This is a genomic window from Cellulomonas sp. NPDC057328, from assembly GCF_042667215.1.
Classification (GTDB): Bacteria; Actinomycetota; Actinomycetes; order Actinomycetales; family Cellulomonadaceae; genus Cellulomonas.
The window spans coordinates 1-56,616 of the sequence record NZ_JBHUZW010000005.1 but is presented as its reverse complement, the minus strand read 5'-3'; the positions used below and the strand labels follow the sequence as shown (position 1 = coordinate 56,616).

Below are 56,616 nucleotides of genomic sequence, written 5' to 3'. Positions count from 1 at the left end.
CACGAACGGCTTGCCCGCGTGCTCGGCGTAGTGCTCGGCGAGCAGCGCCTCGTCGGCCTGGCGGAGCTCGACGGCGACGAGCGTGTAGCCCTTCGCCTCGATGCGGCGCAGGACCTCGCCGACGTGCCCGCGCCGGACGCCGTCCGGCTTGACGAGGACGAGCGTGCGCTGCGGGAGGGGTGCGTCAGACATGGCCGTAACCCTAGCGGGGGACGGCGCGTCGGCTCAGCACTGGTACTGCCCCCAGTTCGTCCGCTGCTCGTCCAGCTGCGCCGTGCCGAGGCCGGACTGCGCGGTGCCGTGGTAGTTGCGCGGCGTGACCGCCTCGACCGTGTAGGGCATGTCGCACCCGATGACCGACTCCGCGTTGAGCGGGTAGTGGCCCGTGAAGCCGGTCGTCGACCACCTCCAGCCGTCCAGCGGCGCCGCGAGCTGGGCGTCCGGCGCCACGGTGGCGAGCGCGCGCTGCAGGTCGAACGTCAGGTGCGCGTACGTTTCGTCCGACGAGATGAGCTCGTGCTCGACGCCGAATCCCAGCCGGACGGCGCGCGGCGAGTTGCCGCTCTCGCCGGTCCACCAGCTCTGGATGACCGAGCCGGTGGCCTCGCACGGGCCCAGCGACGTGTTGAGGTCGACCCGGTACGGCGCGGCCTCGTCGTACTGGAACATCTCGCACGCGACCACGGGGGGCGGGACGGGCGTCGGCCACGTGCCCGCGGCCGACGCCGTCCCCGCGAACGCGGCAGAGTCGTGCCACGCCGCGGTCGTGGCCGCGACCCCCACGGGGAGCAGCAGGGCCAGGCCGAGCAGTGCGGCGAGGACGCGCGCACCGCGACGACGGGCACGTGCGCGGTCGGTGTGCTGCGGGGTGATCACGGTGCTCTCCTCGGGTCGCGGTGGGTCGTCGGGGTGGGTCGGACGGGCGGGGCGGCGCCGACGGGCACGGGCTCCTCGTCGTCGCGGCCGCGGCGCGCAGCGAGCAGCGCGACGAGCCCGACGACGCCGCTCGCCACGGCGACGAGCAGGAGGGGCAGCGCGGAGGCGCCCGTCAGCGCCAACGGGCCCGACGCGGCGGAGCGCCCCGTCGCCCCGGTCCCGCCGCCCGGCCACACGGCCGCCGCGTCGCCGTCCGCGCCACCGGCGTCGCTGAGCACGACGTGGCCGTCGAGCGTCCGGGTCTCGCCGGGCTCGAGGGCGTCGGTGGCCTGCACGCGCACCGTGAGGCGGTACGACCCGGCCGGCAGGCGGACGCCCACGGCGTCGCGGGTCACCGGCAGGCACGCGTCGCCGGCCGGTGCGCACAGCGCCACGTCCCAGCGCACCCCACCGGTGGCGAGCTCGGTCGTCTCGACCTCGGTGACCACCGCGTCCCGTGCCACGTCCAGCACCCACGAGGTGGAGCGGGCGGCACCCGGCACGAGGCCCGTGAACGTCGCCGTGAGCGGCTCGGTGCGCGACGAGGCCGTCGCGCTCCCCGCGGCGACGAGGACCGACGCGAGGGCCAGCAGGACGGCGAGCACGAGGCTCGCCGCGGCGCCGCGCCGACGACGCCGGCTCACGGGGTCACCCCCGCGGGGGTGGACGGGGCCGGAACGCCGGTCTCGTCCGCGGCACGCCGGCGCTCAGGCCGCGCCGGCAGCAGGCTGAGCCCGAGGAGCGCGGCGAACGCCACGCCGACCGGGACGGCGACCTGCGGACGGGTCAGGGCGGTCAGGACGTACCCGCCGCCGCCGATCCGGGCGGCGGGCTGCCACACCGTGTCGCCGACGACGTACGCACCGCCGTCCGCCGACACGTTGGCGTCGCCCTTCATCCGGACCTCCCACCGGCCGCCGCCGACGTGCTCGACCGATACGACACGGTGCGTGACCAGCCGGTCCGCGCGCTCGTCCGGGAGGGTGGCCACGTCGCCGACCTGCAGCTCGGCGGTCGGGTGCGGCACCGCGACGAGGAGGTCGCCCGTCATGATCGCGGGCTCCATCGAGCCCGAGACGACCACGAGCGGCTTCATCCAGCCCAGCGCGGAGGCGCCCCAGGCGAGGACCGACACGACACCGAGAGCGGCGACGAGCCAGACGACCGCGTCGCCCACGGTCTTGAGAGTGCGCATGTGCTCTGCTCCCCCCGAGCGGTGGGAGCCGGCGCCGCCGGCTCCCACCGTCGATGCCTCAGTTGGCCGCCGCGGTGGTGGTCGCGCCGGTGAAGGTCACGGTCAGGGCGCCGGTCGCGCCCTTGTACGCGACGTCCTCGTCGTCCCACGCGGGCGCGGCGAGCGTGAGGTCGACCGTGGTGACCTCGGCGGGGTCGAGCACACCCACGACACCGTCGGCCGCCAGCGACACGTCGACGGGCTCGGCGCCCTCGAAGAGCGCGCCCTCCAGGACCGGCGCACCGGTCACGTCGAGCGGGACGACCCCGTCGTTCTTGAGGTACAGCGTCACGACGCGCGTCTCGCCCGGCACGAAGTTCGCGAGCTGGTTCGGGTCGACCGAGATGTCGACCGCGTTCGACAGGTCGTCCGCGTCGACGAGCGCGGCCTCGCTGAGCCCGCCCTGCAGCTCGATGTCGTCCTGCGCCACGGCGCTCGCCTCGCCCTGGAACCAGGCGTCGTCGGTCCAGGCGGCGGAGGTCAGGGCCGCACCGACGCCCAGCAGGGCGACGCCGGCCAGGGAGTAGCGGACGACGGCCGCCTTCTTGCGCGAGCGCTCGTCGCGGTCCGCGGTGATGTCGGGGGTCGGGTGGGTGGTCATGGTTCAACTCCTCGCGGGATCACTTTTCCGGGGCCTTGTGCCGTCCGTTCGAGATGTGCTGTGCGATTGCTGAACCAGCATGCGACGCGCGCAACGGTCCGGGAGAGGACTTTGGACCTGCGTCCAGGACACCCGTCCAGATGACCTGCGCGAACGGCGGCGGGCCGGGCCGCGCACCCGCCGCGTTTTCACCCGAGGTGCGTGTGCACGGGGCTGCGCGGAGCGGTCACGGTGCGGCTGCGTGCGGGCACGGACGGACGGCGCGGAGCTCCACTGGAACGGACGAGGCCGCCGACATCGCTGTCGGCGGCCTCGGGTCGGGCGTGGGGACGGGCGGGTCAGCCCTCCGGGTGGGCGGCGTCGTACTCCGCGCGCTCGCGGTCGATGCGTCCGCCCAGCCGCAGGGAGACGACCCACAGGACGACGAACAGGCCGCCCACCACGAACATCATGGGGACCAGCACGCCGAACGCGAGCACGGCGACCTGGGCGGCCGACCCGGCGACGTAGCCGCCGGGCCGGCCGACGTAGCCGGCGACGACCAGCAGCACGAGGGCGGTCACGCCGCCGAGCGTCCACACGGTGGCGGGCGGGGCGGCGCGCAGCCCGTAGGCGACCAGGGTCGCGAAGAACACCAGCAGCGCCTCGAGGATCAGCGTCATCTGGGTGAACTGCGGCTTGGCGGGCCGCTTGCGACCGCCCCGGCCGCCACCGTGCATGCTCATCGCACCAGGCTAGCCGCGCGGCGCGGACGTCCCGGCGGACGCACGCTCCCCCGCGCCCGCGGCGTCGTCGTCCGCCGGGACGGAACCGCCCTCGACCTGCGCCGAGCCGGGCACGGCCACGTCGGGCTCGGCGGCGCGCGCCGCGCGGCCCGGGTCGGCGACGGCCTCGCCGCGCGCGACCATCCCCGCGACGTCGGAGAGCTTCACCTCGCGCAGGAACAGCGCCAGCACCAGGCCCACGACGACCAGCGGCACGAGGTACCAGAACGCGGGCGCCAGCGCGCCGGCGAAGGCGTCGACGACACCCGTGCGCACGGGCTCGGGCAGCGCGTCGACCGCGGCGGGCGTCAGGCCCGACGCCTCGGTGCCGCCGGCACCGGCCGGCACGTCGCCGAACGCCTCGGCGAGCCGGTCGCTGAGGCGCGACGTGAAGATCGTCGAGAACAGCGCCGTGCCGACGGCCGCACCGATCTCGCGGAAGAAGTTGTTCGCGCTCGTGGCCGTGCCGATCTCCGACGGGTCGACGGAGTTCTGCACCGCGAGCACGACGGTCTGCATGACCAGGCCCATGCCGGCGCCGAGGACGAAGATCATCGCGCCGAACAGCCACATCGACATGTCACCGGTGAGGCGGGTCAGCCACATGAGGCCGAGCGTCGTGATCGCGAGCCCGGCGACCGGGAACGCCTTGTAGCGGCCGGTCCGCGTGATCGCGATGCCGGAGCCGATGGCCGTGATCATGACGCCCGCCATCATCGGCAGCATGAGGAAGCCGGACTGGGTCACGCCCGCGCCGGTCGCCATCTGCAAGAACGTCGGCAGGAACGCCAGCGCGGAGAACATGCCCATGCCGAGCACGAGGCCGATGGCCGTCGCGATGGTGAAGGTCGGGTTGCGGAACAGGCGCAGCGGCAGGATCGGCTCGACGGCGCGCAGCTCGACCGCGACGAACGCGGCGATCGCGACGAGCGTGCCGACGACCAGGCCGAGCAGCCGCAGGTCCGTCCAGTCGTAGCCGGTGCCGCCGCTGAAGGACTCCCAGCTCGTGGCGAGCACGAGGCCCGAGGTCGCGACGACGAGGAAGAAGATGCCCGCGACGTCGACGGGGCGCTCCGAGCGGCGCGACGGCAGCTTGAGCGTCATCCACGCGACGACGAACGCGGCGACGCCGATCGGGATGTTGATCCAGAAGGCCCAGCGCCAGTCGGCGTGGTCGGTGAAGAGGCCGCCGAGCAGCGGGCCGATGACGGCCGCGATGCCGAACAGCGCGCCCATCGGGCCGAGGTACTTGCCGCGCTCCTTGGCGGGCACGACGTCGGCGATGATCGCCTGCGACAGGATCATGAGGCCGCCGCCGCCGAGGCCCTGCACGAAGCGCCAGGCGACGAGGGCCTCGAAGGAGCCGGCGAACCCGGCCCCGGCGGACGCCACGGTGAACAGGCCGATGGCGAAGAGGAACGGCCAGCGCCGGCCCCACAGGTCGCCGAACTTGCCGTACAGCGGCATGACGATCGCGATGGCCAGGATGTAGGCCGTCACGACCCAGCCCTGGTGCTCGACGCCGTCGAGCTCGCCGACGATCGTCGGCATCGCGGTGCCGACGATGGACTGGTCGAGCGACGACAGGAACATCGACGCCATGAGCGCGCCGAAGATGAGCCACACGGTGCGTGGCGTGAGCACGACGAGCGGCGCGTCGTCCGCGCGGCTCGGTGCGGTGGCGGTGCCGGCCATGGGGTGCCTCGTCCTTCTGGTGGTGGGGTGGTCGGTGGCGGCGACGCTGCCGTGGTCGGGTGGTGCGGACGCGCCCGTCCGGGCCGCGGGTGCGGGGCGGCCGGGCGGGGGGTGATCGGTCGGTGCGGGCGAGGTCAGGCGGTGACGACCGCCCGGATGTCGGCGACGACCGCACGGGCGTGCGCCTCGGCGTCGCCCGTGCCGCCCTCGGCCTCCCACCGCACGAACGTGCTGTGCACGAGGACGAGGACCAGACCCGTCACCGTGTCCGCGAGGTGCGGCGAGCCGTCGCCGAGCCGCGAGCGGACGACCTCGAGCAGCCGGTCCTTCTGCTGGTCCATCCACGCCACGTGGTGCGCCATGAGGCGCGGGTGCACGGACGCGAGCTCGATGGCCCGGTGCATCCGCTCGCGCCCGAGCGGCGGGTCGCCGAGGACGGGTGCGAGCAGGCTCACGAGGTCGTCGAGCAGGTGCCCGGACGGGCCGCCGGCGGCGAACACGGCGGCAGCACCCGCGTCGAGCGTCCACGGCGAGTGGCCGAGCACCGCGTCGTCCTTGGTCGCGAAGTAGTTGAAGAACGTGCGCGGCGCGACGCCGGCCTCGGCGCAGACCATCTCGACGGTCACCGCGTCGAGGCCGTGCTCCGCCACGAGGCGGTGCGTGGCGTCGACGAGCGCGGCACGGCGGGCGGCCTTCTTGCGCTCGCGCAGGCCCGGCGCCGGGGTGCCGGGCGCAGGCGCACCGGGGCCGTGCGCGTCGGACGCGGGGGTGCCGACGGTCGGCGGCGCGGGAGTCATGACCTCATCTTGCACCGACTGCAACTTTGCAGTCAATGCACTTTCGTAGGCGACATGGCCGGGGACGCGCTACTCCTCGCCGAACCCCTCCTCGACGGCGGTGACCAGCCGGTGCACCGCGTCCGCCGCCTGCGGCCCCTCGGCCACCACGTCGAGGCGGTCGCCCTGCTGCGCGCCGAGCTTCATGAGCTCCAGGACGCTGGCCCCGTTCGCGCCGTTCACGCGGACGCGCGCGTCGTACGCCGCGAGCGCGCGCGCCAGCACCGCGGCCGGGCGCGCGTGCAGCCCGAGGCGGTTGCGCAGCACGGCGGACCCCCGGACGACGCCGTCGGCGTCCGCCTGCGCGGACCCGCCGTCGACGACCGCGGGACCGTCGCCGGACGCCGGTTCGCCCTGCCCGGGCGCCCAGCCGGCGAACGTCCCGCCCGCGTCGTGCGCCGACGCGAGCACCGCCGCGAGGTCGCCGCCGCCGTGCGCGGTGACGCCCGCGGCCACGGCACCCTCGACGAACGGCGCGTCCGCGAGCCGGACCCGGTCGGCCAGCCCGGCGTCCGCCATGTCGAGCACCGACTCGGTCGTCATGACGGCCGAGCCCAGGTCGGTGAGCACCACGACCGCGCGCCCGTCCGCCGACGCCTGCGCCACCGCCTGCTCGACGCGGGCGTAGCTGGTCCCGATGCCGCCGTCGTCGAGGCCGCCCGCCGGCACGATCAGCACGCCCGGCGCCATCTGCCCCGCGACCTCCGCGGCGCCCTCCGCGAGCGCACGCGAGTGCGACACCAGCACGAGCGCCACCTGCGCCCATCGTCGAGCCATCGACGGCTCCCCTCCTTCTCGCCCGTCGCGCGACGTCGTCGTCGCGCGTGTCCACCGGTCCGCGTCAGTCCGCCGCCGCCGCCGCCTCGGCGGCCGCCACCAGGAGCAGCTCGCTCGAGCGCGCACCGGGGTCGAGATGACCCGCCGACCGCTCCCCCAGGTAGCTCGCGCGGCCCTTCGTCGCGACGAGCGGCACGGTGGCCTCGGCGCCGTCGTGGGCGGCGCGCGCGGCCGACGCCAGCACCTCGGACGGCGGCGCGCCCTGGTCCGCGGCCTCGACTGCGGCCGCGACCGCCGGCGTCCACGCGTCGACCATCGTCTTCTCCCCCGGCCCGGCCCGGCCCCGCGTGACGACGCCGTCGAGCGCGGCCTCGAGCATCGCCACGACCCCGTCGCTGTCCAGCACCCCGGTCGCCGTGGCCTTCGACGCCCGCAGGTACGCGGTGCCGTACAGCGGCCCGGCCGCGCCGCCCACGGTCGACATGAGGGTCGTCGCCACGAGCCGCAGGACGTCGCCGACCTGGGCCGGCGGCTCCGGCAGCGCCTCGAGCCGGCCGACGACGGCCGCGAAGCCGCGCGCGAGGTTCTCGCCGTGGTCGCCGTCGCCGATGAGGCGGTCGAGCTCGACGAGCTCGTCGCGGTGCTCCGTCACGGTCGCCGCCGACCGGCGCACCCAGTCCAGCGCCCACGCCACGTCCAGGGTCATCGGCCCTCCTCCTCACGTCGGGCGCCCACGGCGACGACCGCCGTCACCAGCGCAGCGCGGCGGTGTGCACGGGGGCGTCCCAGAGCGCGGTCAGCTCGTCGTCCAGACGCAGGACGGTGACCGACGCACCCTGCATCTCCAGCGAAGTCACGTAGTTGCCGACGAGCGAGCGGGTCACCTCGACCCCGCGCTCCGCGAGCAACGCGCGTGCCCGACGATAGACGACGTACAGCTCGGAGGCGGGCGTCCCGCCCATGCCGTTGACGAGCAGCAGCACCTGCTCGCCGCCCGCCAGGCCCAGGTCCTCGACCACGGGGGTCAGCAGCATCTCCGTGACCTCGTCGGCCGGGGCCATGGGCACGCGGCGCCGCCCGGGCTCGCCGTGGATGCCGATGCCGACCTCGATCTCGTCCTCGGGCAGGTCGAAGCTCGGGCGCCCCGCGTGCGGGACGGTGCACGCGGTGAGCGCGACGCCCATCGACCGCACGTTCGCGACGACGCGCTCCGCCACGGCCGCGACCGCGTCGAGGTCGTCACCGCGCTCGGCGGCCGCGCCCGCGATCTTCTCGACGGCGACGGTGCCCGCGACCCCGCGCCGGCCCGCCGTGTAGAGGGAGTCCTCGACGGCGACGTCGTCGTTCACCAGGACGGTGCGCACGGTGACGCCGTCGGCCTCCGCGAGCTCGGCGGCGGTCTCGAAGTTGAGGACGTCGCCCGTGTAGTTCTTGACGATCGCCAGGACACCCGCGCCGCCGTCGGCGGCGGCGAACGCCGGGGCGACCTGGTCGGGCGTCGGCGACGTGAACATCGCGCCCGGCACGGCGGCGTCGAGCATGCCGACGCCCACGAAGCCCGCGTGCAGGGGCTCGTGCCCGCTGCCGCCGCCGCTGACGAGCCCGACCTTGCCGGGCACCGTGCCGGCGGCGCGCGCCACGAACAGCGGGTCGCGGTGCACCTGCACGAGGTCGGCGTGGGCGAGGCCGAAGCCCTCGACCGACTCGACGACGACGTCCTGCGGGTCGTTGATGAGCTTCTTCACTCGCGTCCTCCTCCACGTGGCCCCCAGCGGGGCGGGTCGGCGCACGACGTGCGGGCGGGGCGCCGGCGTCCCGCACGGCCCACCTAACGACGCCCCTGGACGCCGGTCAAGGCGGACGGCCGGGCGGCACCCGTGCGTGGGCCGCCCGGCCGTCGGGTCAGTCGCGCCCGAGCAGCACGCGCGCCTCGGCGACGAGCAGGATCGAGCCGGTGACCAGCACGCCGGCACCGCGCTCGACCTCCCCCTCGGCGCGCTGCACGGCGACGTCGATCGCGTCGGGCAGGCGGGGCGCGACGTGCACGCGGTCCTCGCCGAAGACCTCGACCGCGATCTCCGCGAGGTCGTCGACGTCGAGCGCGCGCTCGGACGACGCCTGCGTGACCACCACCTCGTCGAGCACCGGCTCGAGCACCGACAGCATGCCCTCGGGGTCCTTGTCGGCCATGACGCCGACCACGCCGACGAGGCGCTGGAACGCGAAGGCCTCCTCGACGCCCGCGACGAGCGCCTCGGTGCCGGCGGGGTTGTGCGCGCCGTCCACGATGACCGTGGGGCTCGAGCGCACGACCTCGAGCCGGCCGGGCGACGTGGCGTCCGCGAACGCGGCGCCGACCACGTCGCCGTCGAGCGCGGCGCCACCGGTCAGCAGCGCCTCGGTCGCGACGAGCGCCAGGAGCGCGTTGTGCGCCTGGTGGGCCCCGTGCAGTGGCAGGTAGACGTCGGTGTAGACGCCGCCCATGCCGCGCAGCGCGACCAGCTGGCCGCCGACGGCGACCTGCCGCTCGACCACGGAGACGTCGACGCCCTCGCGCACGACGCGTGCGCCGCGCTCCGCCGCCGCCGTCAGCACGACGCCGTCCACGTCCTCGGTCTGCTGCGCGAGCACGAGCGTGGCGCCGTCCTTGACGATGCCGACCTTCTCGGACGCGATCTCGACCAGGCTGTGCCCGAGGTAGCGCTCGTGGTCCATCGCGACGGGCGTGATGACCGCGACCTCGGCGTCGAGCACGTTCGTGGCGTCCCAGCGCCCGCCCATGCCCACCTCGACCACGGCGACGTCGACCGGTGCGTCCGCGAACGCGGCGTACGCCATGACGACGAACACCTCGAAGAACGACAGCCGCGGCTCGCCGCGCTCGGCCGACCGTGCGTCGACCATGTGCACGTAGGGCGCGACGTCCTGCCACACCTCGACGAACCGCTCGTCGCTGATCGGCTCGCCGTCGATCGCGATCCGCTCGTTGACGCGGGTGAGGTGCGGGCTGGTGAACCGGCCCGTGCGCAGGCCGTGCTCGCGCAGCAGCCGCTCGACCATGCGGGCGGTCGACGTCTTGCCGTTCGTGCCCGTCAGGTGGACCGAGCGGAACGCCCGCTGCGGGTCGCCCAGCAGCTCGAGCACCGCCCGCACGCGGGACAGCTCGGGGTCGATGTCGTGCTCGGGCGCCCGCGCGAGGATGCCGCGGTACACCTCGTCGGCCGCCTCCCGGGCGGCGCGCGCCGCCGCGTCCCGCAGGTGGTCCGCGCCGCCGGGCCGTGCCGGGCTCACGCCTGGACCCCCGCCCGCGCGACGTGCACCTGGAGCGCGCCGTCCCCCGGCACCACCGACAGCCCCGTCGCGAGCGTCTCCGCCGCGACGAACTCCCGGTGCGCCTCGACCGCGGCGACCTGGTCGGCCGGCACGGTGAGCGTGAGGTCGATGCGGTCGGCGACGTGCAGCCCGGCGGCCTTGCGCGCGTCCTGGACGGCCCGCACGACGTCGCGCGCGTACCCCTCGGCGCGCAGCGCGTCGTCGAGCGCGAGGTCGAGCACGACGAACGACCCGCCCGGCAGCACGGTCGCCGCCACGGTCGCGTCGCCGCCCTCGCCGCCGGCGACCACGGTCGTCAGCTCGTACTCGGCCGCCTCGAGCGCGACGTCGCCGTCGTCGGTCGTCACCACGACCGCGTCCCCGTCCTGGCGCCACGCGCCCGCGCGGGCGGCCTTGATGACCGCCTGCACGCCGCGGCCCAGGCGCGGGCCGGCCGCGCGGGCGTTGACCGCGAGGCGCTGCGTGATGCCGAAGCCCTGCGCCGTGGCCAGGTCGGCCGTGACCGTGTCGACGTGCTTGACGTTGAGCTCCGCGGCGAGCAGGTCCGTGTACGGCGCGAGCGCCGCCGGGTCCGCCACCGCGACGGTGAGCCGGCGCAGCGGCTGGCGCACGCGCACCTGGTGCGCCTTGCGCAGCCCGAGCGCGGCGGACACGACGGCACGCACCTCGTCCATCGCGGCGACGAGCGCGTCGTCGCGGACGAGCGCCTCCCCGGCCGTCGGCCAGTCCGTGAGGTGCACGCTGCGCGCGCCCGTCAGGCCGCGCCACACCTCCTCGGTGACCAGCGGCGCAAGCGGCGCCATGACGCGCGTGAGCCGCTCGAGCGCGGTCCACAGCGTGTCGAACGCGTCGGCGTCCTCCGACCAGAACCGGTCCCGCTGCGTGCGCACGTACCAGTTCGTCAGCACGTCGAGGTGCTCGCGCACCGACTCGCACGCCGCCGGGATGTCGTAGGCCTCGAGCTGCTCGGTGAGGCGGGCGACGAGCCGGTCCGTGCGGGCCAGCAGGTACCGGTCCATCGGGGGCAGCCCGGCAGCACGTGCGGCGTCGACCGGGCGCGCGACGTACCCCCGCCCGTCGTCCGCCGCACCGGCGTAGAGCGTGAAGAAGTAGTACGTGCTCCACAGCGGCAGCAGCACCTGGCGCACGCCGTCGCGGATCCCCTCCTCCGACACGACGAGGTTCCCGCCGCGCAGGATCGAGGACGACATGAGGTTCCAGCGCACGGCGTCCGACCCGTACCGGTCCCACATCTCGGCCGGGTCGGGGAAGTTGCGCAGCGACTTGCTGGCCTTGCGGCCGTCGTCGCCGAGGACGATGCCGTGGCACATGACGTTGCGGAACGCGGCGCGGTCGAAGATCGCCGTCGCCAGCACGTGCAGCGTGTAGAACCAGCCGCGCGTCTGGCCGATGTACTCGACGATGAAGTCGCCCGGGTAGTGGTGCTCGAACCACTCGCGGTTCTCGAACGGGTAGTGCACCTGCGCGAACGGCATCGACCCCGAGTCGAACCACACGTCGAGCACGTCCGGGATGCGGCGCATCGTCGAGCGGCCCGTCGGGTCGTCCGGGTTGGGACGCGTCAGGTCGTCGACGTACGGGCGGTGCAGGTCGGGCTCGCCGGCGTCGTTCGTGGGCACGCGGCCGAAGTCCGCCTCGATCTCCGCGAAGGAGCCGTAGACGTCGACGCGCGGGTACGCCGGGTCGTCCGAGACCCACACCGGGATGGGCGTGCCCCAGTACCGGTTGCGGCTGATCGACCAGTCCCGGGCGTTCTCGAGCCACTTGCCGAACTGGCCCTCCTGGATGTGCCCGGGGATCCAGGTGATCTCCTTGTTCAGCTCGACCATGCGGTCCTTGAACGCGGACACGCGGACGAACCACGACGACACGGCCTTGTAGATGAGCGGGTTCCGGCAGCGCCAGCAGTGCGGGTAGGAGTGCTCGTAGGTCTCGTGCCGCACGAGCGCGGGACGCACGCCGGCGGCCGCGCGCTCGAGCGGGCCGGACGCCGCCTTGAGGTCGGCGATGATCTGCTTGTTCGCCTCGAACACCTGCACGCCGGCGTAGTCCGGCACGAGCGCGGTGAAGCGGCCCTTGGAGTCGACCGGGACGACCGGCGGGATGCCCGCGGCGTCGCACGCGGCCATGTCGTCCTCGCCGAACGCCGGCGCCAGGTGCACGACGCCCGTGCCGTCCTCGGTGGTGACGAAGTCGCCGGAGAGCACCTGGTGGGCGTTCTCGTGGCCGAGGAAGAAGTCGAACGGCGGCGTGTACCGGCGCCCCACGAGGTCGGCTCCCGTCAGGCGTGCCACCACCGTCGGCTCGTCGCCGAGCTCGCGGGCGTACGCGGCCAGGCGTGAGGCGGCCAGCACCACGCGCTCGCCCGGGTGCGTCCCGGCGAACGGCGAGCCCTGCTGCGGCTCGACGACGACGTACTCGATCTCCGGCCCCACCGCGACGGCGAGGTTGGACGGCAGCGTCCACGGGGTCGTGGTCCAGATGAGCAGCAGCTCGCCCGACTCGAGGCGGAACCCGACCGTGAGCGCGGGGTCCTGGCGCGACGCGTACACGTCGTCGTCCATGCGCAGCTCGTGGTTGCTCAGCGGGGTCTCGTCGCGCCAGCAGTACGGCAGCACGCGGTAGCCCTCGTACGCGAGGCCCTTGTCGTAGAGCTGCTTGAACGCCCAGATCACCGACTCCATGAACGTCGGGTCGAGGGTCTTGTAGTCGTGCTCGAAGTCGACCCAGCGCGCCTGGCGCGTGACGTACTCCTGCCACTCCTTCGTGTAGGTCAGCACCGACGTGCGGCACGCCTCGTTGAACGCGGCGATGCCCATCTCGTCGATCTGCGCCTTGTCGGTGATGCCGAGGACGCGCTCCGCCTCGAGCTCGGCGGGCAGGCCGTGCGTGTCCCAGCCGAACCGGCGCTCGACGCGCTTGCCGCGCATCGTCCAGAAGCGCGGGACGACGTCCTTGGCGTACCCGGTGAGCAGGTGGCCGTAGTGCGGCAGGCCGTTGGCGAACGGCGGGCCGTCGTAGAAGACGTACTCGTTGGCGCCGCCCTCGCCCGCGGGGCGCTGGTCGACCGACGCCGGGAACGTGCCGTCGGCCTCCCAGTGCGCGAGGACGTCGCGCTCGAGCGCGGGCAGGTCCGGCGACGCCGGGACGGGGGTCTCGGGGCGGTGCAGCGGGTACGCCACGGGCGGTGCTCCTGGTCTCGCGCACACGGTGCGCACGTGTCGGACCACGAGGACGACGACGCCCGGACGACCCGGCCGGCACCGCGGTACCACCTCGCTTGCCCGCGCACCGGGGCGCACGGACCACTCTCGCTGCGGCTGTGACGGGCCTGCCCCGTCCGGTTCTACTGAGGACCCGCACCACGAGGGTGCGTGTCCCGTTCTTCCGGAGGCTCACCGGTGATGGCCGGGTCGACGCCTGTGCGTCCCATGGTAGCCGCGAGGCGGTCACGCGCGTCGAGGACAATGGCGGTGATGACCACGCCGCCCCCCGCCCCCGCCCGCCCGCTCGTCCTGCTCGACCTCGACGGCACCCTCATGAACTCCGCGCCCGGCGTCCTGTCGTCGGTCCGCGCCGCCTACGCCCACCTGGGCGTGCCCGCGCCGACCGAGGCCGCGATGCGCACGTTCATCGGCCCGCCCATCGGCCGCTCGTTCCCCGCGCACGGCGTCGCCGCCGAGAACCTCGAGGACGCGATCGCCGTCTACAACGAGCACTTCGGCCGTGTCGGCGTGTGGGACACGACGGTCTTCGACGGCATCCCGGAGGCGCTGCGCACGCTGCGGGAGGCCGGCGCGCTGCTCGTCGTCGCCACGGCCAAGCCGGCCACGTGGGCGCTGCCCATCTGCGCGGAGGTCGGCCTGACCCCGCTGCTCGACGCGGTCGTCGGCGCCCCCGACGACGAGTCGGAGTCCAAGGGGCAGATCATGGGCCGCGCGCTGGCGTGGGTGCGCGAGCACACCGGCGTCGCGCACGACCCCGCACGCACCGTGATGGTCGGCGACCGCGAGCACGACGTCGAGGGTGCGCACGAGCACGGCATCGCGTGCGTCGGCGTGGGCTGGGGCTACGGCGGCGAGGACGAGCTGCGGCGGGCCGGGGCGGCGGAGGTCGTGCACGACGTCGCGGACCTCGCGCCGCGGCTGCTCGACCGGCTCGGGCTCACGGACGCCGGCCGGCGCACCGCGTGACCCCTTCCGAGGCACGGCCCGTCGTCCTGCTCGACCTCGACGGGACGCTCACCGACTCCTACCCCGGCATCGCGGCGTCGGTGCGCGCCGCGTACGGGGCGCTCGGACTGCCGACGCCCGACGAGCCCACGCTGCGCCGGTTCGTCGGCCCGCCCCTCGGCGACTCGTTCGCGGCGCACGGCGTGCCGGCGGACCGCGTGCCGGACGCCGTCGCGGCCTACCGCACCGCGTACCGCGGCGGCCTGATGTGGGAGAACCACGTGTACGACGGGGTGCCGGCCCAGCTCGCCGCGCTCACCGCCGCCGGCGTCCGCCTCGCCGTGGCGACCAGCAAGCCGGAGGTGTTCGCCGTCCCGATCTGCGCGCACCTCGCCCTCGACACGCACCTCGAGCTCGTGGCCGGCGCACCGCTGGACGTCCCGTCCACCAAGGCCGACGTCGTGGCGCACGCGCTCGCCGCGCTGGCCGCGACCGCACCGGTCGACCCCGCACGTACCCTCATGGTCGGCGACCGCGAGCACGACGTCGCCGGTGCCGCCGCCCACGGTGTCGCCTGCGTCGGCGTCGCCTGGGGCTACGGCGGCGAGGACGAGCTGCGGCGGGCCGGGGCCGCGGAGGTGCTGCACGACGTCGCCGACCTCGCGCCGCGGCTGCTCGACCGGCTCGGGCTCACCGCACGCGTCTCCGGCTGAGGGCCGGCGCAACGGCGGGAGGTCCGCTGCGGGCCCACACCGGCTGTGGAAGCCTGACCTGCGTGAACGCCCCCGCGCTCGACCCGCTCGCCGGGCTCTTCCCCGGCCGGCACTTCATCAGCACCGTCCTCGACGCGCTCGAGACGAAGACGACCATGTCCGGTCGCCTCGCGCGCCGGTACCTGCAGCGGGCGGCGATGGCGGGCGTCATCATCGGGCTGCTGTACGCCACGTACTACGCGGTGGTCGCCGCGTTCGCGTCGGTCGAGGCGGCCGGGACGTCGCTGCAGCCGCTCGGCCGGATCGTCGGGGCCGTGGCGTTCGGGTGGGCGCTGGTCTTCATCTACTACTCGCGGTCCGAGCTGCTGACCTCCAACATGATGATCGTCTCGATCGGCGCCTACCACCGGCGCACGACCTGGCGCCGCGCGCTGCGGCTGCTCGGTCTGTGCTACCTGGGCAACCTCGTCGGCGGGCTGTTCGTGGCCCTCCTGGTGCGGTTCTCCACGCTCGTCGACGGCGCCGCGCTCGACCAGATGCTCGCCTCCGTCGACCACAAGCTCGCGTACGTGTCCGCCGGCCCGGTCGGCTGGGTCGACCTGCTCGTGCGCGCGGTGCTGTGCAACTTCTGCATCAACCTGGCGATGCTGCTCGTCTACAACGGGCTCATCAAGGACGACCTGACGAAGTCGCTGGTCATGATCGTGTCCGTCTTCATCTTCGCGTTCCTCGGCCTCGAGCACTCGGTCGCCAACACCGTGCTGTTCTCGATCGTCGGGCTGCGCGAGGGCCTCGACCTCGGGCTCGCCGCCGGCAACGTCGCGCTGGCGCTCGTCGGCAACTTCGTCGGCGGCGGCCTGCTCATCGGCCTGTACTACGCGTGGGTCAACGACGACTCCCGCTGGCGTCCGACGACGCCGGCGTGACCGGCGGCAGCGCCGACCACGGGAACGTGATCCACCGGTCGGTGCGACGCCACACGTAGTCCGGGTCGATCACCGAGCGCGGCTTGGCGTACAGGACCGCGGAGCGCGCCTCCGCGCAGTGCTGCGCGACCAGGCGCTGCACGAGCGCGAGCGTCTCGCCGGTGTCCGCGACGTCGTCGACGACCAGCGCACGCATGCCGTGCAGCGCGTCGACGTCGAGCAGCGGCGGCAGCACCTGCGGCTCCGGCAGGCGCGAGTCGACGCCCGTGTAGAACTCGACGTTGAGCGTCCCGACGCCCTTGGTCCCCAGCGCGTACGCGAGCGACCCGCCCGGCAGCAGCCCGCCCCGCGCGACCGCGACGACGACGTCCGGCACGAAGCCGGAGTCCACGACGGCCTGCGCGAGCTCCCGAGACGCCTCGCCGAACAGCGCCCAGTCCAGCACCTCGCGGTCCGGCGGGAGGTCCTGCCCGTCGGCCTGCTCCCCCGTCGCCGGCGTCGCCGCCGCGCCCGCCCCACCCGTCGTCGTCATGCCCCGAGTCTCCCCCGGACGCGGTGCCGGCGCCGTCGCCGGCGCGGGGCCGTCGCGGTCACCGGCGCGGTCACCGGCGCCGTCAGGGTGCGCGGGTGGCGGCGTCGAGGTCGGTCGTGAAGCGGTGCGGCTTGCCCTCCGCGCGCTCCGGCCGGTCCCGCACGTCGAGCTCCACGGGGCGGCCGAGCCAGTCGCGCACCGCGCGCGCCGCCGCGTCCGCCGCACCCGCGTGCCCGGGCACGGCCACGAGCCGGACGGCGCCGTCCGCGGCCTGGTGCAGGTGCCACGCGAGCAGGCCCGCCGCCTGCAGCACCTGCGTCGCGTCCACCGACGGCCGCCACCGCCCCGACGCGTCGGCGAACCGCACGGGTGCGCGTCCCTCGAGGCCGACCAGCACCGTGCCGCGTGCGTCCCGGCGCAGGACGGCGTGGTCACCGGTCCGGTAGCGCAGCAGCGGCAGGTACGGGTTCTCGTCGACCGTGACCACGACCTCGCCGCGCACGCCCTCGGGCACCGGCACCCCGTCGGCGTCGAGCACCTCGACGTGCACGCGCCGGTCGACGAGCACGTGGTCGCCGTCGTCGAGCGCCGCGGCCACGGGACCCGTCTCTCGCAGGCCGTACAGGTCCACGAGGGGCACGTCCCACGTGGCGCGCACCGCCGCACGCACCGCCGGCGTGACGTGCGTGGCGCCGTTGACGACCGCGACGGGATGCAGGTCGAGACCCTCCGCCGCGAGCTCCAGCAGGTGCAGCAGCGGCAGCGCGCTCGTGCTCACCACCTGCGGGTCGACCGCGGCGAGCCACCGCTCGCGGTCGCCCGGCGCCCGCCACGCCGACGGGTCCAGGTTCGCCCGGGCCATCAGCGGCACCGGGATGCCGGCAGGCCGCGGGAACGCCGACATCGCGGAGACGTACGTGAAGGCCGTCCGCTGGTCGACGAGGTTGAGCAGGGCGAGCCGGTCCGCGTCCGCCTCCCAGCGGGCGCCCGCCGCGGTGACGAGCCCGTGCAGCAGGAGCAGGTCCGAGGCGACCGCGCGCGGGTGCAGCGGCACGCGCAGCGCCGCGCCCGTGCTGCCCGAGCTCGTGCCCTCCAGGACCCGGTCGAGCGGCACGTCGACGGGCACGTGCGCGGCGAGGTCCGCGACGAGGTCGGCGCGCGTCACCCGGGGCAGGTCGGCCAGCGGTGTCGTGGGTCCGCTCGTGCCCGCGCGCGCCGCCCGGCGGTACCGCGGCACGACGGCGTGGGCGCGTGCGACGAGGTCGGCGACCCAGGTGGGCGGGTCGTCCGGCGCCGCGGTGCGTCCGCCCCCGGCGTCGGTCGGCGCTGCGTGGCGGCCGCCGAGGGCGCGCAGGTCCGCCTCGTCCAGGCGGTCGCCGGTCTCGTGCACCCACACCGGGGCAGCCGGGTGCGCCCGGGCCCGCGCGACACGCGCCAGGTCGGACGCGGGCAGGCTCGGCCACCGCTCGGCGTCGGCGAGCGTCGCCGCCCCCATCGGTGCGTACTCCGCCAGCAGGCCGTCCGGTGCGGTCAGGTCGGGCGCCGGGTCGGCGCTCCCGGCGCCGGCGGCGTCCCGCGCGTCGCCGTCAGTAGTTCGCATACTGCGCCGCCGCCTCCTTCGCCCGCTGCTCCGCCAGCCGCGCGGCGAGCTCGCGGGCACGCTCCTGCTCCTGCGCCATCTGCGCCGTCAGGACGCGCTGGTGTGCCGTGCTGACCGCGGCCCAGGCGTCCGCCGCGAGGTCGTCGTCCTCACCCGCCGGCCGCAGCCCCGCGACGGCGAGGAACGCGCGGGCGAGCTCCTCGCGCGGGCCGTCCTGCGCGAGCCAGGCCGGGCCCGCGCGCAGCCCGGCGAGCACGCGCGGCAGGGCGTCGACGACGCGCAGCAGCCAGCCGCCCGTGCCGCCCGCCCGGGCCGCTGCGTCCCGTGCTCCGGGCGTGCCGCGCAGGGCGGGGTCCGCGACCAGCCACGACGCGAGCAGCGCGAGGGCGGCCGCGTCGCGGCCCACGGGCGTGCCGGGCGCGAGCCGCTCGTCCAGGTGGCGCAGCCAGGCGGGGTCGAGCACCGTGCCGTCCAGCGCGACCGCGAGGTCGGCGACCGCCGCGGTCGCGTGCACCTGCGGGTCCAGGAGGTCGGCCGGGCACGAGGTCAGCCGGTGCAGCAGCACCGCGAGCGGCGGGCCGTCCCTCCGCTCGCCGGGGACGACGCTCGACGGGAGGCGCCCCGTGGCCTCGTCCGGGGTGACGTCGCTCATCGTGACCCTCCCGTCGCGCCGGCCGACCGCGGTCCGGGCGTCCTCGCGTACGTGCGCCGCGCGAAGTCGCGCGCGAAGTCCACCAGGTCCGTGTCCGCCCCGACCCAGTGGACGTCGTAGCCGGCGGGCAGCCCCGCCTCCGTCCGCGAGCGCCACCCCTCCGGCACGTCGAGCAGCAGCGAGCCGCCCCCGCCGGCGCGCTCGAGCGCCTGCACCGCCAGCGGGGTCGGACCGTCGCCGTCTGGGGACGCGTCGGCGAGCATCGTGCGCGCCCCGTCGTCCGACACCACCGCGATGTGCGTGGGCCGCGTCGCGGCCGGCGGACGGCCGTCGTCGCCCAGGTAGGTGCGCCGCAGGACGCCCAGCGGGAACGCGGTGGCGCCGCCGAAGTGCGCCACGACCGCCCGCAGCACCGCCTCGGGGTCCCGCGTGAACCCGTCCGTCCCCGCCACCTGGTGCGGGCCGCTCCACGTCGTCGCCTGGACGCGCGCGCCGACGCGCAGCGCGGACAGGGCGAGCACCGCGCCCGCGAGCGCGATGGCGGAGAACCGCTTCGGGTCCGGCATCGAGCCGGACGAGTCGAGGTAGAGGTCGAGGTCGACGGGTGTCTCCCTCGCGAGCGCGGGCGCGTCGTCGAGCACCTCGCGGCGGACGGTCGTCACGCCCGGCAGGACCACCGGCGACGCCGTGACCGTGCCGGTCCAGTCCACGTCGGCCAGGTCGTCGCCGACCTCCCAGGTGTCGTAGCCGCCGACCAGGTGCTCCGGCACGCCGGGCGTCCGCTCGACCGGGAACGGCACGAGGTACGCGGCCGCGCGGTCGCGGTACCAGGCGATCGCGACGTCCTCGAGCGAGGTGGTGTCGCCGAGGGCCAGGAGCACCGCGTGCAGGTCGCCGGGCAGGAGCGTGCTGCCGAGGGTGCCGTGCGCGGAGCCGGGCGCGGACGCGTCGGCCACGGGGGGCTGCACGTCCTCGTCGGCGGTGCCGGTGGCACCGCCGGTCACGTCGCCCACCACGGCCGGGTCGAGCGACGGGTGCAGCACGGGCGCCGCGAGGGACGGGTCGCCGGCCAGCCCGGCGGGCAGGCCGGTGCCCTCGTCCGCGTCCCCGCACACGACGAGGCGCAGGCGGCGCACGTCGAGGTCGCGCAGCGCGTCCTCCGGCAGCGCCGTGCGCACGAGGCTGGCGAACCCCGCCGCACCGCCGACGGGGTCGCGCGCGTAGGCGCGCACGAGGCGCGCGCACAGCCACGCCGCGCCCTCGTCGACGTCGACGCCGGGGCCGGTGAGCGAGCCGCGCGGCTGGTGCCAGAGCATCTCGTCCGCCCGCAGGACGAGCGCCATCAGCGGGTCCGACGCCGGTGCGAGCGCCCGCCAGGTGGCCGCCCAGTCCGCCCCGCCCGTCCGCTGCAGCCGGTCGTTGACGAGCAGGTCGCACCACAGGTTCGCGACGACGCCGACCAGGTGGTCCTGGTCCACGAGGCCGGCGCGCACGCGCGCGGCGATGCGCAGGCCGGTGCGTCGGTCGACGGGGGCGAGCAGGTGGTGGCCCACCTCGTGGGCCAGCACGGCGAGCGCGTGGTCCTCGACGCCCAGGGCGAGCGCGTGGACGAGGTCCGCGTGGACCTCGACCCGACGGGTGTCGTACCAGGCGAACGAGCGGGCACCCGGCACCGGCGACGTGTGCAGCACGGGCGGGTGCATGCGCGAGGCGCGCCCCCAGGCGGCGAGGGCGTCGGGCCAGCGGGCGCGCCACGCCTCCGCGAGGGCGTCGAGCTCCGCCTGCGTCACGCGCAGCCCCGGTGCGGGGACGCCGCCGGGGCCGGCCGCGCTCACGCTGCCCCGTCCGCGGCGGCGAGCCGCACGACGTCGAGCGCGTACGAGTGGGCCCGGCTCACGAGCACGAGCGCGGGGTCGTGCGGGTCCGGTGCGGCGCCCGTGACCTCGTCCGTCCAGGGCACCGGCAGCGCAGCCGGCACGGCACGCTCCGGGCCGGCTCCCCACGGCTCGTCCGTGTGGGGTGCCAGGCGCACGACGGCGGACCCGTGGACGTCGGCCAGCACCGACCACCGGTACCCGTCCGCGACCGCTCCCCACCCGGTGGGCCCGGCGACCACGGCGCGGGGCGGCGTCAGCCACGGGCCGCCCCACGCGGTGAACCCGCCCGCACGCGACAGCACACCGGCACCGGCGGGCGCTCCCGGCCACCACCAGCGGTCGGAGCGGTGCCGGTCCAGCAGGGCCGCGACGTCCGCGTCCGCGGGCAGCGCGAGCAGCGCGCGCACGACGTCGGCGGGCAGCCCGGCGGCGGCCTCGAGCGCCGCGTCCCGGTACCGGACGAGCCCGCACCGCCACGCCGCGACCAGCAGCGCCGGGCGGACGAGCGCCGCGGACGGCGGCGGCGGGGCCGCGGCGAGCAGGGCCGTCCAGCGGTCGAGCACATCCCGGCGGCCCACGACCGCGGCGGCGGCGACGACCGGTGCGACGACGGCGCCGCCGAGCGCCCGGCACCAGGGCGCGAGCGCGGGCAGGACCTTCAGGACCGCGGCGCGCTGCGGGAGGCCGGCGCGCCACCGCCCACGGGCCACGAGGTCGAGCGTCACGCGCACGACCTCCAGCAGCGCGGGAGTCCCGGGCTCGACGTCGTCCGCGGCGCCGTCCGCGGCGTCCACGAGACGCGGCGTCACGGGCTCGAGGTCGGTCAGCGCGGCGCGCACGTCGTCCGCCCGGGCCCCGGCGGCCGCCGCGGCGCGCAGCCACGGGTCGACGGACGCCGCGTGCGCGCGCAGCGTCCGTCCCAGCGGACCGTCGGGCCGCAGGGCCGCTGCGCTCACGCGCCGCTCCAGCGCAGCCACTCCAGGTAGGACGAGTAGCGCTGGTGGGCGTACTTGAGCGCGAGGGCGTCCTCGTAGACGTCGCCGTGCAGCTTCGTCGTGGTGCCCCAGCGGCCCAGCAGGCCCTCGACACGGGCGAGGCGCTCGCGCACGGTCGGCTCGTCGACGCCGTCCAGGCCGCGGGCCAGCTCGGCGAGCACGTCGCCCACCGGGTCGTCGTCGTCGAGGCCCGCGGCGTCGTACTGGCGGCACGCGGTGTCGAACAGGTCCCGGATCCACGAGACGCGGTCGGTGCGCAGCGCCTCGCGCTCCGGGTCGTCGAACGCGGGCGCCTGCAGGTCCGGCTGCAGCTTGTCGTGCAGGACGAACGGCAGCACGGCGCGCAGGTCGTCGAGGGTCACCTCGGCGTTCCCGCGGAAGTACGCCATGGCCTTCGCGTAGGAGATGAGCGACTGCAGCGCGCGCACCGACAGACCCGTCAGGGTCTGCGCGCCGACGTCCTCGCGGCGGTCGCGGCCGTCGTCGGCGACCGCGAGCAGGTGCGGGTCGACCCCGGCCAGGCGGGCGGTGTCCTTGGTGCGGTACTCGAGCTGCCACGCGGCCCTCTCCAGCAGCTCGAGCTGGGCCGCGAAGTGCTCCAGGCGCCGGCGGACCGGCGCGGGGAACGGCACGCGCAGCACCTCGGCGTGCACGCGGTCGTGCTCGTCGGCGTCGAAGACGATGCCCGGGGGCACGGTCTCCTCGGGGCGCAGCCGGAGCTCGGCGCGCGTGACGAGGTCGCCCAGGAAGCGGCTGTTGAAGGCCAGCGCCGTGACGACGACGTCGATGCGGTCGCGCAGCGCGTCGACCACCTGGAACGTGCCGCCGCCCGCGTCGTCGTTCGCGGTGAGGTACCAGGCGGACGCCCCGGTCTCGTAGACCTGGTCGAACACCTCGACGTACCCGTCCGCGAGGACGGTCAGCAGGGCGGACTGCGTGCGCGTGGGGATGCGGTTGTACTCGTCGACGATCTTCACGCGCATGCCGAGCCACGAGCGCCACGCGACGTCGATGTCCGACAGCCGCTCGGCGCCGATGAGGTCCCGCGGCAGCGGCGTGCCGAACATGTCCTGCACGGTCAGCTGCGGGTGCCCGTGCTGCATGGCGCGCCGCACGTCCCGCACCGGGTAGCCGGCGATGACGCCCATCAGCACCGCCGACGCCGTCTTGCCGCGCCCCGGCCCGCCGACCAGCAGGCAGCGGCCCCGCACGGCGAACGTGAGCAGCGGCAGCAGGACGAACGACGAGTACGACTGGTCGGTCGGCAGCTCGACCGCGGCGCGCGAGTCGCCGACGTGGAACGCCGTGCGCGGACGCTGCGGGTCGTGGAACTCCAGGTCGTAGTGCGGGCTGATGATCGCGTGGTTGACCATCCAGAAGTACGCCTGGCGCAGCTTCTCGTCGAGGGGCGCGCCGGCCGGTGCGGCGGCGCCCGCGGACGCGTCGGCGAACAGGTGCGCCACGTCGAGCGCCACGTCCGCGTCGCCCGTGCGCCGCACCCCCGCCCGGGTCGGGGCGGCGGACACGTGCGTCAGGCCGGCGTCGGCGGCGGGCTCGGGTGCGCTCACGCGTCGGAGTGTGGCACGCGGCCCGCGGCCGCCACGGGCACCGCCGCGGCGGTGTCGCCCGCGCGGGTGCCCGGCCCGGCCGCCGCCGCGACGGCGCGTCCGTCGACGACGCGGACGGGGACACCGCCCAGGTGGACGACGTCGCCGTTGGCCTGCGGCAGCGGGTCGGCGAGCGGCCGGGGCGTGGCGAGGAGGGGCCGGACCAGCGCCTCCGCGTGCGCGAGCCGCGTGGCCCGGTCGCCGCGCAGCTCCACCCACGGCGCTCCCCCGGCCGCCTCCTGCTCGGCGAGCACGGCGCGGAACCGGTCCTGCATCGCGTGCCGCACGTGCTCGCCGTCGCGCATGCCGTCCTGCACGAACGGGATCTCGTCGCCGGTCAGCAGGTACAGGTCGGGCACGCGCGTCGCCGCGAGCGCGCGGACGGTCGGCGACGGCGTACCGACGTAGCGCTCGTGCCACACGGTCGTGGCGAGCACGTCCGTGTCGCAGACGAGCAGCGGGACGGGCGTGCGCCGCGCGGCGTCGTCCTCGCGGCGCGCCTGCTCGCGGGCGACGAGGTCGAACTCGGCCGTGTGCCACGGCGCCTCCAGGCCGCCCGGGCGCTCCGCGGACCACTCGCGGCCGAACTCGGCGACGGTCGGCAGGCCGAGGAGCGCGGTGAGGTCCTCGGCGAGCGTCGTCGTGCCGGTCGACTCGGCGCCGAGCACGACGACGCGGCGCACGTACCAGGCGCGGACGGACGCGGGCAGCGCCCACCAGTGCCCCGCGGGGTCGGCGCGGACGGCGGTGCCGGACACCGGCACCGCGCGGCGGCCCGGGTCCGCCTGGAGCCAGGTGGCGCCCAGGCGGCGCGCGAGCTCGGCGCCGTACGCGTCCGACGTCGCGACCGCGTCGACGGGGGCGTCGAGCAGGCCCCGCATGACGGCGACGTGCGCGTCCCAGGCGGCCGGGTCGGCGTAGTCGACCGGGGCGTCGTCGACGCCGTGGACGACGTGCGCCGTGGGCAGCTCCTCGCGCAGCCACCGGGCGCGCAGCTCGCCCGGCAGCGACTCGGCGGAGGACGTGAGGACCTGCACGGTCACCCGGTCGCAGCGTGCGAGCGCGTGCCGGACCAGCGCGAGGTGGCCGGCGTGCGGCGGGTAGAACTTGCCGATGACGAGCCCGTGCCGGTACCGCGCCCCGGTCATGCGGGCGCGCCGGGGGCGGCGACGGCCGGCGCCGGGGCGTCGTCGCGCTCGTCGAGGTCCCGCGACCAGGCGCGCCAGCCCTGCACGCACAGCGCGATGAGCAGCACGTACAGCGCCGCCGTCAGGTACAGGCCGAGGCTCAGGTAGAGGCCGATCAGCAGCACGTCGGTGACGATCCACACCGCCCAGCTGCCGACCCACTTGCGCCCGAGCATGACCTGCGCGACGAGGCTCAGCGCCGTCGTGCCGCCGTCCCACAGCGGCTCCACCGAGGCGCCCGACGCGTCGAGGACGCGCGCCAGCGCGACCGTCCCCAGGGCCGCCGCGGCGCCGCCGACCCACCACGCCCACCGCGGGGTGCGGCGCACCGGCAGCGTCGAGCGCCCCGGGCCGCCGCGCACCCACCAGTACCAGCCGAGGGCGCCGAGCACGAGGTACACCACCTGCAGCGCGGCGTTCGCGGCGATGCCCGACTGCCAGAACAGCACCGCGAACACGACGTTGTTCACGATCCCCACGGGGAAGTTCGCGACGTGCTGCCGCGCCGCCAGCCACACGCACGCGGCGCCCGTCACGAACCCGACGACCTCGACCCAGTCCACGGGCGCCGAGGCTAGCCCGCGCCGCGTGCGCACCTCGCCGCCGCCCACCCGCACGGCCCTGTTGACCTTGACGCAGCGTCAGCTCCTACCGTGGAGCGGGTCCGCACGACGGCGGGCACGGACGACGGAGGGAGGAACCGTGGAGGCGTCCATCCAGGAGGTCGCGCGGCTCACCGGCACGACCAGCCGCACGCTGCGCCACTACGACGCGGTCGGGCTGCTGCGCCCGAGCCGCGTCGGCGACAACGGGTACCGCTGGTACGACGACGACGCGCTGGTGCGCCTGCAACGGGTGCTCCTGCTCCGCGACCTCGGCCTCGGCCTCGCCGAGATCCGGCGCGTGCTCGACCGCGAGACCGACGAGGGGACGGCGCTGCGCCGGCACCTCGCATGGCTCGAGGCCGAGCAGGACCGCCTGGCACGCCAGGCGGCGTCCGTGCACCGCACGCTCACCGCACGCGAGAACGGAGACACCCTCATGGCCGCAGACGTGTTCGACGGCTTCGACCACACGCAGTACCGGGAGGAGGTGGAGGAGCGCTGGGGCGCCGACGCGTACGCCGCGTCGGACGCCTGGTGGCGCGGCCTCGCGGAGACCGACCGCGCCGCGTGGACGGCGCAGACCACGCAGCTGGGCGCCGACTGGGCGGCGGCCGCGGGGGCCGGCGTGGAGCCGACGTCCGACGCGGCGCAGGAGCTCGCGCGACGGCACGTCGCGTGGCTCGGGTCGGTCCCCGGCACGCCGGGGTACGGCTCGTCCCCCGTCGCCGCGTACGTCACCGGCCTGGCCGACATGTACGTCGCCGACGAGCGCTTCGCGCGGAGCTACGGCGGGCCCGCGGGTGCGGCGTTCGTCCGGGAGGCGCTGCACGCGTACGCGGCACGTCACCTCTGAGGCACCGGACGGGCCCGTCCGCGTCGAGCGGCGCGGGCCCGTCCGCCGTCAGGAGGCGCGCAACGACTCCTGCCACTGCGCGTGCAGCGACGCGAAGCGGCCGCCGGCGGTGACGAGCCCCTCCGGGCTCCCGTCCTCGACGACGCGGCCGCCGTCGACGACGAGCACGCGGTCGGCGTGCATCACCGTCGACAGGCGGTGGGCGATGACGACGGCGGTGCGGCCCGTCAGCAGCGTGCGCAGGCCCTCCTGCACGAGCTGCTCGCCGGGGATGTCGAGGGAGCTGGTGGCCTCGTCGAGGACGAGCACGGCGGGGTCGGCGAGGAAGGCGCGCGCGAACGACACGAGCTGGCGCTGGCCCGCGGAGAGCCGCACGCCGCGCGTGTCGACGCCCGTGTCGTAGCCCTCGGGCAGCGCGGCGATCAGGTCGTGCACGCCGACGGCCCGCGCGGCGGCCTCGATCTCGGCGGGCGTGGCGTCGGGGCGGCCGAGCGCGATGTTCGCGCCGACGGAGCCGGAGAACAGGTACGCCTCCTGCGTCACCATGACGACGGCGCGGCGCAGGTCCGTCGGGTCGAGGTCGCGCAGGTCGACGCCGTCGAGGCGCACCGCCCCCTCGCGGGGGTCGTAGAACCGCGCGAGCAGCTTGGCGACCGTCGACTTGCCGGCGCCCGTCTCGCCGACGAGCGCGACCGTCTGCCCGGCCGGCAGGTGCAGGTCGAGGCGCGGCAGCACCGTCGGACCGGTGCCGTACCCGAACTCGACGCCCTCGAACCGCACGTCCCCCGTCGCGGCCGGGAGGTGGGCCGGGCGCTCGGGGTCCGGCACGGTCGGCTCCTCCGCGAGCAGCGCCGACAGCTTCTCGAGCGCCGCCGTCGCGGACTGGAAGCTGTTGTAGAACATGCCGATCTGCGCGAGCGGCGCGAAGAACCGCCGCGCGTACAGCACCGCCGCGACGAGCACGCCGACCGCGAGGTCGCCGTCGAGCACCCGCAGGCCGCCCACGAGCAGCACGGCCGCGACCGTCACGTTGCCGATGAGCACGAGCCCGGTGTCGAACACGCCGTTGACCCGGATCGCCTCCGCGTTGGCGGCGCGGTACTCCTCGGTCAGGTCGTCGTAGACCTCCGCCACCTGCGTCTCGCGTCGGAAGGCCTGCACCGCGCGGATGCCCGTCATGGTCTCGACGAACCGCACGATGACGCGCGCCACGGCCGTGCGGCTGCGCCGGTACTGCGCCTGCGAGCGCACCTGGAACCAGCGCGTGAGGAGCACGCCGGGCACGACGGCGACCAGCAGGACGAGCCCGCTGCGCCAGTCGAGCACGACCAGGCTGACCGCGGTGAACGCCATCGCCAGCCCGCTCGCCGCGAGCGTCGTCACGCCGCCGTCGAGCAGCTCGCGCAGCGCCTCGACGTCCGACGTCTGCCGCGAGATGACGCGGCCGGACGTGTACCGCTCGTGGAACTCCAGGCTGAGCCGCTGGGTGTGCCGGAAGACCCGGCGGCGCAGGTCGAGCAGGACCGCCTGGCTCACGCGCGCGGCGAACCGCACCGTGGCGGCCGTGAGCACCCCCGCGACGAGGGCCGCGGCGGCGTACGTGCCGGCGACGGTGAGCAGCGGGCGCGCGTCGCCGTCCCGCAGGGCGGGCAGGCCGCGGTCGATGCCCAGCGCCACGAGCGCCGGGCCGGCGACGAGCGCGAGCTGCGCGCCGACCACGACGAGCGCGGTCGTCCAGACGCGCCGCGTGACGGGCCGCAGGAGCGAGCCGAGCAGCGCGAGCGACCGGCGCCGCACGTCGCGCGGGTGCAGCTCCAGGTCGCCGTCCTCGTCGCGCGCGGCACCGGGTGCGGGAGCGGGTGCAGGCGGGGCGCCGGTCCGGGGCTCCGTGCGGCTCATCGCGTCGCCTCCGTGCGCCGGCCGCGCGGGCGCGGCAGGTCCGACCCGGCGTCCGTCCCGGTCGCCGCGGCCGGGTCGGGGTCGTCGGCGCCGTCCGGCCCGCCGTCCGCCTCCGCGGTCAGGACGTACCGGTAGTGGGGGTGGCTCGCGAGCAGGTCGGCGTGCCGCCCGACCCCCGTGACGCGGCCGTCCTCGAGGACGGCGACGCGGTCCGCGAGCGCGACCGTGGACGTCCGGTGCGCGACCACGAGCGTGGTCGTGCCGGTGAGCATGCGCCGCAGGCCGGCGGTCACGTCGGCCTCGGTCGCGACGTCGAGCGCGGACAGCGGGTCGTCGAGGACGAGCACGCGGGGCCGGCCGGCGATCGCCCGGGCGAGCGCGACGCGCTGGCGCTGCCCGCCCGAGAGCGAGAGCCCCTCCTCCCCGATGACGGTGTCGAGGCCGGCGGGGAGGCGGTGCACGAACCCGGCGCGTGCGACGTCGAGCGCCTCGTGCACGAGCGCGTCCCGCGCGGCGTCGGGCATCCGGACGAGCTCCTCCTCCGGCACGCCCATGAGGACGTTGTCGCGCACCGACGCGGAGAACAGGATCGGGTCCTCGAAGGCGACGGCGACGGCGCCGCGCAGGTCGCGCCGCGTGAGGTCGCGGACGTCGACGCCGTCGATCCGCACGGTCCCGCCCGTCACGTCGTACAGCCGCGGGACCAGCTGCAGCAGCGTCGTCTTGCCGCTGCCCGTCAGCCCGACGAGCGCGGTGGTCTCGCCGGGCTCGAGCACCAGGTCGACCCCGCGCAGCACGGCGTCCTCGCGGGCGCCGTGCGCGAACCGCACGTCCGCGAGCTCGACGCGCGACCCGCCGGCGGGCGCGGGCGGCAGCGGGACGGGGTGGGCGGGGTCGCGGACGGCGGGCGCGGTGTCCATGACCTCGAAGAAGCGGTCGGTGCCGGCGCGCGCGTCGAGCGTCATGGCGAGCAGCTGGCCGAGGCTCTCCACGGGGCGGTTCATCACCGCGGCGGTGGCGAAGAACGCGACGAGCGCCCCGACGCTCACGCGATCCGACGCCGCGAGCCACACGCCGAGGCCGAGCGACACCGCGAGCGTCGTCTCGGGGATCCACGCGAGCGCGAACGACATGCGCGACTGCGCGCGCGCCTTGTCGAGCTCGGTCTCGCGCAGGTCGTCGGCCTGGCGCACGAAGTCCTCGAGCGCGTCCTCGCCGCGCCCGAACGCCTTGAGCACCCGGATGCCGTGCACCGACTCCTCGACGGACGTCGCGAGGTCCCCGGCCTGGTCCCGGGCGCGGCGCGCGACCACCTTGTAGTCCTGCCGGAAGGCGAAGCCGAGCCAGATCACGGGCGCCGCGCCGGCGAGGTACACGAGCCCGAGCAGCGGGCTCGTCCAGATCATGAGGCCCGCGCCCACCAGCACGGTGGTGGCCGACACGACGAGCTGGACGAGCCCGAAGACCATCCACCGTCGCACGGTGTGCAGGTCGCCCATCGAGCGCTGCAGCAGCTGCCCGCCGGACCAGCGGTCGTGCACCGCGACGGGCAGGTCGAGCAGGTGCCGGAACAGGTCGGTCCGCATGTGCCGCTCGACGCCGGTGCCGGGCGTGGCGATGAGGGCGCGGCGGCACCACACGAGGAACGCCTCGAGCACGCCGAGCGCGAGCACGAGCAGCGCGGCCTGCACGACCGCGGTGCGGGACCCGTCCGTGAGGAGCGGCCCGTTCACGACCCCGCGCAGCACCTGCGGCACCGCGAGCGCGAGCAGGCTCGCGGCGAGCGTGGCGAGCCCGCCCGCGACGACGCGCGGCACGGCGGGGCGCGCCCAGCGGATCAGCCGCGCGAGCGCCCGCGTCGTCGAGACGGAGCCACCGGTCGACGCCGGCGCGGTGGGGGTGGGCACCGGTGCAGCGTAGGCACGCGCGCCGACATCGCACCCGGGGACGTCCGGATGCTGAGTCGACCTCACCTGTCGACGGCGCGCCGCCCGGCACGGACCGGCCGCGGGTGCCGGTCGGCCCGGCGGCTCAGCCCTGCGTGCGCGCGATCGTCGTGTTGTTCGCCTGCGCCCGCGGCCGCACTACGAGCAGGTCGACGTTGACGTGCGCCGGTCGCGTGAGCGTCCAGACGATCGCGTCGGCGACGTCCTCGGCCACGAGCGGCTCGTACCCCGCGTACACCTGCGCGGCCCGCTCGGCGTCGCCGTCGAAGCGCACGAGCGAGAACTCCTCCGTCGCGACCGCGCCCGGCGCGATCTCGATGACCCGGACCGGCTCGCCGACGATCTCCCACCGCAGCGTCTCGCTCAGCATCCGCTCGGCGTGCTTGGCCGCGGTGTACCCCGCGCCGCCGGGGTAGGCGCCGTGCGCGGCGGTCGACGTCACGACGACGACGTCACCGCCGCCGCGCTCGCGCAGCAGCGGGAGCACGCCCTGCGTCACGCGCAGCGTGCCGAGCACGTTGAGCTCGTACATCGCGCGCCACTGCGCCACGTCCGCCTCGGCGACCGGGTCCAGCCCGAACGCGCCGCCCGCGTTGTTCACCACGGCGTCGAGCCCGCCGGTGTCGCGCACGTGCGCGACGAGCGCGGCGACGTCGGCGTCGTCGGTCACGTCCGCGACGACGGTCGTGGCGCCGGTCTCCGCGGCGAGGGCCTCGAGGCGGTCGGCCCGACGGGCGGTCGCGACGACGTCCCACCCCTCGGCGCGCAGCCGGCGCACGGTGGCGGCGCCGATGCCGGAGGACGCCCCGGTGACGAGGGCGCGGCGGGGGCGGTCGGTGGGCGTGGTCATGCGGGCTCCCTGGACGGCGGGCGGGACGCGTCCGAGCATCGCACGCGGCCGCGCGCCGGTTGCGCGCACCCCCCGTGCGGTGCCTAGGGTGACGCCTCGGAACCCGGCCGGAACGTGGCCGGGTGGCACCGCCCCGGGCTGGGACGGTCCTCCGCGACGCGACGTGCGCCGACCCTCCCCCACCACCGCGCCCGACGGCGTGCGCGGCGCCCCCGTCACCCGGAGACCCGATGCCCACGCGCGCCCGCACCCTGCTCCGCACCCCCCTGCTCCGCACGCCCCTGCTCGTCGCCGCCCTGCTGCCCGTCGTCGCCCTCGCGGCCTGCGCCGGCGGCGGCGCGGCCTCGTCCACCACCGACGCCGCCACGACGGGCTCCCCCGCAGCGACGTCGTCCGCCGCGGCGTACCCGGTGACCGTCGACAACTGCGGCACCGAGGTCACCCTCGACGCGCCGCCCGAGCGCATCGTGACGATCAAGTCGTCGACCACCGAGATGGTCGCCGCCCTCGGCCTCGCGGACCGGCTCGTCGGCACCGCGTTCAGCGACGGGCCCGCGCCCGAGCCGTGGGCGGACGAGCTCGCCGACGTGCCCGTGCTGTCCGACAAGGTGCCGGGCCAGGAGGCGCTGCTCGAGGTCGAGCCCGACCTCGTCTACGCCGGCTGGGAGTCGAACTTCGCGCCCGACGCCGCCGGCGACCGCGCGGCCCTCGCGCAGCTCGGCATCGGCACGTACGTGTCGCCGTCGGCGTGCAAGGCGGAGGGCTACCAGCCCGACCCGCTGACGTTCGAGGCCGTGTTCGACGAGATCCGCGAGACCGGCGCGCTGCTCGGCGCGCCCGAGGCCGCCGAGGACGTCGTGGCCGACCAGCGCGCGACCCTAGACGCGGTCGAGCCGCTGAACGGCCCGACCGCCGTGTGGTGGTCGTCCGGCACGGACACCCCCTACGTCGGCGCGGGCATCGGGGCGCCCCAGATGATGCTCGGGGCCGCCGGCCTCGAGAACGTCTTCGCCGACGTGCACGACACGTGGTCGTCGGTCGGCTGGGAGCAGGTCGTCGCGGCGGACCCGGACGTCCTCGTCCTCGTCGACTCGGCCTGGAACTCGGCGGACAAGAAGCGCGACCTGCTCGCGGCCAACCCCGCGACGGCGCAGCTCACGGCCGTGCGGGAGGGGCGCTACGTCGTCGTGCCGTTCGCGGCGTCCGAGGCGGGCGTCCGCAACGCCGATACCGTCGCGGACCTCGTGGAGCAGGTCCGCGCGCTGGGTCTCGGGGGCTGACGCGCCGCCCGTGGACCGTCCTCCCCTGCGCCCGCCGCTGCCGCTGCTGCTCGCCGTCGGCGCCGCCCTGCTCGTCGCCAGCCTGCTCGTCACCGTGACGATCGGTCCGGCGGACCTGTCCGTCGGGGAGGTCGCGCGCGCGGTCGGCGGTCACCTCGGGCTGCCCGTCGCGGAGGTGTCGCGCCTGCACGACGCGATCGTGTGGGACCTGCGCCTGCCGCGCGTGCTCACGGCCGCCGCGGTCGGCGCGGGGCTGGCGGTCGCGGGCGCGGTCATGCAGTCGCTCACGCGCAACCCGCTCGCGGACCCGTACCTGCTGGGGCTGTCGTCGGGCGCGTCGCTGGGGGCGGTCGCGGTGCTGGTGCTGGGCGTCGCGGTGCTGCTGCCCGTCGCGGCGTTCGCCGGTGCGCTCGCGGCGCTCGTCGCCACCCTGGCGCTGGCGCGGACGAGCGGGACGCTGACGCCCGCACGCGCGGTGCTCGCCGGGCTCGCGGTGTCCCAGCTGGCCGCGGCCGGCACGTCGTTCGTCATCTTCTGGACCGCGACCGGCGACTCCTACCGCGAGATCCTGTCGTGGCTCATGGGCTCGCTCGCGGGCGCGACGTGGTCGTCGGTCGCGATCGCGGGCGGAGCACTGGTCGTCGTGGGGACGGTCCTCGTGGCCGCGGCGACACGCCTGGACGCATTCGCCTTCGGCGACACGTCCGCCGCCGCGCTCGGCATCGCCGTGGACCGCACCCGCTGGACCCTCATGACGCTCGTCGCGCTGCTGACGGGCGCGATGGTGGCGGTCAGCGGCGCGATCGGCTTCGTCGGGCTGATCCTCCCGCACGCCGTCTCGGTGGTGACGGGGCCCGCGCACCGGCGGCTGCTGCCGGTCGCGGGCGTCACCGGCGCGGTCTTCCTGGTGTGGGCGGACACGCTCGCCCGCACGGTGTTCGACCCGCGTGAGCTGCCGGTCGGCATCGTGACGGCGCTCGTGGGCGTGCCGGTGTTCGCGGTGCTGCTGCGCCGGGGTCGGGGGACGGCGTGGAGCTGAGGATCGACGGCGTCGGCACGCGCCTCGGCGGCCGCTGGGTGGTGGACGGCGTGGACGCCACGCCCCCGACGGGCGCGCTCACCGGTCTGCTCGGGCCGAACGGCGCCGGCAAGACGACGCTCCTGCGTCTCGTCGCCGGTCTGCTGCCGCCCGAGCGCGGCGCCGTCCTCGTCACGGACCCGGCCGCCGAGCCCGGTGCCGGGGCCACCGCACCGGCGGTCCCCGTGCACGCGCTGCCGCGGCGCCGCCGCGCCCGGCACGTGGCGCTGCTCGAGCAGGAGTCGAACGCGACCGTGCCGCTCAGCGTCCGCGAGGTGGTCGCGCTCGGCCGCATCCCCTACCGGACGCTGTGGGGCACGGACGCCGACGAGGGCGCCGTCCACCGCGCGCTCGCCGCCGCCTCCGCGGCGCACCTGGCCGACCGCGCGTGGTCGACCCTGTCCGGCGGCGAGCGGCAGCGGGTGCAGGTCGCCCGCGCGCTCGCCCAGGAGCCGGACCTGCTCCTGCTCGACGAGCCGACCAACCACCTCGACGTCAGCGCGCAGCTCTCGCTGCTCGCGTTCGTGCGGGACCTCGGCGTGACGACCGTCGCCGCGCTGCACGACCTCAACCTGGCCGCGGCGTTCTGCACGCACGTGCTCGTGCTGTCCGAGGGGCGGCTCGCGGCGGCGGGAGCCCCGGCGGACGTGCTGACGCCGGACCTGCTGCGCGCGGTCTACCGGGTGGAGGCCGAGGTGCTCGAGCACCCGACCACCGGCCGCCCGGTCATCGCCCTGACGGGCGGCACCCCCGAGGAGGACGCGTGAGGATCACCGTGCTGTCCGGCGGCGTGGGCGGGGCGCGCTTCACGCGGGGCCTGCTCGCGCTGCTGCGCGACCGCCTGCCCGACGGCGCGGGCGGCACCATCGCCGACCTCACCGTCGTGGCGAACACCGGCGACGACCTGTGGCTGCACGGCGTCCGTGTGTGCCCCGACCTCGACACGCTGATGTACACCCTCGGCGGCGCGGTGCACGAGGGGCAGGGCTGGGGCCGTCGCGACGAGTCGACGCACGTCGCCGCCGACCTCGCCGCGTACGGGCTCGGCTGGGAGTGGTTCACGCTCGGCGACCTCGACCTCGCCACCCACCTCGCGCGCACCGAGCTGCTGCGCCGCGGCCTGCCGCTGTCCGCCGTCACCGCGCGCCTCGCGGAGCGCTGGCGGCCGGGCGTCACGCTGCTGCCGATGACCGACGACGAGGTCGAGACGCACGTCGTCACCGACGACGGGACGATCCACTTCGAGGAGTGGTGGGTGCGGCACCGCGCCGCCGTGCCCGCGCGCGGCTTCGTGCAGGCGGGCGTGGAGCGGGCGACGCCCGCGCCGGGCGTGCTCGACGCGCTCGGGTCGGCGGACGTCGTCGTGGTGCCCCCGTCGAACCCGGTCGTGTCGGTCGGGACGATCCTCGGGGTGCCGGGCCTGCGGGACGCGCTGCGTGCCACGGCGGCACCGGTCGTCGCGGTCTCCCCCGTGGTGGGCGGCGCGCCCGTGCGCGGCATGGCGGACGCGTGCCTGGCGGCGATCGGCGTCGCGACCGACGCGGGTGCCGTCGCGCGCCACTACGGCCGGCGCGCGGAAGGCGGCGTGCTCGACGCGTGGCTCGTCGACGACGCCGACGCGCACGCCGTCCCGGTGCTGCGGGCCGAGGGCTGGACGGTCGACGCTGCCCCGACGCTCATGACCGACGTGCCGGCCACCGCCGAGATCGCAGCGCGCGCCCTCGCGCTCGTGGACCGGCTGCCGTGACCGGCTGGTGGGTGATCGTCCCCGTCAAGGACGCGCGGCACGGCAAGTCCCGTCTCGCGGGGGTCCTCGACGACGACGCGCGCGCGGCCCTCGTGCGGTCGATGGCGCTCGACACCCTCGCCGCCGTCCGGGCCGCCCGGTCGGTCGCCGGCGTCGTCCTCGTGACGCCGGACGGGGAGCTCGCCGCCGCCGCCGCCCGCCTGGGGGCGGTCGTGGTGGACGAGCCGGCCCCTGCCGCTCGGGCCGGCGTCGAGCCCGGTCTCGACGCCGCCGTCCTCGCGGGGGCGGGGTACACGCGCAGCCTGGCTCCGGACGCCCCGGTCGCCGTCGTGCCCGGTGACCTCCCCCGCCTCGACCCGATCGACCTCGACGCTGCGCTCGCGCTCGCGGCCCAGCACGAGCGCGCACACGTGCCCGACGCGGAGGGCACGGGCACGACGCTACTCACCGCGGCACCCGGGCGCGAGCTGCGGCCGCGCTTCGGCGCGGGGTCGTCGGGGCGGCACGGGGAGGAGGGACACGTGCGCCTGGACGTGCCGGAGAAGTCGACGCTGCGGCATGACGTGGACGTTGAGCCCGACGTGATGACTCACCACGGTCGGCAGTTCCCTACAAGCACCTGTGGTCCCGGCCCTAATACCCGAGATATGAGGCAGGATCGCGGGTACTCAGACGTGCACAGTCCTGCTTCACCGACCGGAGGAAGTCGTCGGTAGCGGCGTAGATCCAGTCGACCGGCATCGGTGCACTCGCTTCCGTGTCCTCGAGACTCGACGACACGATCCAACCCGCATCCGTCCGGTGAAAGGCGATCGCGCCGGGCGTCTCGTAGAACATGTCGGCGACAAGGACGAAGTCCGAGGCGCCACCACCTCTTCTCCACGTTCGCAAGTCGCGCGCGAGGAGCGCGATCGGGAAGTCGTACTCCTCCACGACGAGGCGCCCGTGCGCAGTCACTTCGACCTCGGCACCGATCCCAGCAAGATGGTCGGTGACCGTGATGGCGCCCGGGTGATCCAGCCGCGGGTTCGTGTAGCGGATCCTGAAGCTCATGCGTCCCCTGATGTGCGCGGGACAGGCGGCAGTGACGCGACCATCGTCCTCGACGACCACGTTGATGCCGATGTGGCCGTGCGTCCGTACCACGCGACCCATCTCCGTCGTGACGGTATACGCAGTACTGCTCTTGTCGCCGTCCGTCAAGAACGAGGAGCTACTGGATCGAAGGGCGTCTCGCGTCCACGCTCGCGCACGTGCGGCACTGCGCACGATGAAGCGCGCAGACCGGCGCCACCCGGTGCCGCCCCACAGGTGCTTCTCCTTGATGCGGCGGAGATCCCGCACCGCCGGCGTGCGTCACCCCACGCCGGCCCCGCCCGTCACCGTGCGCGGCCCGGCGCGCCCGGCGACGACGAGCGCGCCCGCCAGCTCGTGCGGCTCCACCTCCGGCCCGCGGGCCCGCACCCCGGACCAGTCCACGCCGACGCGCAGCCCGTCCCGCCCGAGCCCCGGCAGCCACCGGCCGAGGAACGCCTCGAGGTCCACCGGCTCCGGGACGAGGCGGTGCTGCGCGGGCGCCCGCCGGGTGACCGTCGCCGCCAACGCGCGGCTCGACCAGAACGGCATGGCCGCGCGGCCGCCCTCCGCGGCGGCGACCGTGACGTACCCGTCGGCGTCGCGGAGCACCCACACGCACCCCGCGGCGACCGCGGCGGCGCAGAACGCGCCCACCCCGGCCGTCACGCCGTGCCCGCCTGCTCGTCGAGGAGCCGCGCACGCGTCCGCCGGTACCCCGGCAGCGACGCCGCCACGCGGTCCAGCCAGGCGCCGCCCGGGCCGCCGGTGAACCCGACGCCGTCGCCGTCCTCGAGCCAGCTGCCCGACGCCAGCCGGCCGATGCGCCACCGCACCAGCCACAGGTCCCCGGCGACCGCGGCGGCCACGAACCGCACGAGCGTGCCGACGGTCGCGTCGTGCGTCTCGAACGCGTGCCCGTGCGGCTCGACGAGCACGGCCCAGTACCCGTCCAGGTCCTCCGCCTCCACGGTCCAGCCGTGCCGGGGCACGCCGACGCGCCACAGCGGTCCGTCCCAGTGCTCCTCGACGACGTCGTCCCCCCAGCGGCGCAGCACCTGCTCGCGCAGCGCCACGACGCGCGCGTTGGTCAGGGGCTCCATCGCGGTCCCCGTCGCCTGCCGGCGGTCGCGCGTCCCGATCCGGTCATTACTCCCCCTGACTCCAGTTCAGCACCGCCGCGACCTGACGGGCGGTGCCCAGTGTGCAGGGAGGTGCGTGCCGGTGGAAGCCGGGTGCGCGAGGATGACCCGTATGGCGCTCTGGATGACGGGTGACGCGGCGGCCGACCGCCTGCTCGACGAGGACCCCTTCGCCCTGCTGCTGGGCATGCTGCTCGACCAGCAGGTGGCGATGGAGACGGCGTTCGCCGGGCCGGCCAAGATCGCGGACCGGATGGGCGGGCTCGACCCGCGGCGCGTCGCCGACGCGGAGCCGGAGGCGTTCGCGGCGCTCTGCGCGACGCCGCCCGCGGTGCACCGCTACCCCGGCTCGATGGCCGGCCGCATCCAGGCGGTCGCGCGTGCCGTCGTGGACGAGTACGACGGCGACGTCACGCGCCTGTGGACCGACGGCGACCCCGACGGCCCCACGGTGCTGCGGCGGCTCAAGGCCCTGCCCGGGTTCGGCGACCAGAAGGCGCGGATCTTCCTGGCGCTGCTCGGCAAGCAGCGCGGCGTCACGCCGGCCGGCTGGCGCGAGGCCGCCGGAGCGTACGGCGACGACGAGTTCCGGTCGATCGCGGACGTCCGGGACCCCGACTCGCTCGGCCGGGTCCGGGAGACGAAGAAGGCGGCGAAGGCGGCGGCGAAGGCGGCGCGCTGACGCCCGCGACCCGGGGCGGTCGGCGGCGCCGGCGCGTCCACCGGTCGACCGACCCGCGCGGCGGCCGCACGACGGAGCCGCGCGTCGTCCCGGCGGTGGAGGACGGGACCCACCTCGCGACCGAGGCGCCCGCACCGCCCGGTTCGCCAGGATGGTGCCCATGAGCTCGCCCACGCCGCCCGCACCGCACCCCGCCGGGGCACGTCCCCCGGCACCGGCCCCGCCCCCTCCCGTCCCCGCCGTCGCCCCCGTCGCGCTCGGCGACCGCGCCGTCGCGCCCGACGTCGCACGCGGTCTCGCGCTGCTCGGCATCGCGATCGCCAACTCGGTGCTGCACCTGTGGGGCGTCCAGGTCGGCGCCGGGAGCCGGCCGGTGGACGGCTCGACGCTCGACCGCGTCGTCGACGGCGTCGTCTCGCTGTTCGTCGACCGGCGGACCATGCCGATGTTCGCGCTGCTCTACGGGTACGGCATCGGTGTCGTCGTGCGGCGGCGGGCCGCCGAGTGGGTGCCGTGGCCCGCGTGCCGCGCCGACCTGCTGCGCCGTGCCGCGTGGCTCGTCGTGTTCGGCGTCGTGCACATCGTGCTGCTGTTCGGGGGCGACATCCTCGCGATCTACGGCGTGGCCGGTCTGGTCGCCGTGGCGCTCGTCCGCGCGCCGGGCCGCCGCCTGGCCGTGGTGGGCGGGATCGCGCTCGCCGCGTCCGGCGTCCTCATGGGCGCCGTCCAGACCCTCGCCGCGTGGTCCGCCACGCAGCCCGACCTGATGGGTCAGTCGGACGTGCTCGCGTCGTCCGAGGGCTCGGTGCTCGGCGCGATGCTGCTGCGCTCGTGGTCCGTGCTCATCGCACCGCTGGGCGCCGTGGCGGCGCTGCCCCTCGTGCTCCTCGGCCTGTGGTTCGCCCGGCGCGGCGTGCTGGAGGACCCGGCGGCGCACCTGCCGCTGCTGCGCCGGTGGGTCGTGGGCGGCCTGGCCGTGAGCGTCCTGGGCGGCCTGCCGATGGCGCTGGCCGTGGCGCGGGTGTGGACACCCGGCGCCGGCGAGCTGTTCGGCGTGGCGGCCCTGCACGAGGTCAGCGGCACCGCGGGCGGCGTGGCGTTCGCGGCGCTCGTCGCGTGGGTCGTCGCGGCGCGCCGCAGCACCGTCGCGACGCTCGGTCCGGTGGGGCGCGCGCTGCGCGCCGTGGGGGTCCGGTCGCTCACCTGCTACCTGCTGCAGTCGGTGCTCTTCGTGCTGCCGCTGGCCGCGTGGGCGGGCGGACTGGGCGACGACCTGTCGTCGGCGGGCGTCGTCGCGTGGGCCGTCGGGGTCTGGCTGGTCACCGTGGCGGTCGCCGTCGCCCTCGAGCGGGCGGGACGCCGCGGGCCGGCCGAGGCGCTGTACCGCCGCCTCGTCTACCGCCCGCGCGCATCCGCGCCCGCCCGCTGAGGGCGACGCCGCCGTCGGTCAGGACGGGCAGACCGACCGCACCTCCGAGTACGCCGATCCCGACGGCGCCGGGCAGACGAACGGCGCGTAGCGCAGGTCGTCGTCGACGAACCGCTTGAGCCAGGCGATGCTGTTCCGGGCGATGGTCGTGTTCGACAGGACCGGCGCGTAGTGGCTGGCGCCGCGCAGCTCCAGGTACGTCTTCAGGGTGCTCGCGGGGATCGACTCGTAGAACGGCTCCGCGTGGGTCCGCACGGAGGCCACGGAGTCGTTCTGCGCCCCGATGACGAGGGTGGGCGTCGTGATCTCCGGCCACGACTTGTCGATGTTCCACGGCGTCAGCGGGATCGCCGCCTGCAGCGTCGGCGCGTCCTTGGCGGCCTCGAGCGCGCCGCCGCCGCCCATCGAGTGCCCCATGACCGCGAGCCGCGCCGGGTCGACGCGGGTCCGCACGGGGCTGCTGGTCGTGAGGTGCCGCAGTGCGGCGAGCAGCTGGTCGCCGCGCGAGGACGGCTGGTCGCTGGTGCGCGTCGTGTCGATCGTGAAGACGACGAAGCCCTGCGACGCGAGGCGCGGGCCGAGCCACGCGATGCTCGACTGCCGGGCGGTGTAGCCGGGCGAGACGGCGACGGCGCCGAACGTGCCCTGCGACTGGTCGGACGGGTAGTAGATCGTGCCGCCGCCGAAGCCGGACACGGTGTACCGGGACACCGTGACCTGCTCGACGGCGAACGGGCCGCGCGCCGCCTCGAGGCCGGACGCCGTCGGGGCGGGGCCGCGCTCGTACGGGTTCGAGGTGGTGGCGTGGGCGGGCGACGCGGCGCCGCCCAGCAGGGCGGCCGTGAGGGCCGCGAGGAGCAGACGGACGGGGGCTGGACGAGGGCGCACGAGAGTCTCCGGGAAGAGTCAGGACGATGGACGACTCGAGTCGTCATCGACGATAACTCCGCCCGCGCGGAAGCGGAACGACGCGACCCCGATCTCACCCCGTGCCCGCCCGACGACGCGGCCGCCCTCGCTCACGGACGCCTGACCTGCACGGACGTCTGACACGCGCACCACCGGAGCAGTACGCCGCTCAGCGCCCGCCGGTCTCCAGCGCGTCCTTCCACCCCTGCGCGTAGGCCTCGGCGGAGCCCTGGTGGAACATGTCGTCCGGACCGGTCCGCACGAGCACGCGCGCGCCCGGCCCGTCGTCGGCCGTGACCAGGTGACCCACGCCCCGCACCACGGCGACCGGCCGGCCGGCGGCCTTGCCCTTGACCAGCTCGGCGGCGCCCGCGAGCTCGTCGGCCACGGCCGCCACCGTCATCGTCAGCGGCCGGCCGTGCGAGTCGAGCTGTCCGCGCAGGTCGTCGAGCACCTGCACGCCCGCCGCGCCGATCGCGAGGTCGGTCACGCCCTGCCGCCACGGCCGGCCGGCGGTGTCGGTGACGACGACGCCCAGCCGCACGCCGTGGCGCGCCTGCAGCCCCGCGCGCAGGGCCCGGGCCGAGGCGTCGGGGTCCACCGGCAGCAGCAGCACGGTGCCCTCGGGGGTGTTCGACGCGTCGACGCCCGCCGCGGCCATGACGAGCCCCAGCCGGTTCTCGACGATGCGCGTCACCCCGCCCGGGTGCTCGCGGGTGGCGACGACGCGCACCGTCTCGTCGGTGATGGCCTGCTCGCGGTCGTCGGCGGCGACGACCCGCCCCTCCGCCTTGGACAGCACCTTGCTCGTCACGACCAGCACGTCGCCGTCCGCGAGCGCGTGCGACGGCTCGGCGGCCGCGTCCGCGTCGAGGGCGGCCGCCAGCAGGGTGACGAGGTCGTCGCCGGGGACGACCTCGGGGACGCCGTCCGGCGCCCACACGCGCAGCTCGGTCACCGGACCGTCACCGCGCCAGCTTCGGCAGCACGTCGCGGCCGAACACCTCGACCCACTCGCGCTGGTTGCGGCCGACGTTGTGCAGGTAGATGCGGTCGAAGCCGAGGTCGACGTACTTCTGGATCTCGGCGCGGTGCACGTCGGGGTCCGCGGAGATCACCATGCGGCCCTGGAAGTCCTCGGGACGGACGAGCTTGGCCATCTGCTCGAAGTCGAACGGCGAGCGGATGTCGGCCTTGGGGAACTTCATGCCGCCGTTGGGCCACTCGTGCATCGCGTTCGCGAGCGCCTGCTCGTCCGTCTCGGCCCACGACAGGTGGAGCTGCAGCACCTTCGGCATCGCGTCGGGGTCCTTGCCGGCCTCGCGGGCCCCCTCGGCGAACTTGCCGAACAGGCCGGAGATCTTCTCGAGCGGCGCGCCGACGGTGATGATCCCGTCCGCGTGCTTGCCGGTGCGCTTGGCCGTCACCGGACCGGCCGTGGCCACGAGGATCTCGGGCGCCTCCTCCGGCATGGTCCACAGGCGCGTCGACTCGAGCTTGTAGAACGGCCCCGCGTGCTTGACGTCCTTGCCGGCGAGCGACGCGGTGAACAGCTTCTTGATGATCTCGATCGCCTCGAACATGCGGTTGATCCGCTCGGGCGCCTCGGGCCAGTAGCCGGCCACGACGTGCTCGTTGAGCGCCTCGCCCGAGCCCAGGCCCAGCCAGTGCCGCCCCGGGTACATCGCCGCGAGCGTGGCGGACGCCTGCGCGACCATCGCGGGGTGCCACCGGAACGTCGGCGCGGTGACGCCCGGGCCCATGTCGCCGGTCGTGCGCTCGCCGATCGCCGTCAGCACGTTCCACACGAACGACGACTGGCCCTGCGCGGGCACCCACGGCTGGAAGTGGTCGGCGGCCATGACGCCGGAGAAGCCGTGCTGCTCCGCGTACGCCGAGAGCTCGACCGCCTCCCGGGGGTGGAACTGCTCGAGCATCGCCGCGTACCCGACCGTCAGGTCAGCCATCCGTCGTCCTCCACGTGGGTGTCGTCGCGGCACCCCGGGGCACCGCCTCTCGTGACGATACGCGGTCGCGCGGGGCTGCTCAGGGCAGGAGCAGGACCGTGCCCGCCTTGTGCCCCGCCTCCACGTAGGCGTGCGCGTCCGCGGCCTGCGCGAGCGGCCACGTGCGGTCCACCACGCCGCGCACGGCGCCCGTCCCGGCGAGCGTCAGGAGCTCCGCGACGTCGGCCGCGCGGGCCGACGCCGGCCGCAGCCCCGTGAACGCGATCGCGGCGGACCGTCCCCGCGACAGGGGGCGCAGCGCGGTCCGCACGAGGATGTCGGCGCTCGGCACCGTCGTCAGGTAGAGGCCACGGGGCGCGAGCAGGTGGCGGCAGCGCCGCGCGGAGCTGGTCCCGACCGCGTCGAGGACGACGTCGAACGGGCCCCTCACGTCCTCGAGGCGCGTCCGGGTGCGGTCGACCACCGCCGCGGCGCCGAGCGAGCGGACGAGGTCGACGTGGCCCGTGCTGCACACGCCCGTGACCTCGGCGCCGAGGTGCGCCGCGATCTGCACGGCCGCGGCACCGACGGCACCGGCCGCGCCGTTGACGAGCAGCCGGGTGCCGGGCCGCACCCGGGCGTGGTCGCGCACGAACGGCAGCGCGGTCGACCCGCCCTCGACGACGGCGACCGCCGCGCGGAGGTCGAGCCCGTCCGGCACGCGCGTCACGGCGTCCGCCGGGACACGGACGTGCCCCGCGTAGCCGCCCATCGCGATGCCCGTCTGCGCGACGACGCGGTCGCCGGGTCGCAGGCCGTCGACGCCGGCGCCGACCTGCGCGACCGTCCCCCCGACGTCGCCGCCGAGGACCCGGTGGCGGGGACGCCGCAACCCGGTGGCGAGGCGCGCGACCGGCGGGTCGGCCGCGCGGAACGCGCACTCGGCGCGGCTCACGGCGACGGCCTCCACCGCCACGACGACGTCGCCGGGACCGGCGACCGGCAGCGGCCGGCGGTCGGGACGCAGGACGGACGGCGGCCCGTAGCGGTCGTGGACGACGACCGGCGTGGTCGCCACGTCGGCGGCGGGGACGGGTGCGGGCGCGTGCGCGGTCATGTCGGCTCCTGGTGGGTGAGCGGGTGCGGGCAGGCGGGCGGGCGATGACGGGACGGTCGTGCTGCACGACGCGCGTGCGCGCCGGTCAGCCGCCGGGGTGCTCGGCGTCCTCCGGCTGCGCGGGGTAGGCGAACACCTCGTCGATCCGGACCCCGAGCGCCCGGGCGACCTGGAACGCCGTCTCCAGCGACGGCGAGTAGCGGCCCTGCTCGATCGCGATGACGGTCTGGCGCGTCACGCCGATCCGCCGGGCGAGCTCGGCCTGCGTCATGTCGCCGCTCGCGGCGCGGAGCGCGCGGATGCGGTTGGTGACCCGCGTGGGCTTCGGGGTGGGGCCCACGTCAGAGACCGCGCCGGTAGGCGACGAGCTTGACGGCGGAGCCGACGACGGCGGCCAGCACGTACGCGGTGTAGATCGCGTTCGCGACCCAGAAGGTGTCGGCGTCCGCGAGCGCGAGCGCGAACGGCCCGACCATCGCGACGCCGAGCACGATGCCGCCGACGTACTCGCCGCGCCGGTCGATCTCCCGGTCGCGGACGTCGGCGCGGTGCGTGTCGCTCGGGCGCACCACCTCGACGAGCACGCGCCCGAGCGTCGGCGCGAGAGCGGAGACCACCACGGTCCAGATCAGGGTGGGGACGTAGGCGACGTGCGTGGGGTCTCCCCCGTCCGCGCGCCCCAGCACGATCACGACGTACGTCGTCCAGGCGCCGAGCGCCACGAGGGCGTAGACCCACGTGCCCTTCTCCTCGTACGACACGGCGGCCACCTCTCGATGTCTGGAATTCTTGACATGCCGAGCATGGCGCGACGGCGTCGTCGTGTCAAGAATCTTTGACGTCCGGCGCGCCGGCGAGCCCCGATCCGGTGCGTCGCGCGGCGACCACCCGTGCTGAACCGCTTCAGACGCCCCACCGGGCTTGCCCGCCGGCGGCGGGCGGCGGAGGGTCACGAGCAGCCGCGCCCGAAGGGACCCGACGATGCCGCCGACCACGCCCGCACCCGACCGCCGACCCGTGCCCGCCGCGCCCCGGCGCCGCACACCGCTGCGCGCCCCGAGGCACGGCCTGCACGCCCTGCTCCGTGACCGGCGCCGCCTCCTGGCCGGCGTCCTCGTCGCCGCGCTCGCGGCGCTCGGCGTCCCCGCGGCCGCCGCACCGGCCGCCGCCGCGACCGTCGACCCGGCGCGCTGGTACGTGCTCGTCAACCGGCACAGCGGCAAGGCGCTCGACGTCAGCGGGGCGTCCACGGCGGACGGCGCCGCGCTCGTCCAGACCACCCGCGACGGCCGCGCGTCGCAGCAGTGGCGGTTCGTCGACGCCGGCGACGGCTGGTACTCGCTGCGTGCGCGACACTCCGGCAAGGCCGTCCAGGTCGCCGACGCGTCCCGCACGCGCGGCGCCGCCGCGGTGCAGGCGACCGCGGGCACCGCGACCCACCAGCAGGTCCGGCTCCTCGACTCCCCCGACGGGCACGTGCGGCTCGCGCTGCGGCACAGCGGGATGGTCCTCGACGTCCGCGACGCCTCACGCGCGGACGGCGCCCGCGTCATCCAGTGGCGCGACCACGGCGGCGCCAACGAGCAGTGGCGGCTCGAGCCCGTGGGCGCCGACACCGCGGCGCCCACCGCCCCGGGCGGGCTGCGCGTCACCGGGCTCACGTGCACGGCCGTGACGCTCGCGTGGACCGCCTCGACCGACGACGTCGGCGTCACCGCCTACGACGTCTACCACGACGGCCAGCACATGCTCAGCGTGCCCGCGCCGGCGACGAGCACCCCGCTGACCCTCGTGCCCGGCGTCTCGTGGGGCCTGTACGTCAACGCGCGCGACGCCGCGGGCAACGTGTCGCAGGCCAGCCCGACGCTCGAGCTCGCGGTGCCGCCGTGCCAGACGGACACGACCGCCCCGACGACGCCCACCGGCGTGGCCGCGAGCGCCACCGGCACGTCCGTCACGGTGCGGTGGACCGCCTCGACCGACGCCGTCGGGGTCACCGGGTACGAGGTGCTGCGCGACGGCGCCGTCGTGGGCCAGGTGCCCGGGTCCGCGACGTCGTTCGTCGACTCCGGCCTGGCCCCCGCCACGGCGTACGCGTACACGGTCCGGGCGCGCGACCAGGCGGGCAACCGGTCCGCGCCGTCCGCCGCCGCCCGCGTCACGACGGGCTCCGGGTGCAGCAGCGCGATCTGCTCCGTGCGCACGGTCGCGACGGACCGCGACCTGCCGTGGGGCCTCGTCGAGCTGCCCGACGGCTCCGTGCTCTACGGACGCCGCGACGCGGGCCAGGTCGTCCGCCTCGACCCGGCGACGGGGGCCACCCGGGTCGTCGGGACCCTGCCGGGCCTCGTCGGCACGGACGGCGAGGGCGGGCTGCTCGGCCTCGCCGTCGCCGAGGACTTCACGGCGGACCCCTGGCTGTACGTCATGCACACGACCGCGACGGACAACCGCGTGGTGCGCGTGCGCTACGTCGACGGCGCCCTGTCCGGGACGCCGCAGGTGCTCGTGCAGGGCATCCCGCGGAACAAGTACCACAACGGCGGACGCCTGCGGTTCGGGCCGGACGGCATGCTCTACGTCGCCACGGGCGACGGGCAGAACCCGCAGTGGGCGCAGGACACGGCGAACCTCGCCGGCAAGGTCCTGCGGATCCACCCCGACGGGCGCGTCCCGGCGGACAACCCGTTCGGCAACGCGGTGTGGAGCTACGGCCACCGCAACCCGCAGGGCCTCGCGTTCGACTCCCGCGGGCGGCTCTGGCAGCAGGAGTTCGGCAACTCCGTCATGGACGAGACGAACCTGGTCGTGCGCGGCGGCAACTACGGCTGGCCGCAGTGCGAGGGCACGAGCGGCAGCTGCTCCGCGCCCGGGCTCGTCGCGCCGAGGCTGACCACGCCGGTCGCGGCGGCGTCCTGCTCGGGCATCGCCGTCGTGGGTGACACCCTGTGGATCGCCTGCCTGCGCGGCACGCGCCTCTACCGCGCGACCATCACGGCCGACGGGTCGCTGACCGGGGTGCAGTCGCTCCTGCAGGGCACCTACGGGCGGCTGCGCACGGTCGAGCCCGGCGCCGGCGGGACGCTGTGGGTCACGACCAGCACGCGCGGCGACAAGGACTCGGTGGCGAACAACAGCGACGAGCGGGTCCTGCAGCTCACGCTCGGGGGGTGACGGCGGCGTCGGCGGGCGGGACGTCGGTGAGCGGGACGTCCGTCGGCCGTGCGACGGCGGCCGGTGCGACCTCGGCGGCAGGCACCGGCGCGGCGCCCGAGTCGACGTCGCGGTCCGCACCGCGCCGGACCACGGCGACGCCGGCGACGACCAGCGCCGCCCCGACCAGCTGGACGCCGCTCGGCGCCTCGGACAGCAGCACCCAGGCGAGCAGGACGGCGAACAGCACCTCGGACAGGCCGAGGAACGACGCGACGCGCTCCCCCAGCAGGCGCACGGACGCCGCCGACACCCCGTACGCGACCGCGGTGGGGAGCACCCCGACGACGGCGAGCGGCACCGCCCAGTGCACGGTGGCGCCGAGCACGTCGACGCGCACGTCCGGCGCCGCGACCGGCAGCACGCCCACGAGCGCAAGCAGGCCCACCGTGGCGGCGCCGACCGCCATCGCGGCCCCGGCGAGCGTCACGGGCGGCAGCGCGATCGGGCGGGCGGTGAGCGCGAAGTAGGCGGCGTTGCCGACCGCGGCGCCGAGCGCGAACAGGAGCCCGAGCGGGTCGAGCGTCACCGCACCCGTGACGTCGAGGACGAGCACGAGGCCGCCCATGGCGAGCGCGGCCCCGACGAGCGTCGTGCGGGAGGGGGCGCGCCGGCTGCGCACCCACCCCCACAGCACGAGCAGCAGCGGCCCGGTGAACTCCACGAGCAGCGCGACGGCGACGGGCAGCCGGTCGACGGCGAGGAAGTAGAGCGTCGCGGCGCCGGCCACGCCCATCACCCCGAGGCCGACGACCGTGCCGGCGTCCGCGCGCAGGACGGACCAGCGCCCGCGCAGCGCCCACAGGGCGGGGCCCGCGAGCAGCAGCGCCCCGAGGGTCAGGCGGACGACGATCGCGGCCCCCGGCGACCACCCCGCGGCGAGCAGCGGCTTGACCACCGGCCCGCTCGTGGCGAAGGCGAGTGCGGCCACCACCCCCGCGACGATCCCTGCGCTGCGCGCACGCGTGCCCTGCACGTGTGTCTCCCGACACCCGGGCCCGCGGTCGCGGGCGGACGGACGCGCCGGCCGGGCGGCCGTCGCGACGAGCGGTGACGCGCCCCGGGATCGCCGGTGTCAGGTGTCATCCGCTCCTATGCTCGTGACGCTACGGCGCCGTCGCGACAGGAGTCAACGTGCTTTTCGCCCATGACACCGAGGCCAACCTCCGGGCGGCCGCCGACCTGGTGAACACGGCGCGGCGGCGGGACGGCACGGACGCCCTCGCCTCGGTCGCCGACGTGGCGGCCTACCGGGCGCGCTGGCTCTACACGGGCCCGCACGGCGGGGACGCGGCCGAGCTCGCGGCCGTGCGCGCCGCCCGGGACCGCGTCGGTGCGCTGTGGGGCGCCGACCGCGACGCGGCGGCCGACGCGGTCAACGCGATGCTGCGCGACGCGCGGGCGGTGCCGTCGCTCGTCCGGCACGACCACATGGACTGGCACCTGCACGCCACCGCGGACGACGCGCCGCTCGCCTCGGTCGTGCTCGCCGAGACCGCGCTCGCCGCCGCCGACCTCGTGCGCTCCGACGAGTGGGACCGCATGGGCACGTGCGCCGCCGACGACTGCACCGCGGTGCTCGTCGACCTCTCCCGCAACCGGTCGCGGCGGTTCTGCGACGTGAACGGCTGCGGCAACCGGGCGCACGTCGCGGCGTACCGCGCCCGGCGCGCCGTGACGAGCGACACGTGAACCGTCAACCATTGAAGGTTCATCTTTCCTGGCCGACCGCGCGGCGACCGCGTCGCGCACGAGGACGGGACGGACATGAGCACGAAGCCCCGCACGAAGGACGAGCGCGCCGCGAGGCTGGCCGAGCTGCGCAAGGAGCAGGCGCGGGCGTCACGCCGCCGCACCGTGGCCGTCTCGGCCGTCGCCGGCACGCTCGTGCTCGGTCTGGTCGGCGTGACGACGGTCGTCCTCGTCGGCGAGGCCCGCCGCACGGCCGCGCTCGAGGCCGAGGCGGCGGCCGACATCGAGGGCGTCGAGTCGTTCGACGGGCTCGTCTTCGACCACGTCGAGGGCACGGTCGACTACGCGCAGACGCCGCCCGCGGGCGGGGCGCACGACGCCGTCTGGCAGAACTGCGGCGTCTACGACGAGCCGGTCGTCGACGAGCACGCGGTGCACTCCCTCGAGCACGGCGCGATCTGGCTCACGTACGACCCGGAGCTGGCGGCCGACCAGGTGGCGCTGCTCGAGGAGCAGGCCGCCGACGAGTCGTACGTGCTCGTCAGCCCGTACGAGGGCCTGCCCTCGCCCGTCGTCGCGACGGCGTGGGGCCACCAGCTGCAGCTCGACGCGGCCGACGACGAGCGCCTCGACGTGTTCGTCCGCAAGTACCTGCTCAACCCCGAGCTGCCCGAGGCGGGCGCGCTGTGCAGCAGCGGCGTCGGGCAGCCGGCGTGACCGACCGGGACACGGTCGACGGCGCCGCTGACGGCACGACGGGCGGCGAGTCGGACGGCACGGCGGGCGGCACGACGGGCGACGGCGCGCACGGCGGGTCGGCGCTCACCCGCACGTGGCGCGCGCTCGACGGGTCGGCGCGCGCCGTCGTCGGCCTCGCGCTGGCCCTCACGCTCGTGGCGGGCACCGCGCTCGGTGCGGTGCTCGTCGCCCGCCCTGACCGCGCCGTCCCGGGCGACGCGTCGGTCGACGCGGGGTTCGCGCGCGACATGCAGGCGCACCACGCGCAGGCCGTCGAGCTGTCGGTGCTCCTGCGCGACCGCTCCGACGACCCGGTGCTGCGTGCGGTCGCGCTCGACGTGCTGACCGCCCAGCAGCAGCAGATCGGGCAGTTCGTCGCGTGGCTGCGGATGTGGGGCCTCCCGGTGGCGGGCGCGCGCCCCCCGATGGCGTGGATGGCCGACGGGCATGGGCACGGTGGTGCCGCGGCCACCCCGGCCGGCGACCCCGCCGCCACCGGTCTGGCCGCGATGCCCGGCTGGGTCACCCCGGAGCGCATGGCGGCGCTCGAGGCGTCCGACGGCGCCGACGCCGAGCGGCTGTGGCTCGCCCTCATGGTCGACCACCACGTCGGCGGCGTCGCGATGGCGCAGGCGGCGGCCGAGCGGGCGGGCGAACCGGAGGTCCGGCGGCTCGCTCGCGGCATCATCACGGCCCAGTCCCGCGAGGTCCAGGTGCTGCAGGAGCTCCTCGCGCAGCGGGGCGGGCGGCCGGCGGGCGTCTGAGCGTCGCGCGACGCGTGGAAGGATGTGTGCCCATGACCGACCTGACCTCACGTCCCGACGCCCCGACGAGCGCCCCCGCCCGCCAGGTACCGGACAAGGTCACCGTCGACGGGCTCGAGGAGCGCTGGGACGGCGCCTGGACCGCCGCCGGCGCGTACTCCTTCGACCGCTCGAAGGAGCGCGCGCAGGTGTACTCGATCGACACCCCGCCGCCGACCGTCTCCGGCTCGCTGCACGTCGGCCACGTGTTCTCGTACACGCACACCGACGTCGTCGCGCGCTACCGCCGCATGCGGGGGTACGAGGTCTTCTACCCCATGGGCTGGGACGACAACGGCCTGCCCACCGAGCGCCGCGTGCAGAACTACTACGGCGTGCGCTGCGACCCGTCGCTGCCCTACGACCCCGACCTCACGCCGCCGCACCAGGGCACCGACGGCAAGGCCGTGAGGCCCGGTGACCAGGTGCCCGTCTCGCGCCGCAACTTCATCGAGCTGTGCGAGCGCCTGACGGCCGACGACGAGCAGCAGTTCGAGGCGCTGTGGCGCCGGCTGGGCCTGTCGGTCGACTGGTCGCTGACGTACCAGACGATCGGGCGCAGGGCCCGGGCCGTCTCCCAGCGCGCGTTCCTGCGCAACCTCGAGCGCGGCGAGGCGTACCAGGCCGAGGCCCCCGGCCTGTGGGACGTCACGTTCCAGACCGCCGTCGCGCAGGCCGAGCTCGAGGCGCGCGACTACCCGGGCGCCTTCCACAAGGTGGCCTTCCACCGCCCCGACGGCGAGCAGGTCGTCATCGAGACGACGCGCCCGGAGCTGCTGCCCGCGTGCGTCGCGCTCATCGCGCACCCCGACGACGAGCGGTACCAGCATCTGTTCGGCACCACGGTGACGAGCCCGCTGTTCGGCGTCGAGCTGCCCGTGCTCGCCCACCCGGCCGCGGAGCCCGACAAGGGCGCCGGCATCGCGATGTGCTGCACGTTCGGCGACCTGACCGACGTGCAGTGGTGGCGCGAGCTGCGGCTGCCCACGCGCTCGGTGGTCGGCCGCGACGGCCGCGTGCTGCGCGACACCCCGGAGTGGATCGCGTCCGAGGACGGCCGCGCGCTCTACGGCGAGATCGCCGGGAAGACGACGTTCTCGGCGCGCGAGGCGCTCGTGGCCGCGCTGCGCGACTCCGGCGACCTGCTCGGCGAGCCGGTGGCCACGCAGCGCAAGGCGAACTTCTACGAGAAGGGCGACAAGCCCCTCGAGATCGTCACCAGCCGGCAGTGGTACATCCGCAACGGCGGCCGGGACGAGGACCTGCGCACCGCCCTGCTCGCGCGCGGCCAGGAGCTCGGCTTCCACCCCGACTTCATGCGCGTGCGCTACGACAACTGGGTCGGCGGTCTCAACGGCGACTGGCTCGTCTCGCGCCAGCGCTTCTTCGGCGTGCCGTTCCCCGTCTGGTACCCGCTCGACGAGGCCGGCGAGCCGCGGTACGACGCCCCGATCACGCCGGACGAGGCGGCGCTGCCGATCGACCCGACGAGCGACGTCCCGGCCGGCTACACGGCCGACCAGCGCGGCGTCCCCGGCGGCTTCGTCGCCGACCCCGACGTCATGGACACGTGGGCGACCAGCTCGCTGACCCCGCAGGTCGTGTGCGGCTGGCTGGACGACCCCGACCTGTTCGCCCGGACGTTCCCGATGGACCTGCGCCCGCAGGGGCAGGACATCATCCGCACCTGGCTCTTCTCGACGGTCGTGCGCGCGCACCTCGAGAACGGGTCGCTGCCGTGGACCGACGCGGCGATCAGCGGCTGGATCCTCGACCCCGACCGCAAGAAGATGAGCAAGTCCAAGGGCAACGTCGTCACGCCGCTGGGGCTGCTCGAGGAGCACGGCTCCGACGCGGTGCGGTACTGGGCGGCCTCGGCGCGGCTCGGCACCGACGCGGCGTTCGAGGTCGGCCAGATGAAGATCGGCCGCCGCCTCGCCATCAAGGTGCTCAACGCCAGCAAGTTCGTGCTGTCGTTCGGCGACCCGGCCGAGCCGGTGGTCACCGACCCGACCCTCGTCACCGAGACGCTCGACCGCGCGATGCTCGCGGGCCTCGCGCAGGTGGTCGAGACGGCCACCGCCGCCCTCGAGTCGTACGACCACACGCGCGCGCTCGAGACGACGGAGACGTTCTTCTGGACGTTCTGCGACGACTACCTCGAGCTGGTCAAGGACCGCGCCTACGGGGCGGGCGCCGCGGCCGGCGACATCCCGGCGGCGACCGCCTCGGCGCGCGCCGCGCTCGGGATCGCCCTCGACACGCTGCTGCGCCTGTTCGCGCCGGTGCTGCCGTTCGCCACCGAGGAGGTCTGGTCGTGGTGGCGCGAGGGCTCGGTGCACCGCGCGTCGTGGCCGACCGCCGAGCCGCTGCGCGCGGCGGCCGGCGACGCGGATGCGGGCGTGGTCGCCGGGGCGGGCGCCGCGCTGGCGGCCCTGCGCAAGGTGAAGTCCGAGGCGAAGGTCTCGATGCGGACCCCGATCGAGCACGCCGTGCTCGCGGTGCCGACGGCGCTGCGCGCCGCGGTCGAGGTCGCGCTGGACGACGTGCGGTCCGCGGGTCGCGCGACGGGCACGCTGGAGCTGGTGGACGCCGACGCCGAGGCCGTCGTCGCGCGCGACGCCCGCCTCGGCGAGGCGGTCGCGCGGTCCTGAGGCGACGCGCCGGGCGGGCCACCGCCCGTCCGGCCGCGCCGCACCCGGCGCGGTCCCGGGACCCCGGTCCCGGACCGTCCGATTCCGTATAGCCATGCTGAGCGCCGTATAGTCATCCGCGCTCCAGCACGGAAGGAACCCCATGCGTCACCTCATCCCCACCACCGCCCTCGTGGCCGGCGCGGTCCTCGCGCTCGGCGCCTGCTCGGGCGGCTCCGGCTCCGAGGAGCCGAGCGCCGGCGCCACCGGCGAGGCGGGCCTCGAGCTCGTCTCGGCCGACGCCCTGACGGTCTGCACGAACCCGCCCTACGAGCCGTTCGAGTTCGAGCAGGACGGCGAGATCGTCGGCCTCGACATGGCGATCACGGGCGAGATCGCGGCCGACCTCGGCGTGGAGCTGCGCCCGCTCAACACCGGCTTCGACGCCATCGAGTCCGGCGCGGCGCTCAACGCCCGCCAGTGCGACATGGCCGCGTCCGCCATCACGATCACCGAGGCGCGCGAGGAGAACGTCGACTTCACCGACCCGTACTTCGACGCGGACCAGGGCGTCCTCGTCGCCGCGGGCTCCACGGTCGCCGACGAGGCGGACCTCGAGGGCCTGACCATCGGCGTGCAGCAGGCCACCACCGGTGCCGACTGGGTCGCCGAGCAGGGCCTGCAGGGCGTCGAGTTCGAGGACCTCGGCCTGCAGATCCAGGCGCTGCGCAACGGCCAGGTCGACGTCGTCGTCAACGACGTCACGGTCCTCGAGCCCTACGCGGACGACGAGCTCGAGGTGTCCTTCGTCGTGCCGACCGGTGAGCAGTACGGCGTCGCGGTCCGCACGGGCAACACCGCGCTCCTCGAGGCGGCGAACGCGACGATCGCCCGCATCCAGGAGGACGGCACGTACGACGCGATCGTCGCCGAGTGGTTCGGCACGGGCGAGGCCGCGGCGACCGACGAGCCTGCCCCGACGGGCGAGGCCAGCACCACCGCCGAGCCGACCGACTGATGTCCGTCGACCTGTCCACGCCCGCCGGCCGCGCTCGCACGAGCCCGCGCCGGCGGGCGCGGGTCTCCCGCGGCATCCAGTACGTCGTGCTGCTCGCGGTCGCCGTGCTGCTCGCCGCGACGGCGGACTGGAGCACGGTCGGGGAGACGATCTTCAACCCGGCAGCGGCCGCCGAGATCGTCGACAGCCTGCCCCGGGCGTTCCTCAACACCGTCACGTACACGCTCGTCGCGTTCGCCGTCGGCCTGACGCTCGGCACGCTGCTCGCGCTCATGCGGCTGTCGTCCGTCGCGCCGTACCGCTGGATCGCGACGACCTACGTCGAGTTCTTCCGCGGCATCCCCGCGCTGCTCGTCGTCATCGCGGTGGGCTACGCCGTGCCGATCGCCTTCGGGATCGCGCTGACGTCGATCATCGCCGTCGCGGCGATCGCCCTCGGCTCCGTGGCGGCCGCGTACATCTCCGAGACCGTGCGCGCGGGCATCGAGGCGGTGCCGCGCGGCCAGGTGGAGGCGGCCCGCTCGCTGGGGATGTCGCACACGCGGACGATGGCGAAGGTCGTCCTGCCGCAGGCGTTCCGCACCGTGCTGCCGCCGATGACCAACGAGGTCCTGCTCCTCACCAAGGACACGTCGCTGCTCTTCATCCTCGGGCAGACGCCGGCGCAGTTCGAGCTGACGAAGGTCGGCCGCGACGCCCTCTCCACCGCCTCGGGCGGACTCACCGGCCTGTTCGTCATCGGCGCCTGCTACCTCGTCATCACCATCCCGCTCGGCCTGCTCACCCGCCGGCTCGAGCGACGCACCGGAGGCCGCGCATGAGCGCCGACGCCCACCGCCCCGTCGTCCGGGTCCGCGACCTGCGCAAGTCGTTCGGCGAGCGCGAGGTCCTCCGCGGGATCGACCTGGAGGTGGCTGCGGGCGAGGTCGTCTGCGTCGTCGGCCCCTCCGGCTCGGGCAAGTCGACCCTCCTGCGCTGCGTGAACCTCCTCGAGCAGCCGACGTCGGGCAGCATCGAGGTGCTCGGCGCGGAGGTGACCGACCCCGACGTCGACATCGACCGCGTGCGCACGCACGTCGGCATGGTGTTCCAGCAGTTCAACCTGTTCAGCCACCGCTCGGTGCTCGAGAACTGCACGATGGCGCAGCGCACGGTCCTGCGCCGCGACCGCGCGGAGGCCGAGCGCGTCGCCCTGGCGAACCTCGAGCGCGTGGGCCTCGCGGACCGCGCGCGCGCCATGCCCGCGCAGCTGTCCGGCGGGCAGCAGCAGCGCGTCGCGATCGCCCGCGCCCTGTCGATGGACCCGCAGCTCATGCTCTTCGACGAGCCGACGTCGGCGCTCGACCCCGAGCTCGTCGGCGACGTGCTCGGCGTCATGCGCGACCTCGCCGACGCCGGCATGACGATGGTCGTCGTCACGCACGAGATGGCGTTCGCGCGCGAGGTCGGCGACCGGGTCGTGTTCATGGACGACGGCCAGGTCGTCGAGACCGGCCCCGCGGACCAGGTCATCGGTGCCCCGCAGGAGCCGCGCACGCGCGCGTTCCTGCAGCGCGTGCTGGACCCGACGCACCGCCACGACACGTCGGGCACGTCGCCGCAGGTCTAGGGTCGACAGCGTCCACCGCCGCCGTCCCGGAGCCGACGATGCCCGAGTTCCACTCCCCCGCCCTGGTCCCCGCCGACCCCGGCGCGTCGATCCCGTCGATGCTCGCCGACCGGCTCGCCCGCGACCCGCAGGGGGTGTTCGCCGAGCGGCAGACCGGGCTCGGGGGCGCGTGGCAGCCCGTCACCGTGCAGGCGTTCGTCGCCGAGGTGACGGCCGTCGCCAAGGGCCTCGTCGCGTCGGGCGTGCAGCCGGGCGACCGCGTCGCCATCATGTCCCGCACGCGGTACGAGTGGACGCTCGTGGACTTCGCCGTGTGGGCGGCCGGCGGCGTCGGCGTGCCGGTGTACGAGACGTCGTCGGCGGACCAGGTGCGCTGGATCGCCTCGGACTCGGGCGTGCGGGCGGCCGTCGTCGAGACGCCCGCGCACGCGGCCGTGGTCGCGCAGGTGCGGGACGACCTGCCGGACCTCGACGAGGTGCTCGTCCTCGACGAGGGCGCCCTCACGACCCTCGTCCAGCGCGGCGCCGACGTGACCGACGAGGAGGTCGAGCGCCGCTGGCGCGCCACGCGCGCGGCCGACCTCGCCACGGTCATCTACACGTCCGGCACCACGGGACGGCCCAAGGGCGTCGAGCTCACGCACGGCAACTTCGTCGAGCTCACCCGCAACGGCGCCGTCGGCCTCGCGGACGTCGTCTCGAAGCCCACGTCCCGGACCCTGCTGTTCATGCCGCTCGCCCACGTGTTCGCCCGCTTCATCGAGGTGCTGTGCGTGACGTCGGGCGCCGTCCTCGGCCACACGCCCGACACGCGCAACCTCCTGCCCGACCTCGCGTCGTTCCAGCCGACGTTCGTGCTGGCCGTCCCGCGGGTGTTCGAGAAGGTCTACAACGCGGCCGAGCAGAAGGCCGGCACGGGTGCGCGCCTGCGGCTGTTCCGGTGGGCCGCGAAGGTCGCGATCGCGCACTCCCGCGCCCGCGACACGGCCGGCGGCCCGAGCGCCGCCCTCGCGGCGCAGCACCGGCTCGCCGGCGCCCTCGTGCACAAGCGGCTGCGGGAGGCGCTCGGCGGACGCGCGGAGTACGCCGTGTCCGGCGGCGCGCCGCTCGGCGAGCGGCTCGGCCACTTCTACCGCGGCATCGGGGTGCACGTGCTCGAGGGCTACGGCCTCACGGAGACCTCCGCCGCGACAGCCGTCAACCGGCCCGAGCTCACGAAGATCGGCACCGTGGGTCCCGCCTACCCGGGCACCGCGCTGCGCGTCGACGACGACGGCGCGATCTGGGTGCAGGGGCCGCACGTCTTCCGCGGCTACCGGAACCAGCCGGAGGCGACCGCCGAGGCGCTCGTCGACGGGTGGTTCCGCACGGGCGACCTCGGGACGCTCGACGAGGACGGCTACCTGCGGATCACGGGCCGCAGCAAGGAGATCATCGTGACGGCCGGCGGCAAGAACGTCGCCCCCGCCGTCCTCGAGGACCGGCTGCGCGGCCACCCGCTCGTCAGCCAGGTCGTGGTCGTCGGCGACCAGCGGCCGTTCATCGGGGCGCTCGTCACGCTCGACGCGGAGATGCTCCCCGGCTGGCTGACGACGCACGGGCTGCCGCCCATGGACGTCGTCGCGGCGTCGGCGCACCCGCAGGTGCTCGAGGCCCTCGACCGGGCCGTCGACCGCGCCAACGAGGCCGTCTCGCGCGCGGAGTCGATCCGCAAGATCCGCGTGCTGACCACGGACTTCACCGAGGCGAACGGCTACCTCACGCCGTCGCTCAAGGTGAAGCGCGCGAAGGTGCTCGCCGACCTCGCGGCCGACGTCGACGCGCTGTACGTCGACACGCGGCACTGAACCGCCCGGCACCGGCCCGCCCGCACCGGGGGTGCACCGACGACGACGGCGCCGGCCCGGTGCGGGCCC

General features: G+C 75.8%; 54 protein-coding genes (1 of these 54 only partly in view). 20 read left to right on the top strand and 34 right to left on the bottom strand.

Annotated elements, in window-relative coordinates; genetic code table 11:
* The 13 genes from ndk to ileS form a co-directional block, all read right to left on the bottom strand.
* Positions 1-192, bottom strand: the 5' portion of a protein-coding gene (ndk, locus tag ACFUMH_RS02140) for a nucleoside-diphosphate kinase (protein ID WP_378199658.1). Its footprint begins 243 nt before the window's first position; the window shows 192 of its 435 coding nt (coding positions 1-192); the start codon lies at positions 190-192; its stop codon lies beyond the left edge, outside the window.
* 33 nt (positions 193-225) lie between these two features.
* Positions 226-876, bottom strand: coding sequence for a hypothetical protein (locus ACFUMH_RS02135; RefSeq protein ID WP_378199655.1), 651 nt, complete (start codon positions 874-876; stop codon positions 226-228).
* A complete protein-coding gene (locus tag ACFUMH_RS02130) occupies positions 873-1,559 on the bottom strand; it encodes a hypothetical protein (protein WP_378199652.1) in 687 nt (228 codons plus the stop codon). Before ACFUMH_RS02130 ends, ACFUMH_RS02135 begins: the two co-directional genes overlap by 4 nt.
* On the bottom strand, positions 1,556-2,110 hold the full coding sequence (locus ACFUMH_RS02125; protein ID WP_378199649.1) for a signal peptidase I: 555 nt from the start codon (positions 2,108-2,110) through the stop codon (positions 1,556-1,558). The genes ACFUMH_RS02130 and ACFUMH_RS02125 overlap by 4 nt, the downstream gene beginning before the upstream one ends.
* A 58-nt stretch (positions 2,111-2,168) precedes the next feature.
* Entirely contained in the window at positions 2,169-2,750 is a 582-nt protein-coding gene (locus ACFUMH_RS02120; protein ID WP_378199646.1) for a hypothetical protein, read from the bottom strand.
* Between the two features lie 338 nt (positions 2,751-3,088).
* Positions 3,089-3,475 carry a DUF4233 domain-containing protein gene (locus ACFUMH_RS02115; protein ID WP_378199643.1) on the bottom strand — a complete coding sequence of 129 codons (387 nt, stop codon included), beginning with the start codon at positions 3,473-3,475 and terminating at the stop codon, positions 3,089-3,091.
* Positions 3,476-3,484: 9 nt separating this feature from the next.
* A complete protein-coding gene (locus ACFUMH_RS02110; RefSeq protein ID WP_378199640.1) occupies positions 3,485-5,209 on the bottom strand; it encodes an MDR family MFS transporter in 1,725 nt (574 codons plus the stop codon).
* A gap of 134 nt (positions 5,210-5,343) precedes the next feature.
* Positions 5,344-6,006, bottom strand: coding sequence for a TetR/AcrR family transcriptional regulator (locus ACFUMH_RS02105; RefSeq protein ID WP_378199637.1), 663 nt, complete (start codon positions 6,004-6,006; stop codon positions 5,344-5,346).
* A 69-nt stretch (positions 6,007-6,075) separates the two neighbouring features.
* Positions 6,076-6,822 carry a dihydroxyacetone kinase phosphoryl donor subunit DhaM gene (gene dhaM / locus ACFUMH_RS02100; RefSeq protein WP_378199634.1) on the bottom strand — a complete coding sequence of 249 codons (747 nt, stop codon included), beginning with the start codon at positions 6,820-6,822 and terminating at the stop codon, positions 6,076-6,078.
* A 64-nt stretch (positions 6,823-6,886) separates the two neighbouring features.
* A complete protein-coding gene (dhaL, locus tag ACFUMH_RS02095) occupies positions 6,887-7,528 on the bottom strand; it encodes a dihydroxyacetone kinase subunit DhaL (protein WP_378199631.1) in 642 nt (213 codons plus the stop codon).
* Between the two features lie 43 nt (positions 7,529-7,571).
* The gene (gene dhaK / locus ACFUMH_RS02090) at positions 7,572-8,567 is read right to left on the bottom strand and encodes a dihydroxyacetone kinase subunit DhaK (protein WP_378199628.1); all 996 of its coding nucleotides are present in this window, start codon (positions 8,565-8,567) and stop codon (positions 7,572-7,574) included.
* A 157-nt stretch (positions 8,568-8,724) separates the two neighbouring features.
* The gene (locus ACFUMH_RS02085; RefSeq protein WP_378199625.1) at positions 8,725-10,113 is read right to left on the bottom strand and encodes a bifunctional folylpolyglutamate synthase/dihydrofolate synthase; all 1,389 of its coding nucleotides are present in this window, start codon (positions 10,111-10,113) and stop codon (positions 8,725-8,727) included.
* Complete coding sequence (ileS, locus tag ACFUMH_RS02080; protein ID WP_378199622.1) at positions 10,110-13,358, bottom strand: isoleucine--tRNA ligase; 3,249 nt, start codon at positions 13,356-13,358, stop codon at positions 10,110-10,112. Before ileS ends, ACFUMH_RS02085 begins: the two co-directional genes overlap by 4 nt.
* A 294-nt stretch (positions 13,359-13,652) precedes the next feature.
* On the opposite strand from ileS, the gene ACFUMH_RS02075 reads away from it, so the two are divergent.
* The 3 genes from ACFUMH_RS02075 (at position 13,653) to ACFUMH_RS02065 (ending at position 15,987) form a co-directional block, all read left to right on the top strand.
* Positions 13,653-14,369, top strand: coding sequence for an HAD hydrolase-like protein (locus ACFUMH_RS02075; protein WP_378199618.1), 717 nt, complete (start codon positions 13,653-13,655; stop codon positions 14,367-14,369).
* Positions 14,366-15,061: an HAD hydrolase-like protein gene (locus ACFUMH_RS02070; protein ID WP_378199615.1), complete on the top strand. Its 696-nt coding sequence runs from the start codon at positions 14,366-14,368 to the stop codon at positions 15,059-15,061. The genes ACFUMH_RS02075 and ACFUMH_RS02070 overlap by 4 nt, the downstream gene beginning before the upstream one ends.
* A gap of 62 nt (positions 15,062-15,123) precedes the next feature.
* Positions 15,124-15,987 (top strand): formate/nitrite transporter family protein, encoded by an 864-nt coding sequence (locus ACFUMH_RS02065; RefSeq protein ID WP_378199612.1) that lies wholly within the window; start codon positions 15,124-15,126, stop codon positions 15,985-15,987.
* Here ACFUMH_RS02065 and ACFUMH_RS02060 read toward each other — a convergent pair.
* The 8 genes from ACFUMH_RS02060 to pnuC all read right to left on the bottom strand — a co-directional run bounded on the left by ACFUMH_RS02060 (position 15,947) and on the right by pnuC (position 25,000).
* Positions 15,947-16,519 (bottom strand): phosphoribosyltransferase, encoded by a 573-nt coding sequence (locus ACFUMH_RS02060; protein ID WP_378199609.1) that lies wholly within the window; start codon positions 16,517-16,519, stop codon positions 15,947-15,949. The genes ACFUMH_RS02065 and ACFUMH_RS02060 overlap by 41 nt on opposite strands.
* 82 nt (positions 16,520-16,601) lie before the next feature.
* Positions 16,602-18,119: an AMP-binding protein gene (locus tag ACFUMH_RS02055; protein WP_378199606.1), complete on the bottom strand. Its 1,518-nt coding sequence runs from the start codon at positions 18,117-18,119 to the stop codon at positions 16,602-16,604.
* On the bottom strand, positions 18,106-18,771 hold the full coding sequence (locus tag ACFUMH_RS02050) for a hypothetical protein (protein WP_378199604.1): 666 nt from the start codon (positions 18,769-18,771) through the stop codon (positions 18,106-18,108). The genes ACFUMH_RS02055 and ACFUMH_RS02050 overlap by 14 nt, the downstream gene beginning before the upstream one ends.
* Positions 18,768-20,606 carry a hypothetical protein gene (locus ACFUMH_RS02045; protein WP_378199601.1) on the bottom strand — a complete coding sequence of 613 codons (1,839 nt, stop codon included), beginning with the start codon at positions 20,604-20,606 and terminating at the stop codon, positions 18,768-18,770. The genes ACFUMH_RS02050 and ACFUMH_RS02045 overlap by 4 nt, the downstream gene beginning before the upstream one ends.
* Positions 20,603-21,604 (bottom strand): hypothetical protein, encoded by a 1,002-nt coding sequence (locus ACFUMH_RS02040; protein WP_378199598.1) that lies wholly within the window; start codon positions 21,602-21,604, stop codon positions 20,603-20,605. Before ACFUMH_RS02040 ends, ACFUMH_RS02045 begins: the two co-directional genes overlap by 4 nt.
* Positions 21,601-23,211, bottom strand: a complete 1,611-nt coding sequence (locus tag ACFUMH_RS02035; protein ID WP_378199595.1) for an ATPase — start codon at positions 23,209-23,211, stop codon at positions 21,601-21,603. Before ACFUMH_RS02035 ends, ACFUMH_RS02040 begins: the two co-directional genes overlap by 4 nt.
* A complete protein-coding gene (locus ACFUMH_RS02030; RefSeq protein ID WP_378199592.1) occupies positions 23,208-24,398 on the bottom strand; it encodes an AAA family ATPase in 1,191 nt (396 codons plus the stop codon). The genes ACFUMH_RS02035 and ACFUMH_RS02030 overlap by 4 nt, the downstream gene beginning before the upstream one ends.
* Positions 24,395-25,000, bottom strand: coding sequence for a nicotinamide riboside transporter PnuC (pnuC, locus tag ACFUMH_RS02025; protein WP_378199589.1), 606 nt, complete (start codon positions 24,998-25,000; stop codon positions 24,395-24,397). The genes ACFUMH_RS02030 and pnuC overlap by 4 nt, the downstream gene beginning before the upstream one ends.
* 139 nt (positions 25,001-25,139) lie before the next feature.
* Between pnuC and ACFUMH_RS02020 the strand changes: the two genes are divergently transcribed.
* Positions 25,140-25,895 carry a MerR family transcriptional regulator gene (locus ACFUMH_RS02020; RefSeq protein WP_378199586.1) on the top strand — a complete coding sequence of 252 codons (756 nt, stop codon included), beginning with the start codon at positions 25,140-25,142 and terminating at the stop codon, positions 25,893-25,895.
* A 48-nt stretch (positions 25,896-25,943) separates the two neighbouring features.
* Here the strand turns inward: ACFUMH_RS02020 and ACFUMH_RS02015 are convergent, their stop codons facing one another.
* The 3 genes from ACFUMH_RS02015 to ACFUMH_RS02005 all read right to left on the bottom strand — a co-directional run bounded on the left by ACFUMH_RS02015 (position 25,944) and on the right by ACFUMH_RS02005 (position 30,590).
* Positions 25,944-27,794 carry an ABC transporter ATP-binding protein gene (locus ACFUMH_RS02015; RefSeq protein WP_378199583.1) on the bottom strand — a complete coding sequence of 617 codons (1,851 nt, stop codon included), beginning with the start codon at positions 27,792-27,794 and terminating at the stop codon, positions 25,944-25,946.
* On the bottom strand, positions 27,791-29,701 hold the full coding sequence (locus ACFUMH_RS02010) for an ABC transporter ATP-binding protein (protein ID WP_378199581.1): 1,911 nt from the start codon (positions 29,699-29,701) through the stop codon (positions 27,791-27,793). Before ACFUMH_RS02010 ends, ACFUMH_RS02015 begins: the two co-directional genes overlap by 4 nt.
* Positions 29,702-29,825: 124 nt before the next feature.
* A complete protein-coding gene (locus ACFUMH_RS02005) occupies positions 29,826-30,590 on the bottom strand; it encodes an SDR family oxidoreductase (RefSeq protein ID WP_378199578.1) in 765 nt (254 codons plus the stop codon).
* Positions 30,591-30,820: 230 nt separating this feature from the next.
* Here ACFUMH_RS02005 and ACFUMH_RS02000 point away from each other — a divergent pair, with 230 nt between their 5' ends.
* The 5 genes from ACFUMH_RS02000 to cofC are packed head-to-tail and all read left to right on the top strand — an operon-like array spanning position 30,821 to position 35,411.
* Complete coding sequence (locus ACFUMH_RS02000) at positions 30,821-31,870, top strand: putative F420-0 ABC transporter substrate-binding protein (RefSeq protein ID WP_378199575.1); 1,050 nt, start codon at positions 30,821-30,823, stop codon at positions 31,868-31,870.
* Positions 31,871-31,880: 10 nt separating this feature from the next.
* Positions 31,881-32,909: a putative F420-0 ABC transporter permease subunit gene (locus tag ACFUMH_RS01995; protein WP_378199572.1), complete on the top strand. Its 1,029-nt coding sequence runs from the start codon at positions 31,881-31,883 to the stop codon at positions 32,907-32,909.
* Positions 32,900-33,715 carry a putative F420-0 ABC transporter ATP-binding protein gene (locus ACFUMH_RS01990; RefSeq protein ID WP_378199570.1) on the top strand — a complete coding sequence of 272 codons (816 nt, stop codon included), beginning with the start codon at positions 32,900-32,902 and terminating at the stop codon, positions 33,713-33,715. The genes ACFUMH_RS01995 and ACFUMH_RS01990 overlap by 10 nt, the downstream gene beginning before the upstream one ends.
* The gene (cofD, locus tag ACFUMH_RS01985) at positions 33,712-34,695 is read left to right on the top strand and encodes a 2-phospho-L-lactate transferase (protein ID WP_378199567.1); all 984 of its coding nucleotides are present in this window, start codon (positions 33,712-33,714) and stop codon (positions 34,693-34,695) included. The genes ACFUMH_RS01990 and cofD overlap by 4 nt, the downstream gene beginning before the upstream one ends.
* Entirely contained in the window at positions 34,692-35,411 is a 720-nt protein-coding gene (gene cofC, locus ACFUMH_RS01980; RefSeq protein ID WP_378199564.1) for a 2-phospho-L-lactate guanylyltransferase, read from the top strand. Before cofD ends, cofC begins: the two co-directional genes overlap by 4 nt.
* Here cofC and ACFUMH_RS01975 read toward each other — a convergent pair.
* The 3 genes from ACFUMH_RS01975 to ACFUMH_RS01965 all read right to left on the bottom strand — a co-directional run bounded on the left by ACFUMH_RS01975 (position 35,329) and on the right by ACFUMH_RS01965 (position 36,872).
* Positions 35,329-35,841: a hypothetical protein gene (locus ACFUMH_RS01975; RefSeq protein ID WP_378199561.1), complete on the bottom strand. Its 513-nt coding sequence runs from the start codon at positions 35,839-35,841 to the stop codon at positions 35,329-35,331. The genes cofC and ACFUMH_RS01975 overlap by 83 nt on opposite strands.
* Positions 35,842-36,051: 210 nt before the next feature.
* Positions 36,052-36,438, bottom strand: coding sequence for a DUF2750 domain-containing protein (locus tag ACFUMH_RS01970; RefSeq protein ID WP_378199559.1), 387 nt, complete (start codon positions 36,436-36,438; stop codon positions 36,052-36,054).
* Positions 36,435-36,872 (bottom strand): hypothetical protein, encoded by a 438-nt coding sequence (locus ACFUMH_RS01965; protein ID WP_378199556.1) that lies wholly within the window; start codon positions 36,870-36,872, stop codon positions 36,435-36,437. The genes ACFUMH_RS01970 and ACFUMH_RS01965 overlap by 4 nt, the downstream gene beginning before the upstream one ends.
* A gap of 151 nt (positions 36,873-37,023) precedes the next feature.
* Between ACFUMH_RS01965 and ACFUMH_RS01960 the strand changes: the two genes are divergently transcribed.
* Together ACFUMH_RS01960 and ACFUMH_RS01955 are read left to right on the top strand one after the other, a co-directional pair.
* A complete protein-coding gene (locus tag ACFUMH_RS01960; RefSeq protein ID WP_378199553.1) occupies positions 37,024-37,593 on the top strand; it encodes an HhH-GPD-type base excision DNA repair protein in 570 nt (189 codons plus the stop codon).
* Between the two features lie 160 nt (positions 37,594-37,753).
* The gene (locus ACFUMH_RS01955; RefSeq protein WP_378199550.1) at positions 37,754-39,022 is read left to right on the top strand and encodes a DUF418 domain-containing protein; all 1,269 of its coding nucleotides are present in this window, start codon (positions 37,754-37,756) and stop codon (positions 39,020-39,022) included.
* Between the two features lie 18 nt (positions 39,023-39,040).
* On the opposite strand, the gene ACFUMH_RS01950 is transcribed toward ACFUMH_RS01955, so the two are convergent.
* The 6 genes from ACFUMH_RS01950 to ACFUMH_RS01925 form a co-directional block, all read right to left on the bottom strand.
* A complete protein-coding gene (locus ACFUMH_RS01950) occupies positions 39,041-39,910 on the bottom strand; it encodes an alpha/beta hydrolase family protein (protein ID WP_378199547.1) in 870 nt (289 codons plus the stop codon).
* A gap of 190 nt (positions 39,911-40,100) precedes the next feature.
* Positions 40,101-40,889 (bottom strand): coenzyme F420-0:L-glutamate ligase, encoded by a 789-nt coding sequence (locus ACFUMH_RS01945; protein WP_378199544.1) that lies wholly within the window; start codon positions 40,887-40,889, stop codon positions 40,101-40,103.
* A gap of 7 nt (positions 40,890-40,896) precedes the next feature.
* A complete protein-coding gene (locus tag ACFUMH_RS01940; RefSeq protein ID WP_378199541.1) occupies positions 40,897-41,898 on the bottom strand; it encodes a TIGR03557 family F420-dependent LLM class oxidoreductase in 1,002 nt (333 codons plus the stop codon).
* A gap of 79 nt (positions 41,899-41,977) precedes the next feature.
* A complete protein-coding gene (locus tag ACFUMH_RS01935; protein WP_378199539.1) occupies positions 41,978-42,994 on the bottom strand; it encodes an NAD(P)-dependent alcohol dehydrogenase in 1,017 nt (338 codons plus the stop codon).
* Positions 42,995-43,079: 85 nt separating this feature from the next.
* On the bottom strand, positions 43,080-43,334 hold the full coding sequence (locus tag ACFUMH_RS01930; RefSeq protein WP_378199536.1) for a helix-turn-helix transcriptional regulator: 255 nt from the start codon (positions 43,332-43,334) through the stop codon (positions 43,080-43,082).
* 1 nt (position 43,335) lies between these two features.
* Positions 43,336-43,755 (bottom strand): hypothetical protein, encoded by a 420-nt coding sequence (locus ACFUMH_RS01925; RefSeq protein WP_378199533.1) that lies wholly within the window; start codon positions 43,753-43,755, stop codon positions 43,336-43,338.
* A 220-nt stretch (positions 43,756-43,975) separates the two neighbouring features.
* On the opposite strand from ACFUMH_RS01925, the gene ACFUMH_RS01920 reads away from it, so the two are divergent.
* Positions 43,976-46,168: a PQQ-dependent sugar dehydrogenase gene (locus tag ACFUMH_RS01920; RefSeq protein ID WP_378199530.1), complete on the top strand. Its 2,193-nt coding sequence runs from the start codon at positions 43,976-43,978 to the stop codon at positions 46,166-46,168.
* Here ACFUMH_RS01920 and ACFUMH_RS01915 read toward each other — a convergent pair.
* Positions 46,152-47,141: a DMT family transporter gene (locus ACFUMH_RS01915; protein ID WP_378199527.1), complete on the bottom strand. Its 990-nt coding sequence runs from the start codon at positions 47,139-47,141 to the stop codon at positions 46,152-46,154. The two genes, ACFUMH_RS01920 and ACFUMH_RS01915, sit on opposite strands and share 17 nt — an antisense overlap.
* Before the next feature lie 200 nt (positions 47,142-47,341).
* Between ACFUMH_RS01915 and ACFUMH_RS01910 the strand changes: the two genes are divergently transcribed.
* From ACFUMH_RS01910 to ACFUMH_RS01875, 8 genes are all read left to right on the top strand, one after another.
* On the top strand, positions 47,342-47,899 hold the full coding sequence (locus tag ACFUMH_RS01910) for a CGNR zinc finger domain-containing protein (RefSeq protein WP_378199524.1): 558 nt from the start codon (positions 47,342-47,344) through the stop codon (positions 47,897-47,899).
* A gap of 75 nt (positions 47,900-47,974) precedes the next feature.
* Positions 47,975-48,616: a DUF3105 domain-containing protein gene (locus ACFUMH_RS01905; RefSeq protein WP_378199522.1), complete on the top strand. Its 642-nt coding sequence runs from the start codon at positions 47,975-47,977 to the stop codon at positions 48,614-48,616.
* Positions 48,613-49,401: a DUF305 domain-containing protein gene (locus tag ACFUMH_RS01900; RefSeq protein ID WP_378199519.1), complete on the top strand. Its 789-nt coding sequence runs from the start codon at positions 48,613-48,615 to the stop codon at positions 49,399-49,401. Before ACFUMH_RS01905 ends, ACFUMH_RS01900 begins: the two co-directional genes overlap by 4 nt.
* 32 nt (positions 49,402-49,433) lie before the next feature.
* Positions 49,434-52,094 carry a valine--tRNA ligase gene (valS, locus tag ACFUMH_RS01895; RefSeq protein WP_378199516.1) on the top strand — a complete coding sequence of 887 codons (2,661 nt, stop codon included), beginning with the start codon at positions 49,434-49,436 and terminating at the stop codon, positions 52,092-52,094.
* A gap of 142 nt (positions 52,095-52,236) precedes the next feature.
* Positions 52,237-53,091, top strand: coding sequence for a transporter substrate-binding domain-containing protein (locus tag ACFUMH_RS01890; RefSeq protein WP_378199513.1), 855 nt, complete (start codon positions 52,237-52,239; stop codon positions 53,089-53,091).
* A complete protein-coding gene (locus ACFUMH_RS01885) occupies positions 53,091-53,912 on the top strand; it encodes an amino acid ABC transporter permease (protein WP_378199510.1) in 822 nt (273 codons plus the stop codon). Before ACFUMH_RS01890 ends, ACFUMH_RS01885 begins: the two co-directional genes overlap by 1 nt.
* Positions 53,909-54,700, top strand: a complete 792-nt coding sequence (locus ACFUMH_RS01880) for an amino acid ABC transporter ATP-binding protein (RefSeq protein ID WP_378199507.1) — start codon at positions 53,909-53,911, stop codon at positions 54,698-54,700. The genes ACFUMH_RS01885 and ACFUMH_RS01880 overlap by 4 nt, the downstream gene beginning before the upstream one ends.
* Before the next feature lie 38 nt (positions 54,701-54,738).
* Entirely contained in the window at positions 54,739-56,547 is a 1,809-nt protein-coding gene (locus ACFUMH_RS01875) for an AMP-dependent synthetase/ligase (protein ID WP_378199504.1), read from the top strand.
* Positions 56,548-56,616 lie beyond the last annotated feature (69 nt).

Excerpts from the sequence above, each read along its gene's own strand:
- ACFUMH_RS02050 (WP_378199604.1), bottom strand. The coding sequence starts at position 18,771 with ATGAGCGACGTCACCCCGGACGAGGCCACGGGGCGCCTCCCGTCGAGC.
- ACFUMH_RS02105 (WP_378199637.1), bottom strand. The coding sequence starts at position 6,006 with ATGACTCCCGCGCCGCCGACCGTCGGCACCCCCGCGTCCGACGCGCAC.
- ACFUMH_RS01960 (WP_378199553.1), top strand. The coding sequence starts at position 37,024 with ATGGCGCTCTGGATGACGGGTGACGCGGCGGCCGACCGCCTGCTCGAC.
- ACFUMH_RS02115 (WP_378199643.1), bottom strand. The coding sequence starts at position 3,475 with ATGAGCATGCACGGTGGCGGCCGGGGCGGTCGCAAGCGGCCCGCCAAG.
- valS (WP_378199516.1), top strand. The coding sequence starts at position 49,434 with ATGACCGACCTGACCTCACGTCCCGACGCCCCGACGAGCGCCCCCGCC.
- ACFUMH_RS02000 (WP_378199575.1), top strand. The coding sequence starts at position 30,821 with ATGCCCACGCGCGCCCGCACCCTGCTCCGCACCCCCCTGCTCCGCACG.
- ACFUMH_RS01885 (WP_378199510.1), top strand. The coding sequence starts at position 53,091 with ATGTCCGTCGACCTGTCCACGCCCGCCGGCCGCGCTCGCACGAGCCCG.
- ACFUMH_RS01965 (WP_378199556.1), bottom strand. The coding sequence starts at position 36,872 with ATGGAGCCCCTGACCAACGCGCGCGTCGTGGCGCTGCGCGAGCAGGTG.
- ACFUMH_RS01920 (WP_378199530.1), top strand. The coding sequence starts at position 43,976 with ATGCCGCCGACCACGCCCGCACCCGACCGCCGACCCGTGCCCGCCGCG.
- ACFUMH_RS01880 (WP_378199507.1), top strand. The coding sequence starts at position 53,909 with ATGAGCGCCGACGCCCACCGCCCCGTCGTCCGGGTCCGCGACCTGCGC.
- ACFUMH_RS02060 (WP_378199609.1), bottom strand. The coding sequence starts at position 16,519 with ATGACGACGACGGGTGGGGCGGGCGCGGCGGCGACGCCGGCGACGGGG.
- ACFUMH_RS02120 (WP_378199646.1), bottom strand. The coding sequence starts at position 2,750 with ATGACCACCCACCCGACCCCCGACATCACCGCGGACCGCGACGAGCGC.
- ACFUMH_RS02055 (WP_378199606.1), bottom strand. The coding sequence starts at position 18,119 with ATGCGAACTACTGACGGCGACGCGCGGGACGCCGCCGGCGCCGGGAGC.
- ACFUMH_RS01935 (WP_378199539.1), bottom strand. The coding sequence starts at position 42,994 with ATGACCGCGCACGCGCCCGCACCCGTCCCCGCCGCCGACGTGGCGACC.
- ACFUMH_RS01905 (WP_378199522.1), top strand. The coding sequence starts at position 47,975 with ATGAGCACGAAGCCCCGCACGAAGGACGAGCGCGCCGCGAGGCTGGCC.
- ACFUMH_RS01875 (WP_378199504.1), top strand. The coding sequence starts at position 54,739 with ATGCCCGAGTTCCACTCCCCCGCCCTGGTCCCCGCCGACCCCGGCGCG.
- ACFUMH_RS02110 (WP_378199640.1), bottom strand. The coding sequence starts at position 5,209 with ATGGCCGGCACCGCCACCGCACCGAGCCGCGCGGACGACGCGCCGCTC.
- ACFUMH_RS02075 (WP_378199618.1), top strand. The coding sequence starts at position 13,653 with ATGACCACGCCGCCCCCCGCCCCCGCCCGCCCGCTCGTCCTGCTCGAC.
- ACFUMH_RS01890 (WP_378199513.1), top strand. The coding sequence starts at position 52,237 with ATGCGTCACCTCATCCCCACCACCGCCCTCGTGGCCGGCGCGGTCCTC.
- ACFUMH_RS02030 (WP_378199592.1), bottom strand. The coding sequence starts at position 24,398 with ATGACCGGGGCGCGGTACCGGCACGGGCTCGTCATCGGCAAGTTCTAC.
- dhaL (WP_378199631.1), bottom strand. The coding sequence starts at position 7,528 with ATGACCCTGGACGTGGCGTGGGCGCTGGACTGGGTGCGCCGGTCGGCG.
- ACFUMH_RS02005 (WP_378199578.1), bottom strand. The coding sequence starts at position 30,590 with ATGACCACGCCCACCGACCGCCCCCGCCGCGCCCTCGTCACCGGGGCG.
- ACFUMH_RS01955 (WP_378199550.1), top strand. The coding sequence starts at position 37,754 with ATGAGCTCGCCCACGCCGCCCGCACCGCACCCCGCCGGGGCACGTCCC.
- ACFUMH_RS02015 (WP_378199583.1), bottom strand. The coding sequence starts at position 27,794 with ATGAGCCGCACGGAGCCCCGGACCGGCGCCCCGCCTGCACCCGCTCCC.
- ACFUMH_RS01940 (WP_378199541.1), bottom strand. The coding sequence starts at position 41,898 with ATGGCTGACCTGACGGTCGGGTACGCGGCGATGCTCGAGCAGTTCCAC.
- dhaM (WP_378199634.1), bottom strand. The coding sequence starts at position 6,822 with ATGGCTCGACGATGGGCGCAGGTGGCGCTCGTGCTGGTGTCGCACTCG.
- ACFUMH_RS02125 (WP_378199649.1), bottom strand. The coding sequence starts at position 2,110 with ATGCGCACTCTCAAGACCGTGGGCGACGCGGTCGTCTGGCTCGTCGCC.